This is a genomic window from Mesorhizobium sp. DxT, assembly GCF_058448885.1.
The window spans coordinates 387214-438547 of record NZ_JBZFLJ010000003.1; the positions used below are offsets into that span (position 1 = coordinate 387214).

Annotated in this window: 50 protein-coding genes and 2 pseudogenes (1 of these 52 cut by a window edge); 10 read left to right on the forward strand and 42 right to left on the reverse strand. The window is 63.8% G+C overall.

Annotated features, from left to right (window positions below; translation table 11 throughout):
• From ACVJNE_RS09040 to fabA, 4 genes are all read right to left on the reverse strand, one after another.
• Positions 1-403, reverse strand: partial view of a putative bifunctional diguanylate cyclase/phosphodiesterase gene (locus ACVJNE_RS09040; protein WP_499564833.1) — the start only. The gene continues 1130 nt to the left of window position 1, outside the view; only the first 403 of its 1533 coding nucleotides appear in the window; its start codon is at positions 401-403; its stop codon lies off the left edge, out of view.
• A gap of 96 nt (positions 404-499) precedes the next feature.
• A complete protein-coding gene (fabI, locus tag ACVJNE_RS09045; RefSeq protein WP_499564835.1) occupies positions 500-1306 on the reverse strand; it encodes an enoyl-ACP reductase FabI in 807 nt (268 codons plus the stop codon).
• A 13-nt stretch (positions 1307-1319) separates the two neighbouring features.
• Complete coding sequence (fabB, locus tag ACVJNE_RS09050) at positions 1320-2540, reverse strand: beta-ketoacyl-ACP synthase I (protein ID WP_499564837.1); 1221 nt, start codon at positions 2538-2540, stop codon at positions 1320-1322.
• Between the two features lie 37 nt (positions 2541-2577).
• On the reverse strand, positions 2578-3093 hold the full coding sequence (fabA, locus tag ACVJNE_RS09055; protein WP_173188009.1) for a 3-hydroxyacyl-[acyl-carrier-protein] dehydratase FabA: 516 nt from the start codon (positions 3091-3093) through the stop codon (positions 2578-2580).
• A gap of 231 nt (positions 3094-3324) precedes the next feature.
• Between fabA and irrA the strand changes: the two genes are divergently transcribed.
• On the forward strand, positions 3325-3750 hold the full coding sequence (gene irrA / locus ACVJNE_RS09060; RefSeq protein ID WP_173188007.1) for an iron response transcriptional regulator IrrA: 426 nt from the start codon (positions 3325-3327) through the stop codon (positions 3748-3750).
• 266 nt (positions 3751-4016) lie between these two features.
• Here irrA and ACVJNE_RS09065 read toward each other — a convergent pair whose 3' ends face one another.
• On the reverse strand, positions 4017-4574 hold the full coding sequence (locus ACVJNE_RS09065; protein WP_173188005.1) for an SH3 domain-containing protein: 558 nt from the start codon (positions 4572-4574) through the stop codon (positions 4017-4019).
• A gap of 182 nt (positions 4575-4756) precedes the next feature.
• Between ACVJNE_RS09065 and ACVJNE_RS09070 the strand changes: the two genes are divergently transcribed.
• The gene (locus ACVJNE_RS09070; RefSeq protein ID WP_499564839.1) at positions 4757-5758 is read left to right on the forward strand and encodes a 2-hydroxyacid dehydrogenase; all 1002 of its coding nucleotides are present in this window, start codon (positions 4757-4759) and stop codon (positions 5756-5758) included.
• 218 nt (positions 5759-5976) lie between these two features.
• Here the strand turns inward: ACVJNE_RS09070 and ACVJNE_RS09075 are convergent, their stop codons facing one another.
• The 11 genes from ACVJNE_RS09075 to ACVJNE_RS09125 all read right to left on the reverse strand — a co-directional run bounded on the left by ACVJNE_RS09075 (position 5977) and on the right by ACVJNE_RS09125 (position 17176).
• Entirely contained in the window at positions 5977-6402 is a 426-nt protein-coding gene (locus tag ACVJNE_RS09075; protein ID WP_499564841.1) for an aconitase X swivel domain-containing protein, read from the reverse strand.
• Positions 6381-7631 carry an aconitase X gene (locus tag ACVJNE_RS09080; protein ID WP_499564843.1) on the reverse strand — a complete coding sequence of 417 codons (1251 nt, stop codon included), beginning with the start codon at positions 7629-7631 and terminating at the stop codon, positions 6381-6383. Before ACVJNE_RS09080 ends, ACVJNE_RS09075 begins: the two co-directional genes overlap by 22 nt.
• Positions 7628-8116, reverse strand: a complete 489-nt coding sequence (locus tag ACVJNE_RS09085) for a GNAT family N-acetyltransferase (RefSeq protein WP_499564845.1) — start codon at positions 8114-8116, stop codon at positions 7628-7630. The genes ACVJNE_RS09080 and ACVJNE_RS09085 overlap by 4 nt, the downstream gene beginning before the upstream one ends.
• A 3-nt stretch (positions 8117-8119) precedes the next feature.
• Entirely contained in the window at positions 8120-8887 is a 768-nt protein-coding gene (locus tag ACVJNE_RS09090) for a molybdopterin-synthase adenylyltransferase MoeB (protein WP_499564847.1), read from the reverse strand.
• Between the two features lie 40 nt (positions 8888-8927).
• On the reverse strand, positions 8928-10103 hold the full coding sequence (gene recF, locus ACVJNE_RS09095; RefSeq protein WP_499564849.1) for a DNA replication/repair protein RecF: 1176 nt from the start codon (positions 10101-10103) through the stop codon (positions 8928-8930).
• A 17-nt stretch (positions 10104-10120) separates the two neighbouring features.
• Complete coding sequence (dnaN, locus tag ACVJNE_RS09100; RefSeq protein WP_421928291.1) at positions 10121-11239, reverse strand: DNA polymerase III subunit beta; 1119 nt, start codon at positions 11237-11239, stop codon at positions 10121-10123.
• A gap of 211 nt (positions 11240-11450) precedes the next feature.
• On the reverse strand, positions 11451-12995 hold the full coding sequence (gene dnaA / locus ACVJNE_RS09105) for a chromosomal replication initiator protein DnaA (RefSeq protein WP_379013731.1): 1545 nt from the start codon (positions 12993-12995) through the stop codon (positions 11451-11453).
• An 815-nt stretch (positions 12996-13810) separates the two neighbouring features.
• On the reverse strand, positions 13811-14077 hold the full coding sequence (gene rpsT, locus ACVJNE_RS09110; protein WP_173187993.1) for a 30S ribosomal protein S20: 267 nt from the start codon (positions 14075-14077) through the stop codon (positions 13811-13813).
• Positions 14078-14243: 166 nt separating this feature from the next.
• Positions 14244-15017, reverse strand: a complete 774-nt coding sequence (locus tag ACVJNE_RS09115) for an enoyl-CoA hydratase (protein ID WP_499564851.1) — start codon at positions 15015-15017, stop codon at positions 14244-14246.
• 43 nt (positions 15018-15060) lie between these two features.
• Entirely contained in the window at positions 15061-15954 is an 894-nt protein-coding gene (gene mutM, locus ACVJNE_RS09120; RefSeq protein WP_499564853.1) for a bifunctional DNA-formamidopyrimidine glycosylase/DNA-(apurinic or apyrimidinic site) lyase, read from the reverse strand.
• Positions 15947-17176, reverse strand: a complete 1230-nt coding sequence (locus ACVJNE_RS09125) for a phosphopentomutase (RefSeq protein ID WP_499564935.1) — start codon at positions 17174-17176, stop codon at positions 15947-15949. The genes mutM and ACVJNE_RS09125 overlap by 8 nt, the downstream gene beginning before the upstream one ends.
• Before the next feature lie 237 nt (positions 17177-17413).
• Here ACVJNE_RS09125 and ACVJNE_RS09130 point away from each other — a divergent pair, with 237 nt between their 5' ends.
• Positions 17414-18223, forward strand: a complete 810-nt coding sequence (locus ACVJNE_RS09130; RefSeq protein ID WP_499564855.1) for a phosphate/phosphite/phosphonate ABC transporter substrate-binding protein — start codon at positions 17414-17416, stop codon at positions 18221-18223.
• A gap of 10 nt (positions 18224-18233) precedes the next feature.
• On the opposite strand, the gene ACVJNE_RS09135 is transcribed toward ACVJNE_RS09130, so the two are convergent.
• The 3 genes from ACVJNE_RS09135 to ACVJNE_RS09145 form a co-directional block, all read right to left on the reverse strand.
• Positions 18234-18857 (reverse strand): TadE/TadG family type IV pilus assembly protein, encoded by a 624-nt coding sequence (locus tag ACVJNE_RS09135; RefSeq protein WP_499564857.1) that lies wholly within the window; start codon positions 18855-18857, stop codon positions 18234-18236.
• A gap of 50 nt (positions 18858-18907) precedes the next feature.
• Positions 18908-19495 carry a TadE/TadG family type IV pilus assembly protein gene (locus tag ACVJNE_RS09140; RefSeq protein WP_173187986.1) on the reverse strand — a complete coding sequence of 196 codons (588 nt, stop codon included), beginning with the start codon at positions 19493-19495 and terminating at the stop codon, positions 18908-18910.
• A gap of 111 nt (positions 19496-19606) precedes the next feature.
• Positions 19607-20002 carry a pilus assembly protein N-terminal domain-containing protein gene (locus ACVJNE_RS09145; protein WP_376769148.1) on the reverse strand — a complete coding sequence of 132 codons (396 nt, stop codon included), beginning with the start codon at positions 20000-20002 and terminating at the stop codon, positions 19607-19609.
• A gap of 157 nt (positions 20003-20159) precedes the next feature.
• On the opposite strand from ACVJNE_RS09145, the gene miaB reads away from it, so the two are divergent.
• The 4 genes from miaB to ACVJNE_RS09165 all read left to right on the forward strand — a co-directional run bounded on the left by miaB (position 20160) and on the right by ACVJNE_RS09165 (position 24240).
• Positions 20160-21575: a tRNA (N6-isopentenyl adenosine(37)-C2)-methylthiotransferase MiaB gene (miaB, locus tag ACVJNE_RS09150; RefSeq protein WP_499564859.1), complete on the forward strand. Its 1416-nt coding sequence runs from the start codon at positions 20160-20162 to the stop codon at positions 21573-21575.
• 61 nt (positions 21576-21636) lie between these two features.
• Positions 21637-22632 (forward strand): PhoH family protein, encoded by a 996-nt coding sequence (locus ACVJNE_RS09155; RefSeq protein WP_499564937.1) that lies wholly within the window; start codon positions 21637-21639, stop codon positions 22630-22632.
• Positions 22633-22647: 15 nt separating this feature from the next.
• On the forward strand, positions 22648-23118 hold the full coding sequence (gene ybeY, locus ACVJNE_RS09160; protein WP_499564861.1) for an rRNA maturation RNase YbeY: 471 nt from the start codon (positions 22648-22650) through the stop codon (positions 23116-23118).
• A 27-nt stretch (positions 23119-23145) separates the two neighbouring features.
• Positions 23146-24240, forward strand: a complete 1095-nt coding sequence (locus ACVJNE_RS09165; protein WP_499564863.1) for a hemolysin family protein — start codon at positions 23146-23148, stop codon at positions 24238-24240.
• Positions 24241-24263: 23 nt separating this feature from the next.
• Here the strand turns inward: ACVJNE_RS09165 and ACVJNE_RS09170 are convergent, their stop codons facing one another.
• From ACVJNE_RS09170 to ACVJNE_RS09230, 13 genes and pseudogenes are all read right to left on the reverse strand, one after another.
• The gene (locus tag ACVJNE_RS09170) at positions 24264-25259 is read right to left on the reverse strand and encodes a type II secretion system F family protein (protein WP_499564865.1); all 996 of its coding nucleotides are present in this window, start codon (positions 25257-25259) and stop codon (positions 24264-24266) included.
• Positions 25260-25277: 18 nt separating this feature from the next.
• Entirely contained in the window at positions 25278-26291 is a 1014-nt protein-coding gene (locus ACVJNE_RS09175; RefSeq protein ID WP_421928306.1) for a type II secretion system F family protein, read from the reverse strand.
• A gap of 41 nt (positions 26292-26332) precedes the next feature.
• Positions 26333-27858: pseudogene (locus ACVJNE_RS09180) on the reverse strand (TadA family conjugal transfer-associated ATPase).
• Positions 27859-27885: 27 nt separating this feature from the next.
• On the reverse strand, positions 27886-29166 hold the full coding sequence (locus ACVJNE_RS09185) for a CpaE/TadZ family protein (protein ID WP_173187972.1): 1281 nt from the start codon (positions 29164-29166) through the stop codon (positions 27886-27888).
• Between the two features lie 21 nt (positions 29167-29187).
• Positions 29188-29868, reverse strand: a complete 681-nt coding sequence (locus ACVJNE_RS09190) for a CpaD family pilus assembly protein (RefSeq protein WP_499564868.1) — start codon at positions 29866-29868, stop codon at positions 29188-29190.
• Between the two features lie 12 nt (positions 29869-29880).
• Entirely contained in the window at positions 29881-31383 is a 1503-nt protein-coding gene (locus ACVJNE_RS09195) for a type II and III secretion system protein family protein (protein WP_499564870.1), read from the reverse strand.
• Entirely contained in the window at positions 31380-32192 is an 813-nt protein-coding gene (cpaB, locus tag ACVJNE_RS09200; RefSeq protein ID WP_499564871.1) for a Flp pilus assembly protein CpaB, read from the reverse strand. The genes ACVJNE_RS09195 and cpaB overlap by 4 nt, the downstream gene beginning before the upstream one ends.
• A gap of 132 nt (positions 32193-32324) precedes the next feature.
• Entirely contained in the window at positions 32325-32846 is a 522-nt protein-coding gene (locus ACVJNE_RS09205; protein WP_499564873.1) for an A24 family peptidase, read from the reverse strand.
• Between the two features lie 161 nt (positions 32847-33007).
• Positions 33008-33184, reverse strand: a complete 177-nt coding sequence (locus ACVJNE_RS09210; protein WP_499564875.1) for a Flp family type IVb pilin — start codon at positions 33182-33184, stop codon at positions 33008-33010.
• Between the two features lie 211 nt (positions 33185-33395).
• Positions 33396-34187: a lyso-ornithine lipid O-acyltransferase gene (gene olsA / locus ACVJNE_RS09215; RefSeq protein ID WP_499564877.1), complete on the reverse strand. Its 792-nt coding sequence runs from the start codon at positions 34185-34187 to the stop codon at positions 33396-33398.
• 33 nt (positions 34188-34220) lie between these two features.
• On the reverse strand, positions 34221-34712 hold the full coding sequence (locus tag ACVJNE_RS09220; RefSeq protein ID WP_499564879.1) for a GNAT family N-acetyltransferase: 492 nt from the start codon (positions 34710-34712) through the stop codon (positions 34221-34223).
• Positions 34709-35350 (reverse strand): tRNA (adenosine(37)-N6)-threonylcarbamoyltransferase complex dimerization subunit type 1 TsaB, encoded by a 642-nt coding sequence (gene tsaB, locus ACVJNE_RS09225; RefSeq protein WP_499564881.1) that lies wholly within the window; start codon positions 35348-35350, stop codon positions 34709-34711. Before tsaB ends, ACVJNE_RS09220 begins: the two co-directional genes overlap by 4 nt.
• A gap of 19 nt (positions 35351-35369) precedes the next feature.
• Entirely contained in the window at positions 35370-37538 is a 2169-nt protein-coding gene (locus ACVJNE_RS09230) for a malate synthase G (protein ID WP_499564883.1), read from the reverse strand.
• Positions 37539-37780: 242 nt separating this feature from the next.
• Between ACVJNE_RS09230 and ACVJNE_RS09235 the strand changes: the two genes are divergently transcribed.
• The gene (locus ACVJNE_RS09235) at positions 37781-39259 is read left to right on the forward strand and encodes an alanine/glycine:cation symporter family protein (RefSeq protein ID WP_499564884.1); all 1479 of its coding nucleotides are present in this window, start codon (positions 37781-37783) and stop codon (positions 39257-39259) included.
• A gap of 85 nt (positions 39260-39344) precedes the next feature.
• On the forward strand, positions 39345-39782 hold the full coding sequence (locus ACVJNE_RS09240; RefSeq protein WP_499564886.1) for a DUF1761 domain-containing protein: 438 nt from the start codon (positions 39345-39347) through the stop codon (positions 39780-39782).
• A 12-nt stretch (positions 39783-39794) separates the two neighbouring features.
• Here ACVJNE_RS09240 and ACVJNE_RS09245 read toward each other — a convergent pair whose 3' ends face one another.
• From ACVJNE_RS09245 to lepA, 10 genes and pseudogenes are all read right to left on the reverse strand, one after another.
• Entirely contained in the window at positions 39795-41834 is a 2040-nt protein-coding gene (locus ACVJNE_RS09245; protein WP_499564888.1) for a hydantoinase/oxoprolinase N-terminal domain-containing protein, read from the reverse strand.
• Positions 41835-41940: 106 nt separating this feature from the next.
• Positions 41941-42105, reverse strand: a complete 165-nt coding sequence (locus ACVJNE_RS09250) for a hypothetical protein (RefSeq protein WP_499564890.1) — start codon at positions 42103-42105, stop codon at positions 41941-41943.
• Positions 42102-42545 carry a D-aminoacyl-tRNA deacylase gene (gene dtd, locus ACVJNE_RS09255; RefSeq protein ID WP_444727891.1) on the reverse strand — a complete coding sequence of 148 codons (444 nt, stop codon included), beginning with the start codon at positions 42543-42545 and terminating at the stop codon, positions 42102-42104. Before dtd ends, ACVJNE_RS09250 begins: the two co-directional genes overlap by 4 nt.
• Positions 42546-42713: 168 nt before the next feature.
• Complete coding sequence (locus ACVJNE_RS09260) at positions 42714-43577, reverse strand: serine/threonine-protein kinase (protein WP_499564892.1); 864 nt, start codon at positions 43575-43577, stop codon at positions 42714-42716.
• A 178-nt stretch (positions 43578-43755) separates the two neighbouring features.
• Positions 43756-44346, reverse strand: a complete 591-nt coding sequence (locus ACVJNE_RS09265; RefSeq protein ID WP_499564894.1) for a hypothetical protein — start codon at positions 44344-44346, stop codon at positions 43756-43758.
• 1398 nt (positions 44347-45744) lie between these two features.
• On the reverse strand, positions 45745-46032 hold the full coding sequence (locus ACVJNE_RS09270; protein ID WP_499564939.1) for a GIY-YIG nuclease family protein: 288 nt from the start codon (positions 46030-46032) through the stop codon (positions 45745-45747).
• Between the two features lie 532 nt (positions 46033-46564).
• Positions 46565-46681 (reverse strand): annotated as a pseudogene (locus tag ACVJNE_RS09275) (hypothetical protein); the annotation flags it as partial.
• Between the two features lie 71 nt (positions 46682-46752).
• Complete coding sequence (locus ACVJNE_RS09280) at positions 46753-47031, reverse strand: DUF1905 domain-containing protein (RefSeq protein ID WP_173187951.1); 279 nt, start codon at positions 47029-47031, stop codon at positions 46753-46755.
• A gap of 220 nt (positions 47032-47251) precedes the next feature.
• A complete protein-coding gene (locus ACVJNE_RS09285; RefSeq protein ID WP_499564896.1) occupies positions 47252-47473 on the reverse strand; it encodes a hypothetical protein in 222 nt (73 codons plus the stop codon).
• Between the two features lie 104 nt (positions 47474-47577).
• Positions 47578-49389, reverse strand: a complete 1812-nt coding sequence (lepA, locus tag ACVJNE_RS09290) for a translation elongation factor 4 (RefSeq protein ID WP_499564898.1) — start codon at positions 49387-49389, stop codon at positions 47578-47580.
• A gap of 122 nt (positions 49390-49511) precedes the next feature.
• Here lepA and ACVJNE_RS09295 point away from each other — a divergent pair, with 122 nt between their 5' ends.
• Complete coding sequence (locus ACVJNE_RS09295; protein ID WP_499564900.1) at positions 49512-51266, forward strand: type IIL restriction-modification enzyme MmeI; 1755 nt, start codon at positions 49512-49514, stop codon at positions 51264-51266.
• The last annotated feature ends 68 nt before the right edge of the window (positions 51267-51334 follow it).

The following is a 51334-nucleotide window of genomic DNA, read 5'->3' on the forward strand; positions in this document are numbered from 1 at the left end:
TGTAGCCGATCGATTCGTTGATCTGCTTGAACCGGTCTATGTCGATATCGATCAGGAAAACCGGCTCGCCGGAGCGGATGGTCACTGAAGCAGATTCGGCGATCTTGCCGATCATTGCCGTGCGGGCGTGCAGCCCGGTCAGCTTGTCGAGCTGCGTTTCCTTGTAGACATAGGCCGCGGATTCCTCGACGCCAGCGAAGAACGACATGACGGCAAGCGACGCGGCAAGCGCGCACAGCGTCGCAAGCATGGCGCTCAGCAGTTCAGCCGGTACACCGCCGATGTGCGGACCGAAGCCGAGCTTGATGCCCCACAGGCCGATTACGAAACTGCAGACGCCAGTAACCGCAATCGTCGCAAGGCGGAAGCCAAGGCTTCTTACCGGATTATGCATTTTGTCCATGCCAGAGTCCCCTGAACCCTGGCAGGATATATCTGTTATTCCTTAAGAACCGTTTCCGGGGTTCATTAGAATTGGTTTTTTGCCGGTTGTGCAGTTTCAGCCTTCGTCGGTGCGCTTCAGTTCGTCCAGCGTTGGCATGGAAACGATGTGATAGCCGGAATCCACATAGTGGATTTCGCCGGTCACGCCGGACGAAAGATCGGACAGCAGGTAGAGAGCCGACCGGCCGACCTCCTCGTGCGACACGGTGCGGCGCAGCGGCGAGTTGCGCTGCTGGTAGCCATACATCAGCCGCGCATCGGAGATGCCCGCGCCCGCAAGCGTGCGAACCGGGCCGGCCGACAGGCCGTTGACGCGGATGCCGCGCGGGCCGAAATCGTTGGCCAGGTAGCGGACGCTGGCCTCGAGCCCTGCCTTGGCAACGCCCATGACGTTGTAGTTCGGCATGACGCGCACCGAACCCGCATAGGTCAGCGTGATCATCGATCCGCCATTCTCCATAAGCGCCGCAGCACCTCGCGCCACCTCGGTGAAGGAGAAGCAGGAAATCACCATCGTGCGAACGAAGTTTTCACGCGTGGTGTCGGCATAGAGCCCCTTGAGCTCGTTGCGGTCGGAAAAGCCGATCGCGTGGACGACGAAGTCCAGCGAGCCCCATTCGCTCTTCAGCGTGTCGAACACCGAGGCCACGCTCTCGCTGTCCTCGACATCGCAGGGAAGCACCTGCTTTGCGCCAACCTGGTCGGCAAGCGGCTTCACCCGGCGACCGAAAGCCTCGCCCTGATAGGTGAAGGCCAGCTCAGCGCCATGGTCCGCGAGCTGCTTGGCGATGCCCCAGGCGATCGAGTGATCGTTGGCGACCCCCATCACGAGGCCGCGCTTGCCTTTCATCAGTCCGTCCATGCGTATGGTCCTGTCAGCCCTGATGGCGCTGGAAGACCAGCGTCGCGTTTGTGCCTCCGAAGCCGAAGGAGTTGGAGAGTACGGTATCGATCTTGGCGTTGTCGATGCGCTTGCGCACTACCGGCATGCCTTCGAATTCGGGATCGAAATCCTCGATATGGGCGCTTTCGCCGATAAAGCCGCCCTGCATCATCAGGATCGAGTAGATCGATTCCTGCACGCCGGCCGCACCCAGCGAATGGCCAGTCAGAGACTTGGTCGAGGTGATGTTCGGCAGCTTGTCGCCGAAGACCTCGCGGATCGCGCCCATCTCGCGGGAATCGCCAACGGGCGTCGAGGTGCCGTGCGTGTTGATGTAGTCGACGTCGCCGTTCACGGTCGAAAGTGCCTGGCGCATGCAGCGAACCGCACCCTCGCCGGAAGGCGCCACCATGTCGTAGCCGTCCGACGTTGCGCCGTAGCCAACGACTTCGGCATAGATCTTCGCGCCGCGCGCCTTGGCGTGCTCCAGTTCCTCGAGCACCAGAACCCCCGCGCCGCCGGCGATGACGAACCCGTCGCGGTTCAGGTCATAGGCGCGCGAAGCGACTTCCGGCCGGTCGTTGAACTTGGACGACATCGCGCCCATGGCGTCGAACAGGTTCGACATCGTCCAGTCGAGATCCTCGTGGCCACCCGCGAAGACCATGTCCTGCTTGCCCCACTGGATCAGCTCGTAGGCGTTGCCGATGCAGTGTGCCGAGGTCGAGCAGGCCGACGAGATCGAGTAGTTCACGCCGTGGATCTTGAACCAGGTCGCCAGTGTCGCCGATGCGGTGGACGACATCGCCTTCGGCACGGCAAAGGGGCCGATCCGCTTCGGGCTGCCGTTCTTTTCCGTGATCGCTGCAGCCTCGACGATCATACGTGTCGAAGGTCCGCCCGAGCCCATGACGATGCCGGTGCGTTCGTTGGTGATGTCGCCTTCTTCGAGGCCCGCATCGGCGATCGCCTGTTCCATCGCGACGTGGTTCCACGCCCCGCCCTTGGACAGGAAGCGCATGGCGCGGCGGTCGACCAGTTCGGTCGGGTCGAGCGTTGGTGCCCCCCAGACCTGGCACCTGAAACCGTGCTCGGCGAAATCGTTGGAAAAGCTGATGCCGGATTTGGCGTCGCGAAGCGATGCCTGCACTTCGTCCGCATTGTTCCCGATCGAGGAAACGATGCCCAGGCCCGTTACGACTACACGTCTCATCTGACGCTCCCTGAATTCGATGTCGTTGGCCGACCGCTCATTCGGCTTCCTGCTTGGCAAGGCCGACGCGCAGATCGGTGGCCTTGTAGATGGGTTCGCCATCGGCCTTTAGCCAGCCGTCCGCAATGCCGAGCACCAGCCGGCCGCGCATCACGCGCTTGAAATCGACGCCGTACTCGACCTTCTTGACCGAAGGCGTGACCATGCCCTTGAACTTCACCTCGCCGGTCGAAAGGGCCATGCCCTTGCCCGGTTCGCCCAGCCAGCCCAGGAAAAAGCCCGTCATCTGCCACATGGCGTCGAGGCCGAGGCAGCCGGGCATCACCGGGTTCTGGATGAAGTGGCAGGGGAAGAACCAGAGGTCGCGGCGTATGTCGAGTTCGGCGCGGATATAGCCCTTGTCGAATTCGCCTCCGGTCTCGCTGATGTCGGTAATACGGTCGAACATCAGCATCGGCGGGTAGGGAAGCTGGGCGTTGCCCGGCCCGAACAGCTCGCCGCGTGCGCAGGCAAGCAGATCTTCGTAATCGTAGCTCGATTTCTGTTCGACCATAGTCCTCCGTCCCTTCACCGTCCGGGCTCTGTCACTGCCTGTCAGGGCCATCCCCTATCACAGACTGTTTCGGACAGGAAACCACCGACGCGCTCTATCTTGCGCATCATCGAGGGTCAATGTGCCGCTATTGATCGCATTTCTGCGACCGAATATATATTGACAACATTGCCGTATGGAGAAATGCCCGAATCGGGTCCGCGGCGTCGAGCAGGGAAGCAAATCGGCTTGATGGAAACTGACTGCAATCAACCCGCCGAAGTCGAGACGCGCGTCCGCGATGCCGGATTGCGGCCGACGCGGCAGCGCATTGCTCTGGCCGAGTTGCTGTTTGCCAAGGGAGACAGGCACCTTTCGGCCGAGGAGCTGCACGAGGAAGCCCTCGTTGCGGGCGTGGCCGTGTCGCTGGCGACGGTCTACAATACGCTCCACCAGTTCACGGATGCCGGCCTTCTGCGCATTCTGGCCGTCGAAGGGTCAAAGACCTATTTCGACACCAACACGTCGGACCATCATCATTTCTTCATCGAGGGCGAAAACCGGGTGATGGACATCGAGACCGGCCCGGTTTCGGTCCACAACCTCCCGGAACCTCCGGAAGGCATGGAAATCGCCAATGTCGACATCGTCGTGCGCCTGAGGCCAAAGGCACGGTAGTTGTTTTCGGGTGCGCCCTTCGAGGCTCGCCCACCGGTTGCAATATCATACATTGCAAGGGATTGCGGGCTCGCACCTCAGGATGAGGTAGGTCGTGCCCAGCCGAAAATGCCATAGCCTTCCAGAACCGGCGCCCGATGGCCACGACCTTCCTCATCCTGAGGTGCGAGCCATGTGTCTCGATGTAAGGTTAGAGAAAGGTCTTGGCGGGCGAGCCTCGAAGGACGCACCCACTCCACACACGAGCGGTGCCAAGCAGCGAAGCCTCAGTCCTTGTAGGTCTCGCCCGGATAGGCGCCCCAGATCTGGGTCTGGCTGATCCAGCCGCGATGGCCGGAAAATTCCATCTCGCACCACTGCCCGTTACAGGTCTTGAGCGTGCCGATCACGCCAGGCTCCAGCTTGGCGACGATGCGCGACGTCGTGTCCGGATCGGTGCGCAGCAGCAGTTCTGTATCCTCGCCGCGCTGCCAGGGTGCTGCCACCGCCGTGCGCCGGCCCGACAGCAGCGACTGGTTGATCCAGCCTTCCGCGCCATCCGCATCACGTACACGCCGCCAGTTGTCGTACTCCTGAATGATCTCCATCGGTACGCCCGATTTCAGATAGAGCCAGTCCACCGGATAGTTGATGCCGGGCCCGATGCGCAGGTTCACACGGTTTGATTTGAGGCTGACAAAGCGCGGCAGCGGCAATCCGCTGGGGCCGACCGCCGCAGTTTGTGCGGCCGCCTGTCCCAGGGGGACAGTCACGGAGACGGTAGCCAGCGAAACCAGTGCCAGCGTGCTGCACAGAAGCGCACGAAACACAATGCGTGAAGACATGACCTTACCCACGATACCCAAGTCTGCTCGGGTGCGGCGGCATTGCCACCGGCCCTTTTTCTTTGTCATCGGCAGGGCGGCTTGATACACAGGATCGAGAACCGCGACCGGGCCGACGCCATTCCCAAGTGTCGCCAATCTTGGTTAAAGAGGTCTCAACAAGACCCGGATTCGAGGAACTGATGGCCGGCAGGAAAAAGCCTCTCGTCGTGATCAGCCGCAAGCTGCCGGATGCGATCGAGACCCGCATGCGGGAGCTTTTCGACGCACGGCTGAATGTTGAGGACCAGCCGCTGACCCAGCCGGAGCTTGTCGCTGCGGTCAAGGAAGCCGACGTGCTCGTGCCAACCGTCACCGATCGAATCGATGCCTCGCTGATCGCTCAGGCCGGCGAGAACCTCAAGCTGATCGCCAATTTCGGCAACGGAGTGGACAATATCGATGTAGCCGCCGCCGCCGCCAAAGGCATCATGGTCACCAACACGCCCAATGTGCTGACCGAGGATACGGCGGACATGACCATGGCGCTGATGCTGGCCGTGCCGCGCCGTCTCACTGAAGGTGCGGCGATGCTGAGCGATGATGGCAAATGGGCCGGCTGGTCGCCGACCTGGATGCTCGGCCGGCGCATCTGGGGCAAGCGGCTCGGCATCGTCGGCATGGGCCGCATAGGCACGGCCGTTGCCCGCCGGGCCAAGGCTTTCGGCCTTTCGATCCACTACCACAATCGCCACCGCGTCGCTCCCGCTACCGAGGATGCGCTGGAGGCAACCTATTGGGACAGCCTGGACCAGATGCTTGCCCGCATGGACATCATCTCGGTCAACTGCCCCTCGACGCCGGGAACCTTCCATCTGCTGTCGGCGCGGCGGCTGGCGCTGCTGCAGCCGACCGCTTACGTGGTCAACACCGCACGCGGCGACATCATCGACGAGGATGCGCTGGTGACGATGCTGGAGACCGGCAAGCTGGCCGGTGCGGGCCTCGACGTGTTCGAGCATGAGCCGGCGGTGAACCCCAAGCTCGTCCGCCTTGCCGCCAAGGGGAAGGTGGTGATTCTCCCGCATATGGGATCGGCCACCATCGAGGGCCGCATCGATATGGGCGAGAAGGTGATTATCAACATCCGCACCTTCTTCGACGGCCATCGCCCCCCGGACCGCGTCCTGCCGTCCCGGGTTTAGGCGGTAGGTGCGTCCTTCGAGGCTCGCTCCGCTCGCACCTCAGGATGAGGAAGGTTGGCTCTAGTGCCGACCATGTTGTGGGCTCGATCTCCAACATTCTTCCGGATGAGGAACGTTGAGCATCGAGTGCACTGTTCTGTGGGGCCGACAAACCACCTCCCTCATCCTGAGGTGCGAGCGGAGCGAGCCTCGAAGGACGCACTGTAAGACCGCTACCGCTAGGCTTTCACCGCAACCATGCCATCCCCGCCGACGCTCACGCTCTTACCCGCGAAAGCCGCAAACGCGGTCCTGTCCAGCCTGACAGCCATAGGCAAGTGCAGACCCATCTCCTTGGCCACGACAAGCCCAAGCAGCAGGATCGCGTCGGGCTCGTGAAGAACGAGCGCGGCCGGGGCCTTGCCGGCGCTGACGAGCTCCAGAAGGACCGCGGATGCCGAAGAAGAGCCGATTGTGCCCGGCAGGAAAAGCACCGTTCCGGCAATGGAACGGCCATGCTGGGGATGGCGCACATCGGCGATCCTGCCGGATTTGGGGTCGACGCCGCCCCAGAAGCTGATCGGCGCCGAAAGCACGAGGCCCTCGCCAGTACCGCTGGCGCCTTCGACAAGCACATCGCCCTTCACGACAGGGACCCCGTCCACTGCGGCCTTCCCGAAACGGCGCTTTCAACGCATTCGGCAAGCGAGCCGTAAAGCACCGAATAGCCGGTGTTGCCGGGCGCGTAATGCGCGAACTTGCCCGAATTGGTCATCAGCACGCCGCCGGCAAGCGCCGGCATGATCGGGGTGACGACGACGCATGTGTCGGCGACGAGGATAACGCCGGTTTTCTCCAGTGCCGCCCGCCGGTCGGAGCTGAGCGACGCCAGCACGTGGCGCCCGGTGCAGGCATAGATTGGCACCGCAAGCCTGCGGTCGCCAACCAGACGCTCCAGCCTTACCAGTTCCTCGCTGGAAAGGTGCGGGCTGCCGATTGCCACGGCGTCGATCCTGTCCGGCCGTTCGGCGGTCGAAAGACGCGCCCGCGCGTGGGCGACCATCCCGATGTCGACCCGGATCACCTCAGCCGGTTCGGCATGATCCAGCGCGGTCTCCAAATCGGCCGCCTCAGGCGTGACGCCGGCGATGTGGAACAGGCCGACCGCACCGGTCGAAGCTGCCGCCGCGCCGAACGCCTTGAGCGCGTCTTCGTCGGGACTGCCACCCACGCCGGCGACGACGCCGATGGCGTCGCCCACTTCACGTCCGTAGAGACTGCCGAGGATCGGCCACGCGAAATCTGCCTCCACGAAATCCGATGGCAGCCCGGAAACGTCGAAAACAACGGTCGCTTTTCGGTTCTCCGGTCTGTGCAGGCCATAGTCGGGCGCGCGGCCGGCGATGGCGCAGGCAATGTCGAGGAAGTCGCCGTAGCGATTGGTGCGCGCACCGAGAACGGAGTTGCAGAAGACAACCGCGTTCGATTCGCCCCATGCCACATCCGTGCCGCACGCAGGCCTATGCCCTGCCTGGTACGGCGCACAGGTCCACGTCGGCTCGCACCCCAGCGTGCGGTAGGCCGACATCATCCGAGCTGCCATTGACCGTGCCGGTTCCTCAAGCCGGACGCGCGCGCAGCCTGTGAGATCGAGTGCGCCGACATTGAGCGTTGCCCGCACGGACACCCTGGCGCCACCCTCGACCAGCCTTTCGGCAAACAGCGTGCCGGAATCGCCATGGTAAAGCGCCCCATCGATATGCGCGGACGCTATCGGAATCAGCCGCTGCGCGCCCATCAAGCGCGCGGCCTCCACGACGATCCGCATCGCCATGGCGGCGCCGTCCGTGCCGGCTGCGATCGCCCGTTCCTCGGCGGTCAGCATCGGCGTCATCGGAGCGCCTTGCGCAAGGTTATGCTCGTCGGCCGGTTGAAGCCCGCATGCGCCGTGCGGCCGGTCTCCACGAAGCCCATGCGAGCGAATGCCGCCTGGTTGCCGGTCAGTTCGATCCGGGTTTGAAGCTCGATTACGGGCTTGCCGGCCGCGACCGCAATGGCCTCGGCTTCCTGCATCAGAAGCCTGCCGATGCCCCGACCCTGCAGGGCCGGATCAACCGCAAGCTTGCCGAGATAGAAATGGTCGGCGTGTTCAGCAAGAAACACGCATCCCGCGAGCCGGTCGTCTTCCTGCGCCGCGATGGCGATCTCTGCCCCGCACTTCTCGCGCAGGCTCTCCACAGTCAGGCGATGGGCCGATGAAGGCGGGTCGATAACGCCATTCATATAAGCAAACGAGCGCATGATGAGATCGAGCAACGCGTCCATCCTGCCGAAATCGGCATAAACGCGCAGAAGGGTGACAGGAGGTATAGTAAGCAATGACTAACCTTTTGCGCTGTAGCGAACCGTGTCGAAATTCGCCCCCAGCCCGTCATACATCAACAGCCGGCCAACCAGCGGTTCGCCGATGCCTGTGATGAGCTTGATGGCTTCCATTGCCTGCAACGTGCCAATGACACCCACCAGCGCGCCGAGCACACCCGCCTCGGCGCAGGAGGGTACGAGATCGCGCGGCGGCGGCTCCGGGAAGAGATCGCGGTAGGACGGGTTGCGTCGTCCGTCCGCTCCAGTCTCGTAGGGTTTGAGAACTGTGATAGACCCGTCGAAGCGCCCGACCGCACCGGTCACCAGCGGCCGCTCCGTTTCGGCGCAGGCGTCCGCGATCGCATAGCGCGTATCGAAATTATCGGTCCCGTCGATGACGAGGTCATAGGCCGAAACCAGTTCTGCCACATTCTCGTTCGTCAGCCGCAGCCGATGCTGCTCCACCGTCACATGCGGGTTGATGCGGATGATGGTCGCCGCTGCGCTTTCGGTTTTAGGTAAGTCAATGCTTATGGTATCGTGGATCACCTGCCGTTGCAGGTTCGACAATGACACGAGATCATCGTCGACGATGCCGAGCGTACCCACACCTGCGGCCGCTAGATAGTGCAGAACCGGCGCGCCAAGCCCACCCGCGCCGACGACCAGCACCCGCGCGCGCTTGAGCTTCTGCTGGCCCGGGCCGCCGACTTCCGGCAGCACGATATGGCGCGCGTAGCGTTCCAGTTCCTCGGGCGAAAGCGGTGGTGTCGCGGGCGTGTCCATGGCACTCAACATAAGCGCTGCCGGCGCGAATGTCAGCGGCTCAACCGGCGGTCACCATGCCCGCCGAAACGGACAGAAACTGCGCGCGGCCCTCCAGCGCGGAGAACAGCGCCGCGTCTGTGCCGGTCATGAAGGCCTGGCAGTTGAGCTCGTCGAGGATCGAGAACAGCGCAGCCCGCCGCCCGGCGTCGAGATGCGCCGCGATCTCGTCGAGCAGCAATATCGGCGCCGACCCGGAGAGTTCCGCCACCAGCCGTGCGTGCGACAGTACGAGGCCGGTCAGCAACGCCTTCTGTTCCCCGGTCGAACACTGCCCTGCGGGCATGTCCTTCGGCCGGTGCCGCACCAGAAGGTCCGAGCGGTGCGGGCCTTCGAGCGTGCGCCCTGCCGCGCGGTCCCGGAACCTGTTCTGCGACAGCGAACGTCGGAACCCTTCCTCTACCTCGATCGCCGGCTGCTGCGCCAGCGCTTCCTCAAGCGTGCCGGCCAGCGCGATGTCGGCCTGCGGAAAGGGGCTGTCGCCGGGCAGTCGCTCGACCATGGCGGCGAGCAGCCGCACGATCTCCACCCGTGCGGCGGCGATTGCCGTGCCCGTCTCAGCCATCTGGGTTTCGATGGCATCGAACCACTGGTCGTCACGCGCCTGCTCGGAAAGCAGCCGGTTGCGGCCGCGCATGGCCTTTTCATAGTCGAGCGCGCGTCGCCCGTGGGCGGGGTCGATGGCCAGAACCAGCCGGTCGATGAAGCGGCGCCGGTCGCCCGCCGGGCCCGTGAACAGCGCGTCCATCGCCGGCACCAGCCAGATCACGCGCAGCCATTCCAGCATTTCGTCTGCCGAGCGTGCGGTCGCACCGTTGATGCGCACCTTGCGGCCGACACTATCGCCGTTCGCAGCCCGCTCACCGAGCGTTCCAGTGCCGATTTCGACCTCGCCGAACGCGCCCGCCACCCGCGCATGGATCGCAAACCCGTTCCCCACGCCGCTGCGCGACACGTCGTCGAGCATCGCCCGCCGCAGGCCGCGCCCGGGCGTCAGAAACGAGATTGCTTCAAGAAGGTTGGTCTTGCCGGCGCCGTTCTCGCCCGTCAGCACAACCGCGCCGGCGTTGAAATCTAGCGCCAGGCTTTCGTAGTTGCGGAAATCAGTCAGCAGCAGACGCTCGATACGGGTCTGGGCCGCGCCTCGCGGCGGTTCGGCTGTTCCGGTTCCGGTCATGATCGTCCGCTGCGCGCCTAGACGCGCATCGGCATCAGCACGTAGAGCGCGTGGTCGTCCGTCATGTCGTGGATCAGCGTCGGCGCGCCGGCATCGGCCAGCATGAAGCGCGCCTCGCTGCCCGAGAGCTGCGCGGCGACGTCCAGCAGATATTTGGCGTTGAAGCCGATCTCGATCGGGTCGGCATCGTAGTCGGCCGCTACTTCCTCGGTCGCGCTGCCCGAATCGGGATTGTTCACCGTCAACGTCACCTGGCCGGAAGCAATCGAGAGTTTGACCGCGCGCCCGCGCTCGGACGAGATTGTCGACACGCGGTCAACCGCCTGGGCGAAGCTCTGCCGGTCGATGATGAGCTTCTTGTCGTTGCCGGTCGGAATGACGCGCTGGTAGTCTGGAAACGTGCCGTCGATCAGCTTCGAGGTCAGCACCACGCTGCCGATGGTGAAGCGGATCTTGGTGTCGGACAGCTCCGTCGTCACCGCCACGTCGGGATCGTCGACCAGCTTCTGCAGTTCGCTGACGGTCTTGCGTGGAATGATGATGCCCGGCATGCCTTCCGAGCCTGCCGGCGCCTCGACTTCGGCCCGCGCCAGACGGTGCCCGTCGGTGGCCACCGAGCGCAGCATCAACTTGCCGCCCTCTTCGTGGGCGTGAAGGTAGATGCCGTTGAGGTAGTACCGCGTCTCCTCGGTGGAGATGGCGAACTGGGTCTTTTCGATCAGGCCGCGCAGCGCCTGAGAATCCAGGCGGAAGATGTGGCTGAAAGATCCAGCCGAGAGCTCGGGGAAGTCGGCCTGCGGCAGGCACTGCAGGCGGAAAGACGAGCGGCCGGACACCACCGACATCGAGTTGCCGCTCTCGTCGACCTTCAGCATCACCTCCGAGCCGTCGGGCAGCTTGCGCACGATGTCGTAGAGCAGGTGCGCCGGCACGGTCGTCGCGCCGGTCTGCTCGACCACTGCCGCGGTTGCTTCCGTCACCTCCAGATCGAGATCCGTCGCCTTCATCTCAAGGCTGGCGCCGGAGGCCGACAGCAGCACGTTGGACAGGATCGGGATCGTATTACGCCGCTCCACGACGCGATGGACGTGGTTCAGCGACTTCAGGAGGTTGGAGCGTTCGAGTGTAACACGCATGACACGCAAGTCTCGCAGCAAAGCATTTCGGAGGCCGCGCCGCATTTCCCTCGATCGGGCCTGCCGGACGCGCAAATGGACAACGAACCTGACAGGAAAATGCCTGCGAAGGCAAGCCCGCAGGGAGGTTGCGGACCCGCCAAGGTGAGGTTTCTCAAGAGAAAAATAGCGGCCAGGCCGACAGATGGCTGCCGGCCTGCTGACTGCGCCGTCAGGCCTGTTCGTTGATGAGCCTTTTCAGCAGCTCTATTTCCTGCGCCATCGTGTTGTCGGCGCCCGAAAGACCCTCGATCTTGCGTACCGCATGAAGAACCGTCGTATGATCCCGGCCACCGAAGCGACGGCCGATCTCGGGCAGGGAGCGGGGCGTCATCACCTTTGCCAGATACATCGCCACCTGCCGAGGCTTGACGATGGTGCGGGTCCGGCGGTTCGAGAGCAGTTCCGTCTTCGAGACGTTGTAGTGGCGTGCGACGATGCGCTGGATGTCCTCGATGCGCACCCGCTTGGGCTCGCCGGCGCGGTAGACGTTGCCGAGCACCTCGTCGACCCAGGCGACCGACATTTCCGGCTCGAACGACTGGCGGAACAGGATCTGGTTGAACGCGCCCTCGAGTTCGCGGCCGCTTCCGGTCACCGCCTGTGCGATATGCGCGAGGATTTCCTCGGGAATGTCGAGCGAGGGCACTTCAGCCACCGCGGCTGCATGGCGCTGCTTTAGGATCGACAGCCGCATGCCATAGTCGGGGGTGGCCATTTCCAGCGCGACGCCGCCATTGAGGCGCGAGCGAACGCGCGGCTCCAGAGATTCCAGCTCTGAAGGCGGACGGTCGGCGGCAACCACCACCTGTTTGGCGCTGTCCAGCAGCATGTTGATGAGGTGGCAGAACTCATGCTGGATCGACTTGCCCTGCAGAAACTGCATGTCGTCGATGATCAGTAGGTCGATGTCGCGGAGCTGCTCCTTCAAATGCAGCGCGTAGTTGTCGCGGATCGCCGTGGCGAAGCGCCACATGAAATACTCCGCCGTCAGGTAGACCACCCGCGCATTGGGCTTCAGCCGGATCGCTTCGGCCGCGATCGCCTGCAGCAGGTGCGTTTTGCCGAGGCCGACCGAGGCATGGATGAAGAGCGGGTTGAAGCGCAGGGCGTTGGACGAGGCCTCGGCGACCGAGCGGGCGGCTGCGAAGGCGACGCGGTTGGATGGTCCCTCGACGAATGAGGCAAAGGTGTAGCGGCTGTCGAGCGGCGAGCCGAGCACGGACTGCTTGCCGGCAAGGTCGGCGCCGTTCATGCGCGGCTGCGCCGGCTTCTCCATGCGTGGGTGTGTTGGCACGGGTGCCTGCAGTCCGACGGAAACCTGGCGGTCCGCTTTTTTGGCCGGCGCGCGCTCTTCCTCGATCTGGGGTGCGGCGCTGCGCGTGGCAGAGCGGACGACGATCTCCAGCTTGAGCATGGCGGGGTCGCCCTGCTTCCACAGTTCGGCGATCAGGTCGAGATAGTGATTGTTGATCCACTGGCGCAGGAATGCCGTCGGCACGGAGAGCCGTATCAAGCCGCGGGAGGTTTCCGCGATCTTCATTCGACCGAACCAGCTCGAATAGACGTCGTTGCCAAGCCTGGCCTTGAGTTGCGCTTTTACGCGCTCGAAATTGGCCTCGGGCCCGCTCGCCGGCGTCATCCCCGTCCTCTCCTCGATCTGTTGTGCTGGAACAAACGTGGCCGGTTCGGCCCGCTCTGCAATGCCGCTGTGCATTTTTGCCTGACTTCCCTGTGTATTCGTTGTGGCGCTCCGTCGTCCGACTTGAAATCCGCATCCGGTGCGCGGGCGCCTTTTTTTGTCTTTGCCGTACCTCGTTACTCTCTACCGGCGTCGCATTCCTTTCATTCTCCAGACCGGCCATCCGCACTGGCCGGCTTCACTCACACACAAGACACAAGAACCCCTTCCCGAACTTGCGTCCGGGAACAAAATTGCGTCACAAATAAACAGTCCCCTTGCGTCGAACAGGCACAATCAACCCGTTCGCGAACTTGCGCCCACGCTAAGCTGTTGCCGCTGTCTGGCTGGGATCAGCAGGGTTTGGGCCTGCCCCATTCGATGTCCGGACTTTACCGAAAAGGCGGCGCGCAGGGCAAGAGACAGGTAAGGAATTTTTCACGATTCGGAGCGCAGATTCAGCTTGACGCACTGCGGGCGAAAGCCCCCGGTGAGAGAAGTCGTTACGATTCAAAACCTTTTGCCAGCGGTACTAAAAAGCCACCGTTTTTCACAAAAATGTCTTGACAGCCGGGTATCCGCTTTGGACTCGCCGGATATGCGGCTGCGGAATCGCAACCGCGAATAAGCGGCTGATTTTGAACGATATTTTATAAGCTTAAAAAGCTCGGGCGCGGCGGCAGCTTGTTCCGGTTCAACTCATGGATGAACAAGGCCAGGTTGCGCCGGCAAAAGACGGCCGGCTGCGCGGCACCCGCCGGAGCACATATACAGGCGCTTGCGCCACGCAAAACAAAACCCGGCGAACGGGTCACCGGGTTCATGTTTCGACTAAAGGATTAAAGCCCTTATCAGGCAGTCAGCGTCTTGAGCCGCTGGGCAAGGCGCGAAACCTTGCGGGATGCCGTATTGCGATGAAGCACGCCCTTCGAGGCAGCGCGCATCAGTTCCGGCTGCGCGGCGGTGAATGCCGCCTGAGCCGCTGCCTTGTCTCCGCTGGCCAGAGCTTCCTCGACCTTGCGGATGAAGGTACGAACGCGCGAACGGCGGTTCTTGTTGATCGCGGTGCGGCGGGCGATCTTGCGCGTTGCCTTTTTGGCCGAAGACGTATTGGCCATGATGCCTCTCTCTCACTATGTCACGTGAAGCGCCAGAACGGATCGATTCCGCTTGAACCTATCGTCTGGCGCAAAAACAAAGGGGCAGCCATAGGCCGCCTCAGTTGCGGCGGCTTATAGATGAGCTTTTCCGGCGCGTCAACGCTTCAATGCGTTGCTGCCGTTCTCAGCGATTGCGGAATGTCGCCGGCCGCTTTTCGGAGAAGGCCGCCATGCCTTCTTTCTGATCCTCCAGCGCAAACATCGCATGGAAAACCCGGCGCTCGAAGCGCAGCCCCTCGGTGAGCGTCGTCTCGTACGCCCGGTTGACGGCCTCCTTGTTCATCATCACAGCAGGCAGCGACAGGCCGGCGATCTTTTCGGCAGCCTTGACCGCTTCCTCGACCACGTCGGCGGCCGGCACCACGCGCGATACGAGGCCCGAGCGCTCCGCCTCGGCTGCATCCATCATGCGGCCCGTCAGGCACATGTCCATCGCCTTGGACTTGCCGACGAAGCGCGTGAGCCGCTGCGAGCCGCCCATGCCCGGCATGACGCCCAGCGTGATCTCGGGCTGGCCGAACTTCGCGTTGTCGCCGGCGATGATGAAATCGCACATCATGGCGAGCTCGCATCCACCGCCGAGCGCATAGCCGGAAACCGCAGCGATGATCGGCTTGCGGATGCGGGTCATGGCGTCCCATCCGGCGAAGAAGTCCGCCATATACATGTCGATGTAGGACTTCTCCTGCATCTCCTTGATATCGGCGCCGGCCGCGAATGCCTTCTCAGAGCCGGTCATAACGATCGCACCGATTGCCTCGTCGGCCTCGAAGGCCTGGAGTGCCGCGACCACTTCCTCCATCACCACGCTGTTGAGCGCGTTCAGCGCCTTGGGGCGATTGAGCGTCACGAGGCCTACCTTGCCGCGCGTCTCCACGAGGATCGTTTCATAGGCCATCGTTTCTTTCCTCCAAATGGGGTTTCGATGCGTGCCCAGATAGCTAACGTTGGCAGGACGGGCAATAGAAGGTCGAGCGACCGCTCTGTACGATGCGCTGCACCGTGCCGCCGCAGCCGGGCTTGCGGCAGGGCTCGCCCTCGCGGTCGTAGACGTTGAACGAATGCTGGAAATAGCCGAGCGATCCGTCGGCCTGCACATGGTCGCGCAGCGAGGATCCTCCGGCTGCTATGGCGTCGGCAATTACCTCGCGGATGGCTTCGGCAAGTCTCTCGCAGCGGGCGTTGGTACGGCCCGGCGGGGGAGCGATGGATCCGGCCTCGCGGCGCGGCGACAGGCCTGCCCGCCATAATGCCTCGCAGACATAGATGTTGCCGAGGCCCGCAATCAGCCGCTGGTCGAGCAGCGCCGTCTTTAGCGGCGCGCGACGGCCGCGCAGGAGGTCGCCCAGCATCGCGCCGTCGAGCGCGTTGCCCGTCGGCTCGATCCCCAGCCCGGCCAGTGACGGGTGTTCGTGAAGGGTTGCCCCCGGCGAAAACAGCATGAAGCCGAAGCGGCGTGGATCGTTGAAGACCACCCGGTTGGTCGCCCCCGCATCGTTTTCCAGATGGAAGACGACATGGTCGTGCGCCTCGTTCTTGGAGCGCTCATGGTGAAACACGCCCGGCACGGAATCATCGCTGCCCGCCAGGATGCGGAACGATCCGGACATGCCGAGATGGCAGATCAGCACCGGGTCGCGGTCGAGGTGCATTGTCAGATATTTCGCGCGCCGCCCCAGTGAGATCACCGAGCGCCCCGTCAGGCTCGCCACGAAGTCGGCGGGAAACGGAAAGCGCAGGTCGGGCCGCCGCTGTTCGACCGCGACGATGCGCGCGCCCTCGAATACCGGCTGCAGCCCGCGCCGGACCGTCTCGACCTCGGGAAGCTCAGGCATTGCCGGAAAGCTTGGCCCGGAAAGACGTGCCGTATTTGCCCGGCGCGATGCCGAGATGCTCGGCGACGGTTTCGCCAATGTCCGCGAAGCTGGTGCGCACGCCCATCGATCCGCCGTTGAGCCCAGGGCCGGTTCCCAGCACGGGCACCCGTTCGCGCGTATGGTCGGTTCCACGCCATGTCGGGTCGCAGCCATGGTCCGCCGTCAGCATCAGCATGTCGCCGTCGGCGAGCTGCGCGACCGCTTCCGGCAGGCGTGCGTCGAACGCTTCAAGTGCCGCCGCGTAGCCCAGCACGTCGCGCCGGTGGCCGAAATTCGTGTCGAAGTCGACAAAATTGGCAAAGACGAAGTCGCCGTCGCCTGCCTCGCGCATCGCCGCGAGCGCGGCATCGAACATCGCCATGTTGTTGGGGGCCTTGCGCAGGTCCGAGATGCCGCGATGCGCGAAGATGTCGCCGATCTTGCCGACGGCGAAGACCTTGCGGCCGGCGTCCGTCAGCCGGTCGAGCAGCGTCGGTTCCGGCGGCGGCGTCGCGAAATCCTTGCGGTTCGGCGTACGCTCGAAGTCCTTGGCGGTTTCGCCGATGAACGGGCGCGCGATCACCCTACCGATATTCAGCGCGTCGGCCAGCCTGCGTCCGGTGCGGCACAGCTCGTAGAGCCTCTCCAGGCCGAAATGTTCCTCATGCGCGGCGATCTGGATGACCGAGTCGCTGGAGGTGTAGCAGATTGGCTTGCCGGTGCGGATATGCTCCTCGCCGAATTCCTCGATCACGCCCGTGCCGGAAGCGTGGGCGTTTGCAAGAATGCCGGGGATATTGCCCTCGCGGATCAGTGCTTCGGTGAAGTCGGCGGGAAAGGCAGGCTGCGTATCGGGAAAATAGCCCCAGTCGAACCGGACCGGCAGGCCGGCAATCTCCCAGTGGCCCGAGGGCGTGTCCTTGCCGCTCGAAGTCTCTGTCGCCGCCGCATGGAAGCCAGAGGTGGCCTCTGTCGGCATCGGTCGGCCCGTGGCGAGCGCGGCAGCGTGACCTAACCCCAGCGCCCGCATGTTGGGCAGGTGAAGGGGGCCTTCCCGCAGGCCCGCGGCATTGCCTTCGCCGCGCGCGCATGCCGCTTCGATATGCCCGAACGTGTCCGATCCCTCGTCACCGAAAGACGCCGCGTCAGGCGCGCCGCCGATGCCGAAGGAATCGAGCACGAAAAGGAATGCGCGGGCCATGTAGTGGGTGCTTTCTGCCGGTTCGGTGACTTCCAAGACATAGGTTCATGCGCCGATCTTGGCAATTATGAAACCAAAGCAGCCGAAAATCCGCGCTGGCAACGGCTTGGAGCAGGAAACGTGGTTCGACACCGGACGATTTCGGGAGCGGGTGCTGCCGTATTTTTCGCATGCTGGATTTCAGGTGCGGCTACGGCGGCTGACGGAGGGCCCGCAACGCCCTTCCGGATAGGCCTTGTGGCTTCCGGCGGGGAGGGCGCGGCCGTCGAGGGCCTTTCGGCGATCAAGACGGCGTTCTCGAACGCGCTGTCGATGCCGGTCGAGGTGCTGGTTGCCCGTGACTATCCCGCGCTCATCGAAAGCCATCTCGATGGCCGGATCGACTATGCCATTTACACCGCGCCCGCCTATGCTGCGGCATCGATCCGCTGCGTTTGCCTGCGCCCGGTTGCGGCGCCCGTCGGCATCGATGGCTCGTTCGGGTTCCGTTCGGTGCTGATCGCTCGTGCATCCGAAGGCAACGAAGCCCTGAAATCCATTGCTGTGGGGCCGGATGACAGTCTGGCGACGCGGCTTGCGCCTCTGGCGTCCTGGCCCGGCGCCGCGGATGCGCTCGGGGCCGGCAGGTTTGTCCCAACCGAAAGCGCCAGCGAGGCCGAGGCCATGTTTCTCAGCGGCGCGGTCGATGCGTATTTCGGCTGGGTGCCGGCCGCGCCTGAATCTGGAGACGGGTCGCTGTCCGGCGGCTCCATCGACCGTCTTGCCTCAGCCGGTGTGGACGCTTCCGCTTTCGAGGTAACTTGGCACTCGCCCCTGCTGCGATACGGGCCACACGCCGTCCGCAACACGCTGGCGCAGGAGCAGGTCGAGGCGTTGCAGCGCCTTTTGGCTGGCGTCGTCGCCGATCGCGATCTCGCCTACTATCTGGAACGTCGCCATGGCGGCGGCTTTGCCATCGCCGCTCAGGAGGATTACCAACCTGTCATCGAGGCACTCGGCGCAGTCAGCAAGGCGATGTCGGCCAACTCTGCCTCGCCCGCAGAGTGATCGGCGTCGATCAGCAGTCGCTGCAGTCGATCTCCGCCGTCATGCGAGGGCGCAGGAAGTAGCTTTCATCCATGCTGATCCTGTCGAACGACGCGGCCAGTCCTATCGCGGCCTTGTTTTCCGCCGTCCAGGTAAGGACGGGCCGGTAGTCCAGGCCAGCGCTGACCTGGATCAGGAACGTGTCCCTGATTTTCAACGTCGTCGGAACCTGGGTTTCGGTGCCCTTTACCGGACCCTGCATGAATACGCCGTTCCGCATCCTGCGCGACCACTGCACAATCGCCTTGGGATTGGCCTTGTCGGTGAGCTTGATCGCGGTGACGGTGATGTCTGGCATGCTGCGATTGTAGGGCAGCAGGATCGCACCACCGATCTGCATGATCGCCTCCAGCTCGGAACGGTTGATGCTTTGCTGTTGCGTGATGAGATCGGCGACCATGGAGCCGATCCTGCTGACCTTCTTGTTCGCCTCAATGCCTTGCGCAACCTCCATCGTCACGAAATAGAGCGACAGAAGCAGGGGCGCGACCATGGCGAATTCCAAGGCGGCCACGCCGCGCCGGTCGCCAACGAGGCGAAGGAACTTCGCCTTAGTATTGACCATCCCGTTGAGAATAACGCGTTTCATGTTCATTCCCTGCTCTCCCCGCTAGAGCAACCTTTTATGCCCGGCCCATGCGCCGTCTATTCCTCGAATGGCTCGTTCTGCCAGGTGACCGTTGCGTAGTGCAGCGTCTTTCCATCCTTCAGGTTCGACATCGACTTGCGCAGGAAATCGGTCATCACCGGCCAGCGGTAGAATACCCGCAACTGGTTCTTTGAAAGCGCCTTGCCTGGGTCGATCTTGAAGCCCTTGGTGTCGATATCGTTGTCCTTCGTGAAGGCGATACGCTGCTGTGCAGCCTGTGCGAATGTGTTGAAGCTGCGCAGGTCGATCTCGAGGCCGGGACAACCATCCGACACCACGATCTCCAGCCGGTCGCAGATTTTATTGCGCACCAGGTTCTTGTCGGCCTCGACATCGGCAATCTGTATCTGGCCGGTGCGGAACTGGCGGGCCACGTCGTCAGTGATGCTGGACATGAGCTGCTGGGCTGCAAACGAGATGCAGCTTTCCAGGATCGCGAACACGAGCATGGCGAACGGAATAGCCAGCGCCGTGAATTCGATCGCGACGCTGCCTTTCGCATCTTTTACGAAATGACGCAGAAAGCCTGGTCGCCGCGGCTTGCCGCGCGTCTCGACTGGTTTTTTCTCGCTTGCATCATGCATGGTGGCACCCTGCCGGTGGTATCTCATGGCAGGACCATACAGTAGGCGGGTTGAGGGGCCGTTTTGGCGAACTCTCAAATTGAGCGGCCAAAGTCAGTCCTTCGTTAACGCTTATTCGGAGTAGCGACGCATCTCCGCTTCCGAGGTCGTCTCGGCCTCGTTCTTGAACGAGGATTCGCAATACGGGCTGCAGGACAGGGTCTGTACGTCGGAGCGACGATAGATGCGCACGGAATTGGCCAGATGCCGCGATACGACGATCTGCTCGTCGACGATCGGAGCGCCGTCATTGTCCAAAACCACAAGATTGGTCACGCCGAAGCCTTTGCCGGTAAGCACGATTGTCGATGCGTCCTGAACGGAAGCGTCGGCGATCGCCGGATTGCCGATGACGATCGTGTCGGCAGGGCGCGCGAGCTTGACGATCTTGGCCTGGTTCATCTGAACCTGGATCGGTTCGCCTGCAAGGGTTTGGGCCGGCAGTGCCACCGCGCTCGCCAGGGCCATGCCCGTTACGAAATTGATCCAGCGCCGCGCCATGCGAGTTCTCCAGGTCTTGGACAGTTGAAGGAAAAATGAAGGATATTGGTGAACCGACCGTTAAGGCGCGGTATCTCTGGCGATTCATCTGTTTTTTGACATCAAAAACGGCTAGAGACGCGCCATGGAAATGAACGACACGATTACGCGCGAAACAAACCTGCCGTCCGAGGCGCATGGCGCAGCGCCCCGCAAGGTCTTCGTCAAGACTTACGGCTGCCAGATGAATGTCTACGATTCCCAGCGCATGGCGGATGCGCTCGCTGCGGAAGGCTACCAGCCTACGGCCGAGATCGAGGACGCCGACCTGGTGCTCCTGAATACCTGCCATATCCGCGAAAAGGCGGCCGAAAAGGTATATTCGGAGCTCGGCCGTATCCGCCAGCTCAAGGCCGAGCGCGCCGCCAGCGGCCGTGAGACTCTGGTCGGCGTTGCCGGCTGCGTCGCACAGGCCGAGGGCGACGAGATTCTCCGTCGCGCGCCGGTGGTCGATCTGGTCATCGGCCCGCAAACCTATCATCGCTTGCCACAGGTCGTGCAGAAGGCGCGGGCGGGCGAGAAGGTCGTCGAGACGGAATACGCCATCGAGGACAAGTTCGAGCACCTGCCTGCGCTGGAGCGCAAGGCGGTGCGCAGCAGGGGCGTCACGGCCTTTCTCACCGTCCAGGAAGGCTGCGACAAGTTCTGCACCTTCTGCGTGGTGCCTTACACGCGCGGTTCGGAAGTCTCGCGTCCGGTCTCTCAACTCGTTGCGGAGGCCGAGCGGCTTGCGGAAGCCGGCGTTCGCGAGGTCACCCTGCTCGGGCAGAACGTCAATGCCTGGCACGGCGAGGGTCCGGATGGCACCGAATGGGGCCTTGGACAACTGTTGTTCCGCCTTGCCGAAATTCCTGGCCTTGCGCGGCTGCGCTATACCACCAGCCATCCGCGCGACATGGACGATGCGCTGATCGCCGCCCATCGCGATCTGCCGTCGCTGATGCCCTACCTGCATTTGCCGGTTCAATCGGGATCGGATCGTATCCTGAAGGCGATGAACCGGAAGCATACCGGCGCCGATTACCTCCGGCTGGTCGACCGCATTCGCGCCGCGCGACCAGACATTGCCATGTCCGGCGACTTCATCGTCGGATTTCCGGGCGAGACGGATGAGGATTTCGAGGACACGATGCGGATTATCCGCGACGTGACCTACGCGCAGGCGTTTTCGTTCAAATATTCGCCGAGGCCGGGAACGCCTGGCGCCGATTTGCCGTTACAGGTGGCCGAAGACGTCAAGAATGAGAGGCTTCAACGCCTGCAGGCCCTGGTGGCCGAACAGCAGACTGCTTTTGCGGCAAGTCTTGTCGGTTCGGAAATTGACCTGCTGATTGAGAAGCCCGGCCGAAATGCGGGTCAGCGGGTCGGCCGCTCGCCTTGGCTTCAGCCGGTAATTGTTGATGAAATGGCCGGCGAAATCGGTGACATTGTCAGAGTGCGAATCACGAAAGCGGGTCCCAACAGCCTTTTCTCCGAACCTGTGACCGGAGACGGGCGTTAATCAGGAGAGACGTTTGAGCGCCGCAACAGAACTGAAAGCACCGCCCGCCGGGGCCTCCGACATGGCGCATATCGTTCTGACCTTCGACAACAACAAGCACGCGAGCGCGCTTTACGGCCAGTTCGACGAGAATCTGGCCCGGCTGGAGCAGAAGCTGGGCGTCGATATACGCTCGAAGGGCAATCAGCTATCCATCAAGGGCGATCCGGTCGTTGCCGAGCAGGCGCGGCGCGCGCTGGATTATCTCTACGAGCTCCTCCAGAAGGGCGCGGACGTCTCTCCCTCCGAGGTGGATGGCGCGATCCGCATGGCGATAGCCGTCGACGATCAGCTCACGCTCCCGACGCTTGAGCGCAAGGGCAAGGTGGCGGCAGCGCAGATCGCCACGCGCAAACGCACGATCTATGCGCGTTCATTGAACCAGGACGCCTATATGCGGGCGCTGGAGCGCTCCGAACTCGTCTTCGGCATAGGGCCTGCCGGCACCGGCAAGACCTATCTGGCGGTCGCCCATGCGGCGATGCTGCTCGAGCGCGGCATGGTCGAGCGCATCGTGCTGTCGCGCCCGGCCGTCGAGGCCGGCGAGCGGCTTGGCTTCCTGCCCGGCGACATGAAGGAGAAGGTCGATCCTTATCTGCGGCCGCTCTATGACGCGCTCTACGACATGATCCCCGCCGACAAGGTCGAGCGGGCGATTGCGGCTGAAGTTATCGAGATCGCCCCGCTGGCCTTCATGCGCGGCCGCACGCTGCGCAACGCGGCGATCATCCTCGATGAGGCGCAGAACACCACGCCGATGCAGATGAAGATGTTCCTGACCCGCCTCGGCGAAGGCGGTCGCATGATCGTCACCGGCGATCCGAGCCAGATCGACCTGCCGCCAAACACCAAGTCGGGCCTCGTCGAGGCGCTTCAGGTGCTGGACGGCGTTCCGGGCATCGTCACCGTTCGGTTCAACGACGTGGACGTCGTCCGTCACCCGCTGGTCGCCGAAATCGTCAGGGCCTACGACGCCCATGGTTCCGGCGCCGACCGCAAGGGTCGGATCGACGTTTGACGCACTGATATCGTCATGATCGACATAGACATCGCGATCGAAGCCGGCGCGTGGCCGGCCGAGGATGAGCTTTCGGCGCTTGCCGGTCCGACTGTCGACGCGGTTCTGGCCGAATTCGACCTGAAATCGGCAAATGCGGCCGAACTTTCGCTGCTTTTCACCGACGACGCGCATATCGCCGTGCTCAATCGCGGCTGGCGCGGCAAGGACAAGGCGACGAACGTCCTGTCGTTCCCGGCCTTCGAAATCGCCCCGGGTGACCCGCTTCCGGCGATGCTGGGCGACATCGTGCTGGCCTTCGAGACGATTTCTTCGGAGGCGGTACTGGAAGAAAAGCCCTTCGAGCACCATCTCAGGCACCTGATCGTGCATGGCATGCTGCATCTTCTCGGCTACGACCACGAAACCGACGAAGAAGCCGAGGAAATGGAAGCGCTCGAACGGCGCATACTCGCCGGACTTGCCATTCCTGATCCATATGGATAACTGAAAAGGTCAAACGACCGAAAGACGATGAACGAAAACGCACAATCTGCCGCTGTTGCGGAGCAGGGCGGCGAACAGGGCTCCGACCAGTCAGGCGAGTCCCAAAGTACGCCCGCCGGACGATCCGGCACCAAACCCTCATTATTCGAACGGCTGGCTGCGCGGTTTCGTCCGCGCAATGGGTCGAGCTTGCGTGAAGACCTGGCGGATGCTTTGTCCGAACAGGCGACCGGTACCGTGTTCTCGGTCGGTGAGCGTGCCATGCTCAACAACATCCTGCGATTGCGCGAGTTGCGCGTCGAGGATGTCATGGTGCCGCGTGCCGACATCGAGGCCATCGAACTGTCGACTGCGCTTGGCGATCTTCTGACACTCTTCGAGGAGTCGGGCCGCTCGCGCATGCCGGTCTATCAGGAGACGCTCGACGATCCGCGCGGCATGGTCCACATCCGCGACGTCGTGGGCTACATCACCCGCGCGGCCAAGCAGAAGAAGGGCCGCGCCACGCGTAAGACCCCGGCACTGCCGCTCGATCTGGCCAATGTCGATCTCGGCAAGCCGATCGGCGATCTTGGCATCGTGCGGCCTGTGCTGTTCGTGCCGCCTTCGATGCTCGCCTCCGACCTCATGACCCGCATGCAGGCTGCGCGCATCCAGATGGCTCTGGTGATCGACGAATATGGCGGCACCGACGGTCTCGTTTCGCTGGAGGACATCGTCGAGATGGTCGTCGGCGACATCGAGGACGAGCATGATGAGGACGAGGAGCCGATGATCACCCGCACGGGCGACGGCATTTTCGTCGTCGACGCCAAGGCGGAGATCGAGGATGTGGCCGAAGCCATCGGCGAGGCCTTCACCGGCGGTGAGCACGAGGAATATGTCGACACCATCGGCGGCATGATCTTCAACGCGCTCGGCCGTGTGCCGGCGCGCGGCGAGGTCGTGCAGGCCATTCCCGGCTTCGAGTTCCACGTGCTTGATGCCGATCCCCGCCGCGTCAAGCGGGTCAGGATCGTTCAGGGCAGGGCTGCGGATCGCCGCAGGGCGCGGATGGTCACGCGCGACGAGCCCTTGCCGCCGCCTGCCGAAGTCAAAACGCCGGAAAAGCAGAGCGCCTGATCAAGCAGCCGACGGCATCGCCGTCACTTGCTGAAGATCGCCTGTTCCGAAATCTGGATGCCGGCCGGTCCGAGGATGACGCCGAAAAGCACCGGCAGAAAGAACAGGATCATCGGCACCGTCAGCTTGGGCGGCAACGCCGCTGCCTTCTTCTCGGCGATGTTCATGCGCATGTCGCGGCTTTCCGCCGACAGGACGCGCAGGGCGTGGGCAACCGGCGTGCCGTAGCGTTCGGCCTGAACCAGCGCCTGCGTCACCGATTTCACGGCCTCAAGTCCCGTGCGCGCCGCAAGGTTGTCGTAGGCCTGCTTGCGCTCCTGAAGGAACGACAGTTCGGCATTCGTCAGCACGAGCTCTTCGGCCAGGTCGACCGATTGTATGCCGATCTCGTCCGCCACACGGCGGAACGCGGCTTCCACCGATATGCCGGATTCCACGCAGATCAGCATAAGGTCCAGCGCGTCTGGCCATGCTTTCTGAATGGATTGCTGGCGCTTGGTGGCCCGGTTCCTGACGTAGAGGATCGGAGCGTAAAAGCCGCCATAGGCGAGCAGAATGCAGACGAACAACTTCATCAGCGGCGACTGCTCGGAGAGGCCTCCGAGCACGAAGATGTAGACGAGGCCGAGAGCCAGTCCGATGAAGGGCAGGACAAGGCGGAAAAACAGGAATTTCGTTAGCGGGTTCTGGCCGCGGAAGCCGGCGACCTTGAGCTGCGCTGCGGTTTTCTCGTCTGCAAGCAGGCGCCGGAGATCGAGCCTGTCGACAATGTTTCGCATCCCGACTGACTGTTCCTCGCGCAGGCCCTTGCGCCTGCGGTCGGCCTCGGCGGCAAGCCGTGCGCGTTGCTTGGCGCGCAGCTCGTCACGCTCCAGCGCAACCGACTTCATCCGCGCCTTGAGCGGATTGCCGCTGAGCGCGGGAAGCGCGGTGAACATCGTGACGAACACCGCGACCGCGACCACGATCGAGATCATCAGGCTCGGATCGGATATGGATTTGGCGATCTGGTCCAGCATGGTGACGCTTCCCTGAGGCTAGACTTCGAAATTGATCATCTTGCGCATGACGAAGATGCCGATCGACATCCACACGCCGGAGATCGCAAGGATGAGATGCCCTGTCGGATGGGTGAACAGCGGCATGATGTAGTTCGGGCTCGACAGATAGACGAGCAGCGCAACGAGGAACGGCAGCGCGCCCAGAATGACGGCGGAGGCCTTGGCTTCCATCGACAGCGCCTGGATCTTGGCCTTCATCTTCTTGCGGTCGCGCAGCACCTTGGAGAGGTTGCCCAGCGCTTCGGAGAGGTTGCCGCCGGCCTGGCTCTGGATCTGGATGACCACGCCGAAGAAGCTGGCTTCCGCGCAAGGCATGGTTTCGGGCATGCGCATCACCGCTTCCGGCAGCGAGAGGCCGACTTGCTGCGACTCGACGATGCGGCGGAATTCGGTCCGCACGGGCTCGGGTGACTCCGCCGCGATCAGCCGCACGGAATCGTTGAGCGGCAGGCCCGACTTGACCGCGCGCACGATGACGTCGAGCGAGTTGGGAAACTCGTGGAGAAATGCCTTCACCCTGCGCGCGCGCATGAATGAGACGACCCAGCGCGGGATGCCGAAGGTTCCCGCCAGGAAAACGCCGGGCAGCACCAGCGGCGGTACGCCCACGATGAACAGCAGCGCCGTCAGGACTAGCCCGCAGATGACGGAATAGATGTAGAAGCGCTGTATGCTGACTTTCATGCCGGCCTGGCGAAGCTGTATCTTGAGAGGTGGCTTCTTGGTGCTGAGGGCGCGGGTTTTCTGCTTGGTTTCCAGCTCTTTGAGCGAATCCTGCACGGATTTGCGCCGACGTGCCGCCTCGGCAACGCGGTCCCGCGACGCCTTGACCGTGGCGCGATCCGTGTCGGCGCGCTTGATGGTTTCCAGCCGCTTGCCGGCCTTCTTCTCGTTCTCGATCGATGTGAACAGCAGGGCATAGGCAAGCGCACCGACGCTGAGCGTTGCCAGCGCGATGAAGGCCAGAACGGTGCTGTCCAGTCCGAACATCCCAGTCTCCTATGCAGTGCCTGCCGTGCGGACGTGCCCGATCACTGCGCTTCCTTTTCCATCGCTTCCAGCGCGTTGGCGAGCCGCGCGTCCTCGCCATAGTAACGGGCGCGATCCCAGAACGCCGGGCGGCCGATGCCGGTCGACACGTGCTCGCCGATGATACGCCCCTGCGCGTCTTCGCCCTTGATGTGATAGAGGACGATGTCCTGCGTGATGATGACGTCGCCTTCCATGCCGATCACCTCGGTGATGTGGGTGATGCGGCGAGAGCCGTCGCGCAGGCGCGTGCCGCCTGGATGATGACATCGATCGAGCCGACGATGATCTCGCGCACGGTCTTCTGCGGCAGGGCGAAGCCACCCATCGCGATCATCGATTCCATGCGGTTGAGGCATTCGCGCGGGCTGTTGGAGTGGATGGTACCCATCGATCCGTCGTGGCCCGTGTTCATCGCCTGCAGAAGATCGAACACTTCAGGGCCGCGCACCTCGCCGACGACGATACGTTCGGGACGCATGCGCAGGCAGTTCTTGACCAGGTCGCGCATGGTGACCTCGCCCTCGCCTTCGAGGTTTGGCGGGCGGGTCTCCAGTCGCACCACGTGCGGCTGCTGGAGCTGCAGCTCGGCCGAGTCCTCGCAGGTGATGATGCGTTCGTCGCGGTCGATATAGTTGGTCAGGCAATTCAGCAGGGTGGTTTTACCGGAACCCGTGCCCCCGGAAATGACCACGTTGCAGCGGACACGGCCGATGATCTTCAGAACTTCCGCGCCTTCGGGCGTGATCGCGCCGAACCGCACGAGCTGGTCGAGTGTCAGCTTGTCCTTCTTGAATTTGCGGATCGTCAGTGCGGTGCCGTCGATGGCGAGCGGGGGTGCGATGACGTTGACGCGCGAACCGTCGGGAAGACGCGCGTCGCAGATCGGCGAAGATTCGTCGACGCGCCGGCCGACCTGGCTGACGATGCGCTGGCAGATGTTCAGAAGCTGCTGGTTGTCGCGGAAGCGGATGGTCGTCTGCTCGACCTTGCCGCCCACCTCGATGTAGACGTTCTTCGAGCCGTTGACCATGATGTCGGCGATGTCGTCGCGCGCCAGCAGGGGCTCGAGCGGCCCATAGCCCAGCACGTCGTTGCAGATGTCCTCCAGCAGTTCTTCCTGCTCGGAGATCGACATCGCGAAATTCTTGATCGCAATGATGTCGTTGACGATGTCGCGGATTTCCTCGCGCGCGGAATCCGCGTCGAGTTTTGCCAGCTGCGACAGGTCGATCGTGTCGATCAGCGCCGAGAAAACCTGGCTCTTGGTATCGTAATAGCTATCGCTGCGCTCGCGCGGAGCGCGCTTCGGAGGCTCCGGCGCAAGCGGCGGGGCCTCGATGGCGCGCTTCGGGGCTGCGGGGGCGGCACTTGCACCGCCTGCGGCCTGTTGCGGGCGTGCGGGCGCAATTGTCGTCGTGCTCGTGGCCGCCTCGCGGGGCGCTGCGGGCGCGGGCGCCGGTGTTCCGGCAGGCCGGAAAGCCGGTGTCTCGCTCTGTCCGCCGTCGTTGCCTCTTTTGCCAAACATTTCCGCGCCGATCCCGCTTTTCTCGAATTATTTCTTGAGCTTCAGGCGTTCCAGCAGGTCGCCGAGCCCCGGCTTTTTCTTCGACTTGATTTCCGAGCGTCCGGTCAGCACATGCGCCACCTCGTTGATCGTCTTGACGATCGCGTGCTGGGCATCCATCTCGCTCAGCATCCTGCCGTTGTTGGCGGCGTTGCCGAAGAGAGCGGGATCGAAGGGGATCACCGCCATCGGCTCGAGTTCCAGCGGGTCGGCAAAGTCGGCGGCGCTGATCTCGGGTCGTTTGGGAACACCCGCCTGGTTGATCACCAGTTTCGGCGGCCCGTCGTTCGGCCGCAGCTTTCTCAGCGTGTCCATCAGGTTCTTGGTATTGCGCAGGTTCGCGAGTTCCGGCGTTGCCGTGATCACCACCTGGTCCGCCTGCGTCAGCACGTTTTTGGTCCAGCCGTTCCAGACATGCGGCACGTCCAGCACAAGCAGCGGCGTGCTTCGCTGGGCAACGTCGATGATCTGGGTGAAAGCCTCGGCGTCGAAATCGTAGGTGCGGTCCAGCATCGACGGCGCCGCCAGCAGTGACAGGCGCTCGGCGCACTGCGCAAGCAGGCGATCGAGATAGGTCTCGTCGATGCGCTCCGGTGAAAACACGGCTTCGGCGATGCCTTGCGCCGGGTCTTGGTCGAAATTGATGTTGGCGGTGCCGAAAGCCAGGTCGAGATCGGCCACCAGCACTTCCGAGCTGAACAGCGTCGACATGCTCCAGGCCACATTGTGTGCGACAGTGGAGGATCCGACGCCACCCTTGGCGCCAATGAAGGCGATGGACTTGCCAAGCGGCTCGGCCTGCGGGTCAACGAAGATCGACGAGATCACCGAGACGATGTCAGCCATGGAGATCGGGGCGACCACGTATTCGGAAATGCCGAACCGGATCAGCTCGCGATAGAGCCATACGTCGTTATAGTGACCGACGACGACCACCTTCGAGGAAGGGTCGCAGACCTCGGCCAGCCTGTGCAACTCCGCAACAAGCTGCTTCGGCTCGTCGCGCGACTCGACGATGATCAGGTTCGGCGTTTGCGCCGAGTGATAGAAGTCGATCGCGGTGCCGATACCGCCCATGTGCACCTTCAGGTGCGCCTTGGACATCCGCCTGTCGGCAGCGGCCCGCTCGATCGGGCTGGCAACGCTCTCCGTCTCGCAGAATGCCTGGATGGAGATGCGCGGAACCGGCCGCAATTCGCTCATGGCGGCGATTTCGTTTTCGCTGGCGGCGTCGGAATCCGTCGTCGCGTCGTAGGCGAGATTACTCATGTCATGCGCCCCCGGTATCCATCAGTATTCGACTTCCTGGTCCCAGCCGCTTGTGCGACGCCGGTATTCGTCGATCGACGTCCCTCGGCGTGTGCTGTCCACTTCGGACTGCTTGCGCGGTCCGAGGAAATCGGCCGGATTAGCCACTTGCGCTGCCAGGTTGTTCTGGTAGGAGCAGCCGAAATTGGCCCAATGCTTGTTTTCCGAATCTTCGAGCAGGTCGGCCGGCCACCGGCCGCACTGCCCGGTCGAGGCGGTCATCTCGGAGTAGATCAGCCGGATCGGCGCGTTGTCGCCATAGCTCGCCGCCTCATAAGGCTGGTGAAGTATGTAGCCTTCTGGCACGCCCGCCGCGCGCAGCCGCTTGACCATGTCGGCGGAAACCAGCGATGCTGCATTCTGGTTAGGTGAGCCGTAAGGCGTCAGAACTGTCACCACCGGTGCTGCGGATCGGTCGTAGTCGGCGATGAAGCCGTCCACGGCCGCGCGCTGCATGCGGGAAAGGCCTCGGTCCATCAGGCCGACGGGAATATCGATCTTCTTGTCCTTCTCGCCGATGACGATCGGATGCGAAGTGCGATAGTCGTCCGGAATGGAGCCGACCTGGATGCTGTCCCGGTTGGCGCAGCCCGCCATCAGGAGCGCGGCGACGGCTGCCACCAGGGTCAGGCGCGGCGCATTGTTCAAGAGCACGTCAGACATGATCCACTCCGATCACTTGTAGATGAAGCCGACGACGCCGTGATAGCGCCCGGCCGGCCTGTCGGTCTGCATCGACCCGTAAACGCGGTTGACGCGCCCGAGGAAGATGCCCGCGCCGTCGCTTGCAGGGGTGAAATTGTCGTCCGGCTTTGCCAGCGCGGTCCGCGCCACCGGCTTGGAGATGTAAGGGGTGACCAGGATGACCAGCTCCGTCTCGCTGCGATTGAAGTCGCGGCTGCGGAAGAGCGTGCCCAGAACGGGAACCTGCGACAGGCCGGGTATGCGATTGTAGGTCTGGCGCACATTGTCCTGGACAAGCCCGGCGATCATCATCGACCCGCCAGAGGGCAATTCGACCGTGGTGTCCGCCAGGCGCTTGCGCAGGGAAAGGATGTTTTCGCCAGCAACTTCGACCGCGCCTTCGGGCGTCGGTTCGGAAACCGATGTGCGTACGCGCAGGCTGATCCGCCCCGGCGACAGCACAACCGGCTGGAATTCGAGACCGATGCCGTATTCGATCTGGGTCAGCGTGCGGACGAAGCGGCCGTCCTCGTTCTCGACATTGGTGATGACGTTGTATTCGCCGCCTGCACGGAACGTTGCCTTCTCGCCGGAAACGGCGGTGAGTGTCGGTTCCGCCAGTGTCCGCATGACGCCGGACTGCTCCATGGCATTGACGTAGCCCTGCAGCAGGTCCGCACCGCCAAGTCCCGTTCCCGCGCGTACGAGCTGGGAGGGGTCGAGCATGTCGAAACGGAAGCCGTCTGTCTGCGCCACCATGTTCACGCCGAGCTGTTTCATGACGGCGCGACTCACCTCGGCAACGGTCACCTTGAGCGTCACCTGGTCTTCGCCGATCACGCGCAGCATGTTGACGATAGCGCTGCGTCGACGTCCGCTGTCCGGATTGTCGATGGCCACGCCGGCCGCAGCGTTGCCTCCCGCCGCAGTCTGCGAATACTGCCCCGTTGTCGCCTCGCCGCCGCTCACGAACAGCGTCGCAAGGTCGACTGCGCGCTTGGCATCCAGGGGGGTCTCGACCGTGCCCGTCAGCACGACGTTGTCGTTGACCAGTTCCGCTTTGATGTCGGAATTCGGCAGAAAGCGCCTCAGGTGGCTTTCAAGACCGGCGACGTCGCGCTCGACCCGCAGGTCGAGGCTGGCGATCTGCTCCCCATTGGGGCCGAAAACGAAGATGTTGGTTTCGCCCACCTGTTTGCCGAACAGGTAGATGCGCCGCGCGGTGCGGGTTACGGCGTCGGCGACGCCCGGGTTCGCAACCAGTATGTCATAGGCGTCGCGCGGCAGGTCGATGACGATGGATTTGTTGAGGCCAAGCGAGATGCGCTGGCTGGTCCCGGCATTGCCCACGGTAACCATGCCCTGCGCATGGGTATCTGTAGCCGTGGCAAGTAGGCCTAAACCGGCCCCAGTGGTTGCCGACAGTGCGATCAGCGACACCGCGGCGGCGCGCAGCAACGTCCTTGCCGTTCCCAATTCCTTCAAGGCTTTCATTTGCGAGCCCCCACTTCGCTCATCTCTCCGGACTTGATAAGGCGCACGGTTCCGCGCCTGCCTTCGCCGGAGACCAGATAATCTGCTTGGTCTTCAATCACTTCCTGGGTGTCGACGATCGCCCGGAGCGAAAGCGCGAGCCGGTCAGCCATCTGCTGGGCGACCGTGATGATCTCCGCCTGCTGCGGTGTCAGTTCCAGTGTGGCTGTGTCGCCAACGCGCACGCGCCGGCCTTCCTCGTCTTCCTGGATCGCCTGGTCGATGGCGAGAACCCGGATATTCTTGAGAATTGTCTCCGTCACGTAGGCGTCACCGCCGCCTTCCTGCGCCGATGAACGGCGGGTCATGATCACGTCGACATAATCGTTTGGCAGGATGAAGCCGCCCGCCGAGGTATCGGCTGCGATCTGCGTCGCCACGGCGCGTTTGCCTGTCGGCAGGATAGACGACATGAAGCTCTGGCCTTCGCCGATGAGCTTGGACCGCCGCAGTGGCTCGCCCTCATAGATAGGCACGCGTGCGATTGCACCCTTGAATTCTTCCAGGGCTTCCGGGTCCGCGTCGCGTGTGATGAAGTTCTCGTTGATGCCTGCCGAAGGCCAGGACTGCCAGCTCAGGCTGTCGCCGAGCGTTGCGCCCATCGCCACATCGCCGTCTAGCACCAGCACCTCGGTCAGCCGGATTGCCGGCTCGCTCGGCGCACTGCTGACGATCTGTGCGGGCGGTGCCGACATGTTCTTGGCGATATAGCCTGCGCCGAGCGCCGTTACGACGGCGACGCCAAGAATGATCACACGCGTTGGAGCCATTGTCCGAACCTCTTACTCGGCAAATCCCATAGCCGAGCCGGACTTTGCGGTTCCAATCGTCAAATTAGGGTTAATGGCTGCCTTACAATCGTGATTAATTTAAAGTTTACACGAACTGTACGGTTCCGTTGCTTACAGCGCCGTCAGGCGTGCCAGTGCCCACTGCATAGGCGCTGTCGAGGGATACATGAGCAGCCCGCTGATGCCGAGCGCGACGCCGTAGGGGATGCCCAACTTGTCATTGGCGAAGTGGCGCAGGAAGACGTTGTTGCCGGTCAGAACGGCGAGACTGGAGCCGCGGTACAGGATCAGCAGCAGCGTCAGCAGCCCGCCGATGATCGATGCATTGACGAGATAGGCCACCAGCTCGCCGGAAAACCCCATCCACAGAGCCGTCGCTGCCAGCAGCTTGGCATCGCCGCCGCCCATGGCGCCAAGCGCAAACAGGGAAAACGTCACAGAAAGCACGAGGCCTGCCGCAGCGAAGTGCCAGCCGTAAGTGGCCCAGTCCATTCCGGTCATCGGCGCGACGATCGCGAAGGTTGCTATCAGGATGAGCGACACGCGGTTTGCGATCGTCATTGATAGCATGTCGGAAACGGCCGCGAAGACCATGCAGAAGGGAAAGACCACGAAAATCAGCGCTTCAAGCATCGCCGCACCATCCACCTGGCCACCTGGGCATCTTTGACTGACGGTATTGTAGCATCCGCGCGCTTAAGCTTTGGTGAAGTCGCGCGCTTCAATCCGAAACGAAAATGGCCGCCCAGGTGGGACGGCCATTTATGAGCGGATATACCGCTATAACTTCAGGATTAGTCCTGAGCGTCCTTGAGCTCTTCGGCCAGGAAGCTGAACTGGTTGTCCAGCGCATTGCCGAGTGTGGTGGCGCCGGCAACGATGGCGAGTGCGATGAGGGCTGCGATGAGGCCGTATTCGATGGCGGTCGCGCCGGATTCGTCCTTAACAAAACGTGCAACAATCTTCGACATGGTGAGCTCCTTACTCAATGTGTTTACAGCACTTCCGTCAACGTTTCTGCTGTGTCGATCGGATGGCTGCACACTACGATGGAGCTCTTTCAATCGGCTTAAGAAACACCCTTACCGAAATCTTTCGAAACCAAAGCCGTGCACTTGGTTAATCGTCAAATAAGGTTCGGCGTTGCTTTTTAAGGGCCTGCGTTGCAACCTTCCGGGCGCATCAGGCCGGGTTGCGCAGGGCGGCTGCAAGCATCGTCCGCACCTGGCGTTCCACCTCTCTGGCGATCTGCTTGCGATCGGCTTCGGGCGTAGCCAGCACCGGCTTGCCGAAATGTACCTCGAGGTCGATCGCGCCCTCAGACAGAAGCTCGCGCAGGTGCGGCACCAGCGCCCGTTCTCCGATCCATGCCGCATGGGCGCGGTGCAGGTGGCCCATCGGCATGCCTTGCAGGCGCGTATAGGCAATCGCCACCGGCTGGATCGTAACCGTCCTTCCGCCATTGGCTTCCAGCGCTTTCCGCGCCGCGCCGAAAAGCGTCGACTTGAACGGCAGCATGAGATTGCCGTCGGAGGTGCTGCCTTCCGCGAATAGCACGATCGGGTCGCCGTTGCTCAGCCGGGCGCCGATCTCCCCGGCCTGTTCACCAGAGCGCCCGCGCCGCTCCCGCTCGACGAAGACGGTGCGTTGCAGTCGCGCCAGCGTGCCCATGATCGGCCAGCCGGCAAGTTCGGACTTAGCGATGAAATGCACGTCCGCCAGCGAACCGAGCACCATGATGTCGGTCCATGAGACGTGATTGGACGCGATGAGCAGCGGCCGCCCGGCGGCGATTTCTCCGTAAACCCGAATGCGCATACCCAGCAGCTTCGTGACCAGCCTGTGCCAGATGCGCGGGGCCGGTCGCTCGTCGAGCCATCCCGTCCGCAGGGCGACGAACTGCCAGAGAGCCAGGCAGGGTGTGGCGATGGCCGCTGCCAGAAGCGCCAGCACCAGACGGATCGTCCCGATCATTCTTCTTGCGGCCCCCGTGCGTCGCCTAACCGGCTAGCGAAGATCGCGCCGCATGACAAGCGCCGCGCTGCGCGGCCCGTCGGGCTGTTCGTAATAGCCGGGCCTGCGGCCGACTTCCCGAAAACCCAGCCGCCTGTAGAGCGTCAGAGCCGGCATGTTCATCTCGTCGACTTCAAGGAACAGCGCTTCGGCCCGATCGGCATGAAGCGTGCGCAGCACTGCCTCCATCAGGTCGCGACCGAGTCCGAGCCGCCTGTGGCTGCGCGCCACGGCAATCGTCAGGATCTCGGCCTCGCCCGCCGCCAGCCTTGCCAGCACGAAACCGACCGGCCGCGCCCTGCGCTGGCCCACCGGCCACGCCGCGAAGCCGAAAACCGGCGTCTGGTCGAGCAGCGAGCTGAACTCGTCCTCGGACCAGGGGCGCAGAAAGTGTTCCGCATGAATGGTCGGAAGGTGATCCGCGTCGTCGGCCGAAAGCCTTTCGATCGCAAATTCCAGCGGCGGCGCGAAGAACGGCAGCTTCACGGCACATCCTTTCGCGGCAACGCGAAGGCGCCCTGCGGTTTGGCATCGGCATCGCGCAGGTAGAGCGGCCTCGGCGGCAGCGATGCCGTTTGCGCATCATCCGCCAGCCGCTTCATGGCGATGCGCGCATAGGTCCCGATGTCCGCAGTCTTGCCTTCGGCCAGCAACGTGTCTGCGCCCGTCTCCCGTATCAGCGCTTCCGCTTCGTCTACACCGACTGCGGCCGGATCGAGGGTTGGCGTGCCGTCTGCCGCGAAGGCGGCGACATAGGCCTGTCCTCGGCCGGCATCGATGCGGGCGATGATCGGCTTGCCGGGGCTGGCGATGCGGCTTTCCTCGGCAATAGCCTCGAGCGTCGTGACGCCGATGGCCGGTTTCTTGAGCGCCAGCGCCAGCCCCCGCGCGGCCGCAACGCCGACCCGCACGCCCGTGAATGAGCCCGGTCCCACTGAAACAGCGATCGCGTCGAGGTCGCCATAGGCCGTCCTGGCCTCCTTGAGCGCGGTATCGATCACGCTCATCAGATGCTCGGCATGTCCCTTGCCGAGGTCGAGCACCGCGCGCCCGCGCTCGCCGCCCGCTTCATAAACGCAGGCGGCGCACAGGTTGGCCGATGTATCGATGGCGAGGAGGCGCAAGGCTGTTCCCGCGGTCTTCCTATCCGGCGCGATCCCGCGCCTTCAATTCCAGGCGGCGGGCATGCAGGACGGGTTCGGTGTAGCCGCTCGGTTGCTCGCGCCCCTTGAAGACGAGATCGAGCGCAGCGAGGAAGGCGATGGAATTGTCGAAGTCGGGCGCCATCGGCCGATAGAGCGGATCGCCGGCATTCTGGCGGTCGACTACTGTCGCCATGCGCTTCATCGTCTCCATCACCTGGTCGCGCGAGCAGACGCCGTGGTGCAGCCAGTTGGCGATATGCTGCGAGGAGATGCGAAGCGTGGCGCGATCCTCCATGAGCCCGACATCGTTGATGTCGGGCACCTTGGAACAGCCGACGCCCTGGTCGATCCAGCGCACGACGTAGCCAAGGATACCCTGGGCGTTGTTGTCGAGTTCGTGCTGGATGTCCTCTGCGCTCCAGTTCGGCCGCGTAGCGACCGGCACCGAAAGGATGTCGGAAAGCTTCGCCCGTTCGCGCGACTTCAAGCCCTCCTGCACCCCATGCACGTCGACCTTGTGGTAGTGCGTGGCGTGGAGCGTCGCAGCCGTAGGAGAGGGCACCCAGGCGGTGTTCGCGCCGGCTTTCGGATGGCCGATCTTCTGTTCCAGCATCGCGGCCATCAGGTCGGGCATCGCCCACATGCCCTTGCCGATCTGCGCCCGGCCCGAAAGGCCGCATTCCAGACCAATATCCACGTTCCACTGCTCGTAGGCGGAAATCCAGGCCGCCTGCTTCATGTCACCCTTGCGGATCATCGGTCCCGCTTCCATCGAGGTGTGGATCTCGTCGCCGGTGCGGTCGAGGAAACCGGTGTTGATGAAGACCACGCGTTCCTTTGCGGCCCGGATGCATTCCTTGAGGTTCACGGTCGTGCGCCGTTCCTCGTCCATGATGCCCATCTTCATCGTGTTGGGCTGCATGCCGAGCATCGCCTCGACACGGCCGAAAAGCTCGACCGCGAAAGCCACTTCCTCGGGGCCATGCATCTTCGGCTTCACGACATACATCGATCCTTCGCGCGAATTCGCGCGCCTGCCGTCAGGCCCGATGTCGTGCAGCGCGATCAGCGCCGTGATCGCAGCATCCATGATGCCTTCCGGAATCTCGCTCCCGTCGTCCAGCAGGATCGCCGGGTTGGTCATCAGGTGCCCGACATTGCGGATCAGCATCAGCGAGCGGCATTTGACGACGAAATCCGAGCTGTCGGGCGCGGTGTAGGTAAAGTCGCTGTAGAGCTTCCGGGTGAAGGTCTCGCCGCCCTTGGTGACTTCCTCGGTCAGGTCGCCCTTCATCAGGCCCAGCCAGTTGCGATAGACCAGCGTCTTGTCTTCCGCATCGACGGCCGCGACCGAATCCTCGCAGTCCATGATCGTGGTCAGCGCGGCTTCCAGGTTCACTCCGGCAATGCCCGCCGGATCGGTCTTGCCGATCTCCCAGTCGCGGTTGACGATGATCTCGATGCCGAGCCCGTTGTTTTTGAGCAGCACATGGCGCCAACCGTCATGTTCGGCGTGGCCGGCGTATTTGTCAGGGTCTGCGAGCGAGACCGCGCCATTTGCCGTCTTCAGGACAAACGTTTCGCCCGCCTCGATCTCCGTCACGTCGACCCATTTCGCGCCGTCGAGCGGTGCCGCGCTGTCGAGAAACGCCTTCGCCCACGCAATGACCTTTTCGCCACGCTTGGGGTTATAGCCCTTGCCCTTCTCCGCGCCGTCGGTCTCCGGAATCGCGTCCGTGCCGTAAAGCGCATCGTAGAGAGAGCCCCAGCGGGCGTTGGCCGCGTTGAGCGCGAAGCGCGCGTTCATGATTGGCACCACGAGCTGGGGCCCGGCGACCACCGCAATTTCCGGGTCGACGTTCTGCGTCGTTACCTTGAAGTCTCCGCCTTCCGGCAGCAGGTAGCCGATCTCGCGCAGGAAAGCCTCATAAGTCGCCATGTCGCTCGGTGCGCCATTGGCACGGTGCCAGTCGTCGATCTGGCGCTGCATCTCGTCGCGCTTGGCGAGCAACGCGCGGTTCTTTGGCGCGAGATCGTTGGCGATCGCCGAAAAGCCGGACCAGAACGCGTCCTCGCTCACGCCCGTTCCCGGCAGCGCCTCTTTGTTGATGAAGGCGTATAGCGCGGGCGCGACCTTCAGGCCGCGGATCTCGATCTGATCGGTCATTCAGGGGGTCTCCGGTCTTTCAAGCGTGGCTGGCAAAGTTGCCGTCTGCTTTCACCACGCCGGGGGCGCGGGGTCAATTCGCCGATGTGGTGAGGGTTGAACTAAGCCCGAGGTTGTCAAGGACGCGCGCTTGGTAGGATAGTTATTTGTCGGCCCACGAAGTCTGTTGAGTCGTTTCCAGTTCCTGACGGGTGCAGTCGGCAACATTCGGCAAGGCGCAATGCCTGGAAGGGAGACAGCCGATGGAACTCATCAGAAGCTTTTTCGGATTGATCGAGGATTTGACCTGGGGATGGTCACTCATACCGATCCTCGTGATCTTCGGCGTATTCATCACCGTCATGAGCGGGTTTGTACAGGTCGAATTCTTCGGCAGGATGTTCCGCGTTCTGTCTTCTAAGAACCAGAGCGGCGACCCCAACGCGATCAGCGCGCGCGAGGCGCTTCTCGTTTCCGTCGGCGGTCGTGTCGGCGGCGGCAATATCGCGGGCGTCGCGGTTGCGATCACACTCGGCGGGCCAGGCGCCGTGTTCTGGATGTGGGCCATCGCACTGGTCGGCATGGCGACAAGTCTCGTGGAATCGTCGCTGGCGCAGCTCTACAAGCGTTCCAACGGCGACGGCACATATCGCGGCGGCCCGGCCGGTTACATCATCTATGGTCTCGGCGCTCAATATCGCTGGCTGGCGGTGCTCTACGCCGTCTGCCTGATGGCAGCCTTCGCCTTCGGCTTCAACGCCTTCCAGGGCAACACCTTCGCAGGTGCTGCGGAGGACAGCCTGGGCATCGATCGCCTGTGGACCGGCCTGTTCCTGGCGGTGATCGCCGGCTTCATCGTTTATGGAGGCATCCGGCGCATCGCCAAGGCAGCCGATGTCATCATCCCGATCATGGCCTTCGGCTATATCGGCATGGCGCTGCTGGTCATCATCCTCAACATCACCGAACTTCCAGGGGTGCTCTGGACCATCGTCGCCAACGCATTCGGCCTCGAGGAGGCGGTCAGCGGCGGTGTCGGCGCGGCACTCGCGCAGGGGCTGCGCCGTGGCCTCTTTTCCAACGAAGCCGGTCTCGGTTCGGCGCCGAATGTCGCTGCCACGGCCGATGTACGGCACCCGCTCAGCCAGGGGATCACCCAGTCGTTCTCGGTGTTCATCGACACGATCATCATCTGCTCGTGCACGGCCTTCATCATCCTGCTGAGCCCGGTTTACGTTCCAGGCGCGGAAGGCATCGACGGTGTCGCTCTGACCCAGCAGTCGCTGGTGAGCCATGTCGGCGAGTGGTCGCAATACTTCCTCACCTTCGCCGTGCTGCTCTTCGCCTTCAGCTCGATCATCTACAATTACTATCTCGGCGAGACCGCGCTGAGCGTGATGACGCGGCAGCCAGCCGCTCTTCATCTGTTGAGGATCGCGATCATCGCCGTTGTCTTTCTTGGTGCCACAGCGCCGGGTGCCACTGCGGTGTTCTTCTTCTCCGATCCGGTGATGGGCGTGCTGGCGGTCGTCAACCTGATGGCGATCATGATGCTGTTCCCGGTTGCCCTGCGCATCCTCAACGACTTCCGTGCGCAGTTGAGGGCGGGTGTGGCGCGGCCGGTGCTCGATCCGCGCAACTTCCCCGACCTCGATTTGGACCACAGCGCCTGGACCCATGCCACGAGTGGGGCAACGGCACCGGCGGAAGGCGAAACGCGGCCTTCGTCCGCGCCGGCCTGACCGCCTCTGTCGAAAACGAGGCACCTCGCGCGACATGGTTGCGACCGGCATTCCCGCCGGTCGCAACCAGGCAGGGAGCCTCATCATGTCAAACCTCTCATTCAGACCGAACGTCGTCGCCGTTATTGTTGCCGGGCTTGCCGGCTTCGCATTCTCGTTGATCTGGTACAGCCCGCTGCTTTTCGGCGACATCTGGGCGGCCGCCAACGGCGAAGCCGCGGCCTCCATGCCGATCTGGAAGCTGTTCGTCGCACCGCTGCGCGAGATCATCTCGGCATGGGTGCTGGCGGTGCTGATCGCTAGCTGCGGCATTACCGATCGCAAGGGAGCGGTCGCGCTCGGCCTCTTCCTCTGGTTCGGCTTTTATGTCGTGCAGCTTGCAGGCGCGGTGATCTGGGACGGCATGTCGCCGGTGCTTGGTGTGGTGCACGCCGGCGACTGGCTGATCAAGATGCTGCTGATGGCCGTCATCGTCGCCGCGTGGCCTAAGCGCTCGGGGCGGATGCATGAACGCTCCGCTTGAGGCGGCCGTGTCCTACCGGCCGATGCGCGGGCGCCCGGTCGCCGTCGCGGTCAGCACAGCCTCGATGAAGCTGCGCTGACCTTCGACTGTCGCAGCACGCACGTCGCGTTCGACCGTGATCTCGAAACTTTCGGCGCCGGCCTCGGCGGCGCGCGTGGCGAGCACGTCCCGCGCCGCGCGCTCGGCCTCGGCAAGCGCCGCATCCTCGTCGCCGAAGTCGCGGATGCCTTGTGGCGACGACACCCGGAACAGGCCTTCGCGGGGCTGGCTGACCTGCGCCTCGACGCTGACGCGCACCTGGCCGACCACCGCGCCCAGCGCGTTGGCGACATCGGTGTCCTCCGGCACCAGGCAATCGTTGCCGACGAGCACGTCCAGCCCCGAATAATGCAGCGGGGCCGACGCGCCGAGACCGATCACCGGGCGGTCGAGCGAAACCGACAGCCGGGCGATGCCGTTGCTGCCGTCGACTGCGCGCTGCACCAGCGCATGCGCGACCGTTTGCGGACCTTCGAGCCCGTCCTCGGCAAAGGCGGTCTCCAGGATCGCTTCGGCCGAGCGCCGGGTCAGTGCCCGCAGCACCCGCGCCGAGATCGCTTCCGCATCCGCTTCGAGCGCTGCGCCGCGGCCGTCGCGCCGGCGCGCGAAGAGCGCCGCGCCCATCCGCGCGGCGTCGGCGTCCCAATTGTCCTGCCCGCCGAGCACGTGGGCGGCGTCGGAAGGCGTGAACCCGCAGACGTGTACGAGCCCCCGCGCGACGAGCCTGCTGAGCGTGGCGATCTGCGCGTTCGACGTCAGCAGCCGGTCGAGCGGTTGCGGCGTCGCCATGATGGTCGCGTAAAGCTTCTCCTCCGCGCCCGAGAGCCCGGCGGCCAGCCTGTCCGGCACGCCGGTGCGCAGCGCGAGCCGGCCGTCGAGCCTGCCGGGGTTGGGCGCGCGCAGTTGCCGTTCGAGCACATCGGTGACCGCAGCGCCGTGGGCATGCGCGGCCAGCGCCAGCGGCACCAGCCGGCGGGGGCCGAGTACGAGGCGCGGGCGCAGGCCGCCATCCTCCAGCCCCACCTCCGAATCGCCGCCGAGGCCGAAGGTGCGCATGGCGACCGCCTCGACCATGGTGCGATAGCCGCCGACGGTGGCGCCCTCAGGATCGAGGCGCGGGCGGCCGCCGTCGAGCACGGCGACGTCGGTCGTGGTGCCGCCGATGTCGGAGACGACGGCGTTGTCGAGCCCGCTCATGTGGCGGGCGCCGACGATGCTGGCGGCGGGGCCGGACAGGATCGTCTCGATCGGCCGCAGCCTGGCGAAACCCGCCGAGACCAGCGCCCCGTCGCCGCGCACCACCATCAGCGGGGCAGCGATGCCGCGCGCGGCGAGAAACCGCTCGGTAGCCGCGACCAGCCGGTCGATCATCGCGATCAGCCGCGCGTTGAGCAGCGTCGTCAGCGCCCGGCGCGGCCCGCCGAGCTTCGCCGAAAGTTCGTGGCTTGCGGTGACGGGCAGGCCCGTCCGCTCCCGGATGAGGTCTGCCACCGCGATTTCGTGCGCCGGGTTGCGCACCGCGAAATAGGCGCAGACGGCAAACGCGGAGACCGAAGGCGCAAGGCCGGCCAGTGCAGCCTCCAGTTCGTCGAGTATAAGCGGGGCCGCGTTGCCGTGAACGTCATGACCGCCGGGCACGAACAGCACCGGGTCGGAGCCCAGCGCCGAACGCAGGCCGGCGCGGTCGAGATCGGCCTCCGCAAACCCGACCATCACCAGCGCCACCCGGCCGCCCTGACCCTCGACCAGTGCGTTGGTGGCAAGCGTTGTCGACATCGAGACGAGCCGCACCGCCGAAGGCGAAACGCCGGTCCGGGCAAGCACCGCGTCGGCGGCGCCCGCAATGCCGACGGCGAGGTCGTGCCGCGTCGTCAGCGCCTTCGCCTTGGCAAGCACGGTGCCGCGCGGCGCCGGCGCCGGCGACCAGAGCACGGCGTCGGTGTAGGTGCCGCCGGTGTCGAGGCCGAGGAACAGCGCTTGGTCGTCTTGGGCGTTGGCTGGGGCGGCTGACATGCGGCAGGGCTTCGCGTGGCGGGACTTCCGCTTTAGCCGATTGCCGCGTGGGGCGGAAGCGGGCAGACGCTGGGCCAGCAAACCGGCCCGCCGGCCGCCGTAATGCCTATTGGGCGATCTCCCATTCCTGTTCGAGGGTCAGCGGCACGATGTCCGGCCGGGCCTGCGGCACCGGCGTCGGCGAAGGCGCGGAAGGCTGCCGGCTGGTGCAGCCGGCAAGCACGGCGAGTGCTGCAAGGGCGAGCAGCGGGCGCAGGCGGGGTGTAATCATTTTGCCGCGCTGTCGAGCCAGATCGTCACCGGCCCGTCATTGACGAGCGCGACCTTCATGTCGGCGCCGAAGATGCCGTTGGCGACGGTGACGCCGTGGCCGGCGACGGCGGCCGAGAAATAGCCGTAGAGGCGCTCGCCCTCGGCGGGTGCTGCGGCGGTGGAGAAACCCGGCCGGTTGCCCTTGGTCTCGGCGGCCAGCGTGAACTGGCTGACGACGAGCGCGGCCCCGCCGGTGTCGACCAGCGAACGGTTCATGCGGCCCTCGTCGTCTCGAAAAATTCGCAGGTTGACCACCTTGCGCGCCAGCCAGTCGGCTTCCTTTTCCGTGTCGCCCTGCATGGCGCAGACCAGCACCAGCAGCCCCGGCCCGATCTCGCCGGCGACCGCGCCGTCGACGGTGACGGAGGCCGAGGAAACACGTTGGACGAGCGCGCGCATGGGAAATCCTGCAATCGAAAGAGTCGGCGCAATGCTTGGCACGGTGCCGCCCGCCCGTAAACAGGCAGAGCGGCCGCATCTGGAAACGACCGGCGCACGGGCGCGCTTTCGCAAGGGGCGTGGTCCCTTGCGAAGGCCATGGCCTGGCATGTTTCCTAGGCACGCCGCTCATGAGGTGTCGGTGGGCTCCATCGCCCAGAAGGCGAGGTCGTGCACGATGTTGAGCACGTCGTGGACCGGATGGGCATGCCGCCCTGCCCGGCACCAACCCGGCGGCCGGCCGGGACGCAGCGGCCAGACGCGGCGCGTGATGCCGCGCCGGGCAGATGGCTGGCGCTGCGCCCGATCCTTCCGGGCCGCATCGCGTCGCGCCCGCCAGCGGGCGAAGCGGCCTGCATGGGCGGGCAGGTCGTCGAGTGCGGCGGTCACGGCCCGCAGGCGCAGGGCAAGGCGGGTGGCGTCGATGGGATCGTCCGGCATCGGCGGCTGGCGCGGGGCCAGCGGCGCCGACTCGCCGTCGCCCGGAAACGAGATGCGCGGCACACCGGCGGCAACGGGCCGCCTCGGGCCGCGCCAGCGCGGCAGCGGATCGAACAGCGGCAGGGTCGGCACGTGCGGCCGTCCGCGATCTCGGATCCTCCCCTGCGACGCGGGGGGTCCGAAGGACGACTGCGCGAAGCGTGGTGGAGGGGGCGTTGAGATGTCCTTTTTGCGCGCCTGCGCTGTCACGACGAGGTCGCGCGCCATCACGATGATGAGCCGCCGCGCCGCCGCCTCGGCGGGGCGCAGGAGCCGCAGAATGACGCGGTGGAGATGGCGGGGGAGCGTCGGGCGTTCTTCGCTACGCATCCCTTCCGGGTCCCTGCTGGTTGCATCAACGTTCCGGTCTTCTCCGCCTGTTGGCGCGCCACCGGTCGGACAGCCTTGCGCCTCCGGGGCAAACCGGCCGCGAAGCCCGGCCATGGCCACGAGCGTCGTCAGGATGCGCCTCAGCGCCTCCCGGTTTGTCTCGATCGCCGCACTCCAGTCCATCGCCGCCTTCTCCGGTTCGGTCGGGGCGATTGTCGGGCGGGCTTGGAGGGGGTGGATAGGTTTTGGGGGAATGCGTGGGTGGCGTCGTCAGTGACCTATTGTGGAGCGCACTTGCGCAACACAGCGAACATCCAAATGCAGGGGCTAATGGCTTTAAAGGCTCAGACCGTCGTCCAAACTAAATTAGGTCGTGGTCCGCTGCATCTCGTGCAGGCTGAATGATGTTCTCACCCTTGCCGCGCAACATGCGCTTCTCCTGAGTAGTCTGTGCATCGCGATCCATCTGGTCGGCTACCTCTTGGTTGTAACCGTGTTCAGGCGCAATCTCTCCGCGAGGCCAGTACCCGCCAGATTTGAGCCGGACGATTACTTTCATCATGCGCCACAGCATAGTTGACAGAACCATCTCTGGGTCGGTTCCTTCAATCGTGAAACCGCGCTCGATCAACGCGGTGTAGAGGTCCGATCGCGAGACGGGCTCGCCACGCTCTCGGATGATTTCCAGCGCTGCCGCCGCCACAACTTCCTTCTTTGAGTTCCGACTCGCTTTCTTCCTCGCGGGTGATGGTTCCGTTTTGTTCTCCTGAAGCGATACGCTCTCCACAGGATTCACAGCCTCGCCAGATGCGAATGCGTTCCATTGGTCGATAAACTGGTCCGCCATGGCAATACGATCGCGCCAGAAACGCATTTCGCGCTCCAGCCGTTCAATCTCCTGATTTCCTTGCGATTTTAAAGCCTTGGCATTTTCGATAGCCTTGTCGGTCATGGTCGAATTTCCCTGAGGTGTGAGGCGCACGATACGCTCTGTATCGCGAATTCACAACCGCATTCAAGCGCTTGAATGAATCGAGGCGGTAGGCTGCAAGGGGCTAGAACCGCCGGAATGAAAACGGCCCTGCAAGGTGTCTCACCACCTGACAGGGCCGGTTCCGGTCCCACCGAGGCCTGGTCGGACTCGTTCGGTGGGTAAGAGGGAAACTACGGTAGGAAGCCTCCCGTTCTTCAGGGCATCTTTACCGCAAGTCCCTCCTAGGTTCAAGAGTCTCCCATAGGAGACTTGCGGCAATGGCTAACCGCTGCTGTCACTGGGTCGATCCGTACACTCGCATCCGCTTCGGACGCTTGGAGTACGTGTGCGGCCACTATAGGTGCTGCGGCTAACCCCGCTGCCCTTAACTCGCCCGCATTTGCGGGTGCTGGCTGTCGGGGTCTTTGGCCCCGGCGGCATCTTCTTTTGGTCAGATTGATCGCCGCCTCGACCTGTTTGCCTCGGTCGTACCCGTATCGCTCAAGCGCCTCGCCAAAGCCTATGTCGAGAGATTGAGCGGCGGTTGATGAGTCCTCCTTGTCACGCGATCAACTCCCGATATCGGAGCTCACGTCAACGCGACCGAAGAATTCATTCAGCGACCTCCGCCGGCTGCTTCTTTGCGATGGTAGATCGTCGGAAATCCGGTGGTGAATACCGTAAGCCTATTACTTGGTATGCGGTCATGCGTCTTCAAAAAGCTGAAAACTTTGAATGAACGAATGTGGAGGGTGCGCCGTCGCGGTCCAGGCACAATCGCCTTTCCGATAGGACCGCGACCAACATTCTGGAGCTTGTGAGTGTGCTGTTTCATCGCGGCCGACGAGCCTCTAATCAATTTCAACCGTGACTTCCACGGGGTTTTGCGAACGAGTGCTGCCGGCTGAAGAAGGCGATGCAGTATGATCCGCGCAGTCTTTTTGCGTCACCGTGATATCGCGTTGATGTCGCGCGAGCGTCGTGAGGTGGAAAGAGTGAGACATGGATTCTCGGGTCTGCGCAGTTCGCTTCGCTCCTGTTTCGCCCGAGGATGACGAGGTGGAAAGGGGAATGTCTTTAGCTTGGCGGGCGTGATGGAACGGTGACGTTTGTTGATGGCGGCACGGCGCGGGGACGTCGTGGCCTCTACGCTTTCGTCATCCCAGGGCGGAGCAGGCCGGAGGCCGTCGCGGAGACCCTGGGATCCATGCCTGACCGGCGGGGCGGGCCGGCGGTTCAGGATGTGGTGGCGGATGGCCGATATGGCACCGCTACGGTGGGGAAAGCGTTCCGGCATGGATCCTCGGGTCAAGCCCGAGGATGACGAAGTTGAAGGGGGCGGCGGCTTTGGGGTGGGTCGGCGAAGCGGTGCGGTCGCTACCAGCCCGTTCCGACGAACAGTTCGTTCCAGTCCGGGTTGGTTTTCTCGATCAAATCGATCTTCCACTGCCGTGGCCAGCGCTTGAGAGATTTTTCGCGCTGGATGGCGTCGCGCATGTCGAAATGTTCTTCGTACCAGACCAGCCGGGTGACGGCGTAGCGTGAGGTGAAGCGCGAGCCCTCGCCTGATTTGTGTTCCGGCATGCGGCGGCCAAGCGAGTTGGTGACGCCGATATAGATCGTGCCGCGCTTCTGGCTCGCGGTCATGTAGACATAGCCGGTCATGGCGGAAGCGTAGCGGAGGGGCCAGCGCTCGTCATGTGGGGATCGGCGCACCTTCGTCATGCTCGGGCTTGACCCGAGCATCCATGCCGGACCGGCGAGGTTCAGGCCGGCGCGTTAGGATCAGGCGTGTGATGGGATCGTCGAGTGGTGGAGAGGGGCAGGCATGGATCCTCGGGTCTGCGCAGTTCGCTTCGCTCCTGCTCCGCCCGAGGATGACGAGGTGAGAAGGGGAGCGCCTTTCGCTTGTTGGTGAGGTGGAACGGTGACGTTTGCTGATCGAGGGCACAGCGCGAGGATGTCGTGACCGCCATGCTTTCGTCATCCCAGGGCGGAGTAGGCCGGAGGCCGTCGCGGAGACCCTGGGATCCATGCCTGAACGGTCAGTTTCAGGCCGGCGGTTCAGAATGTGGTTGCGGATGGCCAGCAGGTGCTGCTGCTGTGACAGGAGCGTTCCGGCATGGATCCTCGGGTCAAGCCCGAGGATGACGAACTGGAGATGGACGCGTTCCGGCACTTGAGCCGAGACGCGTGCTCAGTTGTCGGACATCTTCAGCGCTTCGATGAACGCCACCTGGGGTATCTCCACCTTGCCGAACCGGCGCATGCGCTTTTTGCCCTCTTTCTGCTTTTCGAGGAGCGTGCGCTTCCGCTGGCGGCGCGCTTTGCGGGGTGCTACCCGCGAAACCTGAGGGCATTCCAGATCGTGCAGCCGGATTGGCGTTAGTTCAGCCGCTCTGCCAGCTTGATGGTGACGGTGTCGCCCGATTGCTTGCCGATGGAATTGAGCAGGTCGGCCTTGATCGGCAGCTTGTGGGTGCCGTCGCCGAGAGCCATGAAGGAGCTCTGGAAGGGTACGCCATCGGCGGTCGCCCGCACCTTCACCAAGCCCCGTGTTCCGAAGAAATCTGCCGAACCGGGCCAGACCACATAGGTCCAGCCGCCCTTCGCGGGGCTCTTCTGAATCGCGGCATCGAAGGATTTGTCGAGTGGTCGTTGCATCGTCGTTCTCCAGGATGGTTGCATATCAATGACGCATGACCATCGGTGATTTCGACACGACGCCGCATTAATTTGCGCAACCGGGAAGTTTGCAAGGCCACTGAGGCCAGTCACCGGTTCGCGCCCTGACATGGGAGGCAACGCCGAGGTCAATCTGCAGACCTATGGCTCCTTTCGCGGATGGCCGGGCGTGACGAACCCGGCCATCCGGATCTCGCGCCTATGCGAGCCGCTCCGGAGCGCTGCTCCTTGCAGCATCGAGCGCGACCCCCTGAACGTCATCGGCCGCCTCGATACGCTCGATCGCCAGCAGCCCGGCTACCAGGATCAGAATTGCCAGCAGGATAAGGGCGGGCCACCACGACCGGCCCCGCGAATAAGGCCACACAGGGGCGAGCGCAACCGCGAGGCCGACAACGATGGCGCCAAGCAGTAGGATCATGCCGCCTCTTTCTGCCGGCAGCGCTCGTTTCTCTTCACGCGCGCCTCTCCGTCACGCTTCGCGTGCCACCTCTCCCCCACTGCGTGGGTGCGAGGAACGGCGGGTCAGTTGTCGGACATCTTCAGCGCTTCGATGAACGCTGCCTGCGGGATTTCCACCTTGCCGAACTGGCGCATGCGCTTTTTGCCCTCTTTCTGCTTTTCGAGGAGCTTGCGCTTGCGGGTGACGTCGCCGCCATAGCATTTGGCGGTCACGTCCTTGCGCAGCGCCGAGATGGTCTCGCGGGCGATGACCTTGCCGCCGATGGCCGCCTGGATCGGGATCTTGAACATGTGCTTTGGGATCAGGTCCTTGAGCTTTTCGCACATGGCGCGGCCGCGCTTTTCGGCAGCCGAGCGGTGGACCAGCATGGATAGCGCGTCGACCGGCTCGTCGTTGACGAGGATCGACATCTTGACGAGGTCGCCCTCACGATAGTCGGTGAGCTGGTAGTCGAACGAGGCGTAGCCCTTGGAGATCGACTTCAGCCGGTCGTAGAAATCGAACACCACCTCGTTGAGCGGCAGGTCGTAGGTGGCCATGGCGCGCTTGCCGACATAGGAGAGGTCGACCTGCACGCCGCGCCGCTCCTGGCAGAGCTTCAGGATCGCGCCGAGATAGTCGTCGGGCGTCATGATGGTGGCGCGGATCCACGGCTCCTCGATCGTGTCGATCTTGACCACGTCGGGCATGTCGGCCGGGTTGTGCAGCTCGATCTGCTTCCCGTCGGTCATGTTGAGGCGATAGACCACCGACGGCGCGGTGGCGATCAGGTCGAGGTCGAACTCGCGCTCGAGCCGCTCCTGGATGATCTCGAGGTGTAAGAGGCCGAGGAAGCCGCAGCGGAAGCCGAAGCCGAGCGCGGCCGAGGTTTCCATTTCGAAGGAGAACGAGGCGTCGTTGAGGCGCAGCTTGCCCATGGCGGCGCGCAGATCCTCGAAATCGGTGGCGTCGACCGGGAACAGGCCGCAGAAGACGACGGGCTGCGCCGGCTTGAAGCCGGGCAGGGGGGCGGCCGTGGGGCGCTTGTCCTCGGTGATGGTGTCGCCGACGCGGGTGTCGGCCACTTCCTTGATGGAAGCGGTGATGAAGCCGATCTCGCCGGGGCCGAGTTCGTCGACCATGACCATCTTGGGCGTGATGACGCCGACGCGGTCGATGCCGTATTTCGCGCCGGTGCCCATCATGCGCACCTGCTGGCCCTTCCTGAGCGTGCCGTCGATGACGCGCACCAGCACGATGACGCCGAGATAGGCGTCGTACCAGCTATCGACCAGCATCGCCTTGAGGGGGGCGGACGCGTCGCCAACCTTCGGCGCGGGCAGCTTGTGGACGATCGCCTCCAGCACCTCGGCGATGCCGATGCCGGTCTTGGCCGAGATCATGAGCGCTTCGGAGGCGTCGAGGCCGATCACCTCCTCCACCTGCTCCCTGATGCGGTCGGGCTCGGCGGCGGGCAGGTCGATCTTGTTGAGGACGACGACGATCTCGTGGTCGGCGTCGATGGCCTGGTAGACGTTGGCGAGCGTCTGCGCCTCCACGCCCTGGGAGGCGTCGACGACGAGCAGCGAGCCTTCGCAGGCGCGGAGCGAACGCGAAACCTCATAGGCGAAATCGACATGGCCGGGCGTGTCGATGAGGTTGAGCACGTAATGCTCGCCGTTCCGCGCGTCGTATTCGAGGCGGACGGTGTTGGCCTTGATGGTGATGCCGCGCTCGCGCTCGATGTCCATGGCGTCGAGCACCTGGTCCTTCATCTCGCGGTCTTCCAGCGAGCCGGTCGCCTGGATGAGCCGGTCGGCGAGCGTGGACTTGCCATGGTCGATATGCGCGACGATGGAGAAGTTGCGGATGTGGGAGAGCGGCGTCTTGGTCATGGCGCGCCTTTAGCAGGCGCCATGAGGGTTAACAAGCGGAAGCCGGCGGGCTGAAGGAGATGCGGCGTTGATCGGGCGGGCGGGGCATGGTTGAGTGCGCACGCGGCAAGGCCCCGGGGGAGATGTTGGACGCAGAAACCTTTATCCAGCGCTGGACTGCGCGCGAGGGTGGCGCGGAGCGCGCCAACTACCAGATGTTCCTGTCGGAACTGTGCGACGTGATCGGCGTGCCGCGGCCGGAGCCGGCGGGTGCGGAGCGCGCGCAGAACGACTACGTATTCGAGCGCGCGGTAAAGCGGCGGGCGAGCGACGAGATAGCCTCCTCGAAGCGCATCGATCTTTACAAGAAGGGTTGCTTCATCCTGGAAGCCAAGCAGTCGCGGCTGCCGGGCGGCAAGAACGCGCTGCCGGGGCAGTTGACCATGCTGCCCGACGAGCCCGAAACGCTGGGCCGTCGCTCGATCGCGCGCGGTTGGGACGTGATGATGCAGAACGCGCGCCGGCAGGCGGAGGACTACGTCTTCCTGCTCGACGCCGACCATCCCGCGCCGCCCTTCATCATCACCTGCGATGTCGGCCACGCCTTCGAAATCTTCGCCGATTTCACCGGCACCGGCCGCGCCTACGGCCAGTTTCCCGACCGCAAGGGCTTCCGCATCTACATGGAGGACCTGCGCAGGGAGGAGGTGCGCGCGCTGCTGGCGACGATCTTCACCGACCCGTCGAGCCTCGATCCGGCGAAGGAAGCGGCGCGGGTGACGCGCGCGATCGCCAAGCGGCTGGCCGAGGTCAGCAAGGCGCTGGAGGAAAAGCATCCGCCCGAAGAGGTCGCACATTTCCTGATGCGGTGCATCTTCACGATGTTCGCCGAGGACGTCGACCTTTTGCCGAAGGGCAAGTTCACCGAGCTTCTGTCCGACTGCGTCGCCTCGCCCTCCGCCTTCCTGCCGATGATCGAGGAATTGTGGGCGAAGATGGACGAGCCGGCGCAGGACAAACGCTTCTTTTCGGCCTTCAAGGAGCGGCTGCGGCACTTCAACGGCAATCTGTTCAAGGACGCGCGCGCTTTCCCGCTCGGTCGCGAGGAAATCGGCGAACTGCTCGAGGCGGCGAGGGCGAAATGGACGGAGGTCGACCCGGCAATCTTCGGCACGCTGCTGGAACAGGCGCTGGAACCGGGCGAGCGCCGCAAGCTCGGCGCGCACTACACGCCGCGCGCCTATGTCCAGCGCCTGGTGGAGGTGACGGTGATGGAGCCGTTGCGCGCCGACTGGCAGAAGGCGCTGACCAAGGCGGAGGATGCCAAGGAGAGCGGCGACGAGGACAAGGCGGTCGCCATCGTGCGCGGCTACCACCACCAGCTTTGCGCCACGCGGGTGCTCGATCCGGCGTGCGGCACCGGCAACTTCCTCTATGTGGCGCTCGAACTGATGAAGAAGCTCGAAGGCGAGGTGCTGGAAACGCTGGCGCGGCTCGGCGTGTCGGAATCGCTGGGCCTCGAGCGCGAGACGGTCGACCCGCACCAGTTCCTCGGGCTGGAGCTGAACCCCCGCGCGGCTGCCATCGCCGAGCTGGTCGTGTGGATCGGCTATCTGCAGCAGCACTACCGCACGCGCGATGGACACCCGTCCGAGCCGATCCTGAAAGCGTTCCGGAACATCAATTTCGGCCGCCGCGAAGGCTATGACGCGGTGCTGACCTGGGATGGCTATCCGGTGCCGACGATCGTTGAACAGGATGGCAAGCGCGTCGAGACCTACCCGAACGCCCGCCGGCCCGACTGGCCCGAGGCGGAGTTCATCGTCGGCAACCCGCCGTTTATCGGCAACAAGCGGATGAGGGAGCTTCTAAGAGCCCGTCTCGAAAGGGTTGAGTAGCTGGCGCGGTCGTGATTCCGAATTGGGTGTCGAAGCCTATTCGGAGAGACCTGATGTGGACGCCAGCT

Bases quoted from the DNA above. Each gene is read 5' to 3' on its own strand.
- fabI (WP_499564835.1), bottom strand. From the start codon at position 1,306: ATGGACGGACTGATGAAAGGCAAGCGCGGCCTCGTGATGGGGGTCGCC.
- fabB (WP_499564837.1), bottom strand. From the start codon at position 2,540: ATGAGACGTGTAGTCGTAACGGGCCTGGGCATCGTTTCCTCGATCGGG.
- fabA (WP_173188009.1), bottom strand. From the start codon at position 3,093: ATGGTCGAACAGAAATCGAGCTACGATTACGAAGATCTGCTTGCCTGC.
- irrA (WP_173188007.1), top strand. From the start codon at position 3,325: ATGGAAACTGACTGCAATCAACCCGCCGAAGTCGAGACGCGCGTCCGC.
- ACVJNE_RS09065 (WP_173188005.1), bottom strand. From the start codon at position 4,574: ATGTCTTCACGCATTGTGTTTCGTGCGCTTCTGTGCAGCACGCTGGCA.
- ACVJNE_RS09070 (WP_499564839.1), top strand. From the start codon at position 4,757: ATGGCCGGCAGGAAAAAGCCTCTCGTCGTGATCAGCCGCAAGCTGCCG.
- ACVJNE_RS09080 (WP_499564843.1), bottom strand. From the start codon at position 7,631: ATGACGCCGATGCTGACCGCCGAGGAACGGGCGATCGCAGCCGGCACG.
- ACVJNE_RS09090 (WP_499564847.1), bottom strand. From the start codon at position 8,887: ATGGACACGCCCGCGACACCACCGCTTTCGCCCGAGGAACTGGAACGC.
- recF (WP_499564849.1), bottom strand. From the start codon at position 10,103: ATGACCGGAACCGGAACAGCCGAACCGCCGCGAGGCGCGGCCCAGACC.
- dnaN (WP_421928291.1), bottom strand. From the start codon at position 11,239: ATGCGTGTTACACTCGAACGCTCCAACCTCCTGAAGTCGCTGAACCAC.
- dnaA (WP_379013731.1), bottom strand. From the start codon at position 12,995: ATGCACAGCGGCATTGCAGAGCGGGCCGAACCGGCCACGTTTGTTCCA.
- rpsT (WP_173187993.1), bottom strand. From the start codon at position 14,077: ATGGCCAATACGTCTTCGGCCAAAAAGGCAACGCGCAAGATCGCCCGC.
- ACVJNE_RS09115 (WP_499564851.1), bottom strand. From the start codon at position 15,017: ATGGCCTATGAAACGATCCTCGTGGAGACGCGCGGCAAGGTAGGCCTC.
- mutM (WP_499564853.1), bottom strand. From the start codon at position 15,954: ATGCCTGAGCTTCCCGAGGTCGAGACGGTCCGGCGCGGGCTGCAGCCG.
- ACVJNE_RS09125 (WP_499564935.1), bottom strand. From the start codon at position 17,176: ATGGCCCGCGCATTCCTTTTCGTGCTCGATTCCTTCGGCATCGGCGGC.
- ACVJNE_RS09135 (WP_499564857.1), bottom strand. From the start codon at position 18,857: ATGAACATGAAACGCGTTATTCTCAACGGGATGGTCAATACTAAGGCG.
- ACVJNE_RS09140 (WP_173187986.1), bottom strand. From the start codon at position 19,495: ATGCATGATGCAAGCGAGAAAAAACCAGTCGAGACGCGCGGCAAGCCG.
- ACVJNE_RS09145 (WP_376769148.1), bottom strand. From the start codon at position 20,002: ATGGCCCTGGCGAGCGCGGTGGCACTGCCGGCCCAAACCCTTGCAGGC.
- miaB (WP_499564859.1), top strand. From the start codon at position 20,160: ATGGAAATGAACGACACGATTACGCGCGAAACAAACCTGCCGTCCGAG.
- ACVJNE_RS09155 (WP_499564937.1), top strand. From the start codon at position 21,637: ATGGCGCATATCGTTCTGACCTTCGACAACAACAAGCACGCGAGCGCG.
- ybeY (WP_499564861.1), top strand. From the start codon at position 22,648: ATGATCGACATAGACATCGCGATCGAAGCCGGCGCGTGGCCGGCCGAG.
- ACVJNE_RS09165 (WP_499564863.1), top strand. From the start codon at position 23,146: ATGAACGAAAACGCACAATCTGCCGCTGTTGCGGAGCAGGGCGGCGAA.
- ACVJNE_RS09170 (WP_499564865.1), bottom strand. From the start codon at position 25,259: ATGCTGGACCAGATCGCCAAATCCATATCCGATCCGAGCCTGATGATC.
- ACVJNE_RS09175 (WP_421928306.1), bottom strand. From the start codon at position 26,291: ATGTTCGGACTGGACAGCACCGTTCTGGCCTTCATCGCGCTGGCAACG.
- ACVJNE_RS09185 (WP_173187972.1), bottom strand. From the start codon at position 29,166: ATGAGTAATCTCGCCTACGACGCGACGACGGATTCCGACGCCGCCAGC.
- ACVJNE_RS09190 (WP_499564868.1), bottom strand. From the start codon at position 29,868: ATGTCTGACGTGCTCTTGAACAATGCGCCGCGCCTGACCCTGGTGGCA.
- ACVJNE_RS09195 (WP_499564870.1), bottom strand. From the start codon at position 31,383: ATGAAAGCCTTGAAGGAATTGGGAACGGCAAGGACGTTGCTGCGCGCC.
- cpaB (WP_499564871.1), bottom strand. From the start codon at position 32,192: ATGGCTCCAACGCGTGTGATCATTCTTGGCGTCGCCGTCGTAACGGCG.
- ACVJNE_RS09205 (WP_499564873.1), bottom strand. From the start codon at position 32,846: ATGCTTGAAGCGCTGATTTTCGTGGTCTTTCCCTTCTGCATGGTCTTC.
- ACVJNE_RS09210 (WP_499564875.1), bottom strand. From the start codon at position 33,184: ATGTCGAAGATTGTTGCACGTTTTGTTAAGGACGAATCCGGCGCGACC.
- olsA (WP_499564877.1), bottom strand. From the start codon at position 34,187: ATGATCGGGACGATCCGTCTGGTGCTGGCGCTTCTGGCAGCGGCCATC.
- ACVJNE_RS09230 (WP_499564883.1), bottom strand. From the start codon at position 37,538: ATGACCGATCAGATCGAGATCCGCGGCCTGAAGGTCGCGCCCGCGCTA.
- ACVJNE_RS09235 (WP_499564884.1), top strand. From the start codon at position 37,781: ATGGAACTCATCAGAAGCTTTTTCGGATTGATCGAGGATTTGACCTGG.
- ACVJNE_RS09240 (WP_499564886.1), top strand. From the start codon at position 39,345: ATGTCAAACCTCTCATTCAGACCGAACGTCGTCGCCGTTATTGTTGCC.
- ACVJNE_RS09245 (WP_499564888.1), bottom strand. From the start codon at position 41,834: ATGTCAGCCGCCCCAGCCAACGCCCAAGACGACCAAGCGCTGTTCCTC.
- ACVJNE_RS09250 (WP_499564890.1), bottom strand. From the start codon at position 42,105: ATGATTACACCCCGCCTGCGCCCGCTGCTCGCCCTTGCAGCACTCGCC.
- dtd (WP_444727891.1), bottom strand. From the start codon at position 42,545: ATGCGCGCGCTCGTCCAACGTGTTTCCTCGGCCTCCGTCACCGTCGAC.
- ACVJNE_RS09260 (WP_499564892.1), bottom strand. From the start codon at position 43,577: ATGGACTGGAGTGCGGCGATCGAGACAAACCGGGAGGCGCTGAGGCGC.
- ACVJNE_RS09265 (WP_499564894.1), bottom strand. From the start codon at position 44,346: ATGACCGACAAGGCTATCGAAAATGCCAAGGCTTTAAAATCGCAAGGA.
- ACVJNE_RS09270 (WP_499564939.1), bottom strand. From the start codon at position 46,032: ATGACCGGCTATGTCTACATGACCGCGAGCCAGAAGCGCGGCACGATC.
- ACVJNE_RS09280 (WP_173187951.1), bottom strand. From the start codon at position 47,031: ATGCAACGACCACTCGACAAATCCTTCGATGCCGCGATTCAGAAGAGC.
- ACVJNE_RS09285 (WP_499564896.1), bottom strand. From the start codon at position 47,473: ATGATCCTACTGCTTGGCGCCATCGTTGTCGGCCTCGCGGTTGCGCTC.
- lepA (WP_499564898.1), bottom strand. From the start codon at position 49,389: ATGACCAAGACGCCGCTCTCCCACATCCGCAACTTCTCCATCGTCGCG.
- ACVJNE_RS09295 (WP_499564900.1), top strand. From the start codon at position 49,512: ATGTTGGACGCAGAAACCTTTATCCAGCGCTGGACTGCGCGCGAGGGT.